The following is a 56,262-nucleotide window of genomic DNA, read 5'->3' as shown; positions in this document are numbered from 1 at the left end:
GCGGTGCCTATTCCGACTTCCTGAGCCGCGACCGTCATCCAGTCGTAGCGCTGTTTCTGGAACTTGAGCCGACCAAGGTCGACGTCAACGTCCACCCCGCTAAGGCCGAAGTGCGGTTCCGCGATCCGGGGCTGGCGCGAGGGCTGATCGTCTCGGCGCTGAAACACGCACTGGCGGATGCGGGGCACCGCGCCTCGACCACCGTGGCGGGTGCGACACTGGGCGCGTTCCAGCCGGAGCGGGTGGACCGCCCCGTCTACCAAATGGACCGCCCGTCGCTTGGCGGAATGCGTGCTTCCTATGAGGCGCAAGCGCCCGGCTTCGCGGAAACGCAGGCTGTTTACAGCCGTGTTGATGTGGTGGAGCCTGCGGCCGCCGAACCTGCGGACCAGCCATTGGGCGCGGCGCGGGGGCAGGTGCATGAGAACTACATCATCGCGCAGACCAAGGACGGCATGGTGATCGTCGACCAGCACGCTGCACATGAGCGTTTGGTTTACGAGAAACTAAAGAAGCAAATGGCTGCGAACGGCGTCGCGGCGCAGGCTTTGCTGATCCCCGAAATTGTGGAAATGTCCGACGCGGATGCTGCGACCTTGCTGACCCATGCCGACGCGCTGTCCAAACTAGGTCTGACGCTGGAGCCGTTCGGTGGGGGTGCAATCGCCGTGCGCGAAACCCCTGCTATTCTGGGCGAGGTCAACGCCGAAGCGATGGTGCGCGATATTCTGGACGAGTTGGACGACCTTGGCGACACGCAACTGGTGGCCGACAAGATCGAGGCGGTGCTGAGCCGCGTGGCCTGCCACGGCTCGATCCGTTCAGGCCGCTGGATGCGGGCGGACGAGATGAACGCCCTGCTGCGCGAGATGGAGGCGACGCCTCATTCGGGCCAATGTAACCACGGCCGCCCCACCTATGTGGAACTTAAGCTGGCCGATATTGAACGGTTGTTCGGACGCACATGATCCAGATTGGCGATACGGTTTTGCAGTGGGACGACCCGCTGGTGATTGCGGGCTTCGTGGGTGCCGCCGTGCTGCTTTTGGTGGTCGTGCTGTTGATCGTCGCCGTGCGCTCTGCCGGGCGCGCGGCGCAGATGGCGCAGCCGATGATGATGCAGATGGGGCAGTTGAACCAGACTGTACAGAGCCTTGGCACGGGGCAGGCGCAGTTGTCAGGCGGGCTGGAGAGCTTGTCAAAAAGCCAGAGCATGACGATCCAGACTATGGAAGTCCGTCTGGCCGAAGTGCAGCAGAAAATGGCGGAGCGATTGCATGAGAACGCGATGAAGTCCGCGCGGTCCCTGTCGGATTTGCAAGAGCGTATGAACGACACGCTGCATGGATCGTCGGAGAAAACCACTAAGTCGCTGACGCAATTGCAGGAACGGCTGGCGACCATCGACAAGGCCCAGACCAACATCGAAAAGCTGTCGGGCGACGTGCTGTCCTTGCAAGACATCTTGTCTAACAAGCAGACGCGCGGGGCGTTCGGGGAAATCCAGCTGAACGACATCGTGTCCAAAGCGTTGCCCGCTGACAGCTACTCGTTTCAATGCACCCTATCTAACGGCAAGCGGGCGGACTGCCTGATCAAGCTACCGAACCCGCCGGGCCCGATCGTGATCGACGCGAAATTCCCGTTGGAGGCGTACGAGGCGCTGGTCGCCGCCGAAACCAAAGAGCAACAAGCGCGCGCGTTGACGGCTTTGGGGCAAGCGGTACGTGTGCATATCAAGAAAATCTCCGAGAGCTACCAGATCGAAGGTGAAACCGCGGATGGGGCGCTGATGTTCCTACCTTCCGAAGCGGTCTATGCGGAGCTTCATTCCCGTTTGCCAAACATCATCCGCGAGGGCTTCGCCGCGCGAGTATGGATCGTCTCCCCCACGACATGCATGGCGACGCTGCACACGATGCGCTCGATCCTGAAGGATTCGCGGATGCGCGAGCAAACAGGCGAAATTCGCAAAGCCCTGCGCCAGCTTCACCGCGATGTGGAGATCATCGGAGAGAAGGCGGGCAAGCTGGAAACGCACCTGCGGCAAGCAGGCGACGATGTGTCGGGCGTGCTGACTGCCGCTACGCGCGCGGGTAAACGGGCGGACCGCTTGGACAACTTCGATTTCGAGGAACTGGTGCCCGAAGAGACAAACGTGGTCCCGCTCGGCAAGTCTCCGGATTAAATCCGCAAGAACGGCTGCGCGATGCGTTGCACAAGGCCACGGAATCTCAGCGGCGCGTCGGTAGCTGCAAGGCAGATACAATCTGCACCTGCTTCTGCCACAGGTGTGTGTTCGTCTTCTTCCGTGGCAATTTCCAGATCACCCGGTCCGAACCGATCAAACTCGTCGCGGAAGGCGCCTTGAAGAACCAAAGTCAATTCAGTCCCACGGTGACCATGGTCAGGCACGGCGCACCCTGCAGGGATATGGAGCAAGCGCACGGATGCATCTTTCGATGTCGGTAGAATTGCTTGCCGGACGCCCATCCCGACCGAACGCCATTTTACGGAATCCAGATCCCCTCCGACATAGCTCTGCAATGCGGATGGAAATAGTCCAGGCTTGGTGTGATGGACGCGAATAGGGGCTTTCTCACCGGCGTCGATAAGAGCCAAAGTTGCGTTCAAATCAACAGTCACGTCAGATGTGCTATCGCTTTCAGGCGTGTCCGTTAAGATCGCGCCTCCCACGGCTTCATACGCTTCAAGGCGCACGCGGCAAGCGTCGCACATGCTCACATGCGTCGCGACCACAAGGCTGAACGCCTCGGATAAACTGCCTGCTGCGTAGCTGATCAACAAACCATCGTTGATATGGTGTTTGATGTTTTCCATAGTCCGTTTCACTTCATTACGTGGCGCAGCTTTTCAAGCGCCAGTCTAATTCTTGACTTGATCGTTCCCAGTGGCAGCCCTGTCTCATCAGCGATTTCGCTATGGGACAGATCGCCGAAATAGGCTTTCTGAATCAAATCCCTCTGTTTGTCCGGCAGTTCAGCTAAAGCCTGAACCAATCGGGTACTTTCTTGTTGAAGCTCCATAACATCAGCCGCATCCGGCTCCGGCTCTGGGCCCCATGTCAATTCGTCCGGCTCGGACCGCCGCTGCTTTCGCAACATGTCGATCCGCCGGTTCCGTGCGATGGTGAACACCCAAGTGCTCACGCTGGCCCGCGTCGGGTCGAACAAATGCGCCTTGTGCCACAGCGTAGCCATGACGTCCTGAGCGCATTCCTCCGCCATCGAAGCGTCGGTTCCAGATTTGATCAGGAACCCTTTCACGCGCGGAGCGAAATGCTTGAACAGTTCTGCGAATGCCGCCTTATCCTGAGCATCGCGTATCAACAGAACGCATTCTACAAATCGCAGGTCTTCTTGTTCCTTCATGGACACAATCTTCTCACGACCCTTTCTGACGCCACCCTCGCGGCGCGCCGGTTTGCACACAGGCTGCACTACAAGCCCAGAGTCGTCAAAAGTTGTGTCTGCCGTCAACATGTACCTTCTACGGACTAGGATCTAATTTGGATCACTTCGCAGTCATTGATCCAGAGCGCGCGCGCAGACGTACTACTCTTAGAAAAACTTTTCTGTGCTGGAGCGAAAAATGCCGTTTGAACCCATGACTATAGCCCCGAAGCGAATTGCCGTAATCGGGGCGGGAATTTCCGGCATGGGTGCCGCACATATGCTGTCGAAATCGCATCAGGTGACATTATTCGAGGCGGAACCCCGCTTGGGCGGCCACGCGCGCACCATAATTGCCGGAAGGCGCGGCGATCAGCCTGTGGACACTGGGTTCATCGTGTTCAACGAAACCAACTACCCTCATCTGGTAAATCTGTTTGCCGACCTCGGTGTCGAAACGGTCAAAAGCAATATGAGCTTCGGTGCCTCGATCGGAGGAGGGAAGTTGGAATACGGTCTGCACAGCATTGACGCGATTTTTGCGCAACGTCGCAATGCCATGGACCCACGGTTCCTTCGGATGATCCGCGATATCGTTCGCTTCAACGCCCGCGCGGTGGATGTAGCAAATGACCCTGACATTTCCATTTCGGAGCTTTTGGGGCAGCTTGGCACCGGTTCATGGTTCCGCGACAAGTACCTGTTGCCATTTACTGGCGCAATTTGGTCTACGCCGATTGAACGGATGGAGGCATTTCCCGCGCAAGCGATGATACGCTTCATGCAAAACCATGCCTTGTTGGGCTATTCGGGCCAGCACCAATGGCGCACCGTGAAAGGCGGCTCGACGCAATATGTCAGCAAGCTGGAAGCGCGATTGAGGAACCAAGGCGTAAGCATCCGCGTGGGAACGCCGATCAAGTCGGTTGAGCGTGCTCAAACCCATGTCGAGATTACGCCTGTCGGAGGGGTGCTTGAGCGTTTTGATGAAGTTGTATTCGCCTCCCATGCCGATCAAAGCTTGGCCATGCTGACTGATGCGTCTCATGCGGAGCGCGCAGCCTTGGGGGCGGTGAAATACCAACCCAACGAGGCTGTGCTACATGCCGACCCGTCAATGATGCCGAAGCGGCGCAAGGTCTGGGCCAGCTGGGTATATTGCGAAGACAAGCACAAGTCTTCAGACAGAATTGACCTGACCTACTGGATGAACTCCCTTCAGCCGATCCCGCATGATGATCCGCTCTTTGTAACCCTGAACTCGACCCGCGAGATTCGTGAGGACCTGATTTATGATACGAAGACATTCCATCATCCGGTTTATGATGTCGCCGCTTTGAAAGCGCAGGACACAATCTCGGCCATGAACGGGACAAACCGGACATGGTTCTGCGGGGCTTGGATGAAAAACGGCTTCCACGAAGATGGCTTGTCCAGTGCGGTTGATGTTGCTCGGGCATTCGCCTCGAAACTTGAAACGTCTGAGGCCGCGTGAGCGGAATTAGTCATATCGCAGGCGTGACCTTTCACGGGCGCAAAGGGGCGATTGAAAACGCCTTCCGATATGGCGTGGACTACGTCTTGTTGGACCCTACCTCGGAAGTGAAATCTCCGGCATTGTTTTCACGCAACAGCGCCAATCTGGTATCTCTGCACGACAGCGACCACGGGGGTGATCCGAATCAAGGTGCGGGCGCGTCTTGGGCGCGCGCGATCTTTGAGGCCGAAGGTTTGATGAATGTCGTCGACCGGATTGAACTGCTCGCCCAGCCGCGTGTCATGGGACATGTATTCAACCCGGTGAGCTTCTGGCTTGGCTTTGATGCTGAGGGTGGCCTGCGCGCAGTAATACCCGAGGTCTCGAACACCTATGGAGATCGGCATTGCTACCTTTGTTTCCATGATGAGCACTGCGCTATCCTGCCGACTGACCGACTGACCGCACGCAAGATCTTCTACGTCTCGCCGTTTCAGCCGGTCGCGGGTGAATACACGTTCCGATTTGACTTCACCGACGACAAGATCGGCGTTTGGATCGACTACACTTGCAGGAACAACGGCTTGCTGGCGACCCTAACTGGCAAGCGTGCGCCGCTGACCAACTGGTCGATTCTGAGGGCGTGTTTACGCCGCCCGTTAGGATCGCGCCGCGTTTTGGGGCTGATACATTGGCAGGCCCTAAAACTGTGGTGGAAGGGTGCAAAATTTCGTGCGCATTCAGAACCACCATCCAAAAAGGTATCGAGATGAGTGCTGCTGAAAGCGACAGAACAGAATTAGCGAAAGCCGCCGGATGAGAGATTTTAACGGGAAACGATATTGGTTGGTCGGTGCCTCCGCTGGGCTGGGCCGTGCTTTGGCTGATAAATTGGTGCAGGCCGGAGCCGAAGTGGTGATCTCTGCTCGTGGCGAAGATGGGCTGAAACAAGCGGTGTCCGAGATCGGTCCGAAGGCGTCCTACGTCACCGTTGATGTGTCCGAAAATGACGACGTGATCCGCGCTTCTAAGGAAGTCGGTGAGGTCGACGGATATGTGCATCTGGCGGGTGTTTATTGGCCGCAAGGCGCGAAGGAATGGGACGCCGATCGGGTAAACGCCATGTGCGATATCAATTTCACTGGTTTGGCGCGTGTCTTGGGGCAAGTCGTTCCGAACATGGTTCGGCGGGACTGCGGGCATATCGTTATCACGTCTAGCCTGACCGGATTTAGAGGACTCCCCGGCTCTATCGGTTACACAGCGAGCAAGGCGGCCACCATGAGTTTGGCCGAATGCATGTATGCCGACTTACGCAAAACGGGCGTGGATGTGCAGGTAGTGAACCCGGGGTTTATCAAGACCCAACTGACCGACAAGAACGACTTCAACATGCCGTTCATTATGGAGCCGGAAGAGGCCGCGCAGATCGTGTTCGACCATATGAGGTCTGGCGGTTTCAAACGTAGCTTCCCGACTCTGTTCAGCCTTGTATTCAGAGGCAGCCAATTCCTGCCGGACTGGCTGTATTACCGCATTTTCTCCTGAGTTCCTGTTTGATCCATATCATGGGAGACGGCTATGCTGGCGCCTACAGTGGATCATCAACACGGAGGAGCATTGTCGATGGACATTTCCCTACACAAGGTCGCGCAAGTTGTCTTGTTTGCACACGAAATCGACCGCGCAGAGGGCGAACTTCGCGCGTTCATCGATGGTTTGAACGAGGACGAGCAGGCCGAGCTTGTCGCACTGACATGGATCGGACGCGGCAGCTTTGATGCAAGCGAATGGGACGAGGCATTGCTCACTGCGCGACAAGAGAAGGTGAGCCCAACCGAGGACTACCTTTTGGGAATCCCTCATCTTGCAGACCATCTTGAAAACGGCTCTGAAATGATGGGCTTTGACCTGTCGGATGCAGAAGAAGATCTCCTCTAAAGATGCTCGTCAAAGGTCGCCTTTGCGCGGCTCCATACGCCTTCGTCCAGCGAGTCGAGGGTGAGGAGACTTGACAACAACTGACTGGAAAAATCTTCGGAAGCTTCGGTGGGCAGCATTGAGGGCAAGTTGTCGATGGCTGTCACATCCAGAACGGGGTCGTTGTGAACCCGTAGGGCGGGCGCGTCCCACGTCGTGACACGATCATAGACTTTGATCGGGGAAAAGTCGCTGTCAGGGTCGCAGGCGATATCACCAATCACCGAGAGTTTGCGCGGAGCTGTTTTTGCCGATGCCGGAACGAAGACCGGCGTTCCGGGGCGCGCGAGAATGCAGTTCAGGAAAATGTCGTGTTCCAGAACCTCGGGGAACGGACCTCCGCTCGAGGTCTCTGCCATGTCCCATTTGGTAACTGGCAATCCCATGGACGTGCAAAGATCGGCACCACCCGTCCCCACGCGGCCCAAAGCGCCGATAATCAGGGCCGAAGGTCGCTTGTCATCAAATGCCGCCATGCGCTCGTTCAGGTCTTCCTGCATTGCCTTCGATGATGCGTAGACTCCGACCGGCTCCACTATGCTTCCGGTCTGCTGGGCAATCCAGCACATCAGACTGACTGCCGCCCCCGCATAGCCCGCCCAATATCCGAACGCAGCAACGCGGCGGCCGTCTTCGCCCACAAGATACTCCAAATCGAATAGGGTACCGCCGCCCGCCTTGAAGCGGTCCAGCAACACGCGGCCCGAGGGTTGCCCCTTGTAGGCGTGACCGAACATAATGTGGTGGTGTGGCAGAGGTGTGCCGTCTTCGGGCAGCTCTTTGAGGCCGAAAATGATTGCTTCGCGAGGGGCGTCGGTCCAGCTGCCTTCGGGCGCAATTTCGCAGCCCGTCGCCCTATAGCCATCAATACCAATGGCGCGAGAGGAGCTTTTCTCAACGGTGACTTTGATCCCTGCGTTCATAAGCTCTTTGACACCTTCAGGCGTCACGCCGACCCGTTGTTCGTGGTCGCGGCTTTCGGATCGAACCCAAAGATGTGTCATGTCAGATTCCCTTCTCGTGCTAGATTAAGACTTACGCGAGGCCGTCTATGCGCGCCACCCCATGCGCCAATGGGAAACAGGCTGACGCAAATACGGTGTTTGAGGTCGCGCATGATGCTCTGAAATTGCCCGCCCGATGCTTTAACTTGGCGTACGCAGGGAGACACGCCAATGACCGATACGATCAAATTCACGCTCAACGGTGAGCAGGTAGAGGCCCAAGCGGGCGAGACGATCTGGGAAGTGGCCAATGGCCGTGGCCTTGTGATCCCGCATCTGTGTCACAAACCGGCACCCGGATACCGCCCCGACGGCAACTGCCGCGCGTGTATGGTCGAGATCGAAGGCGAGCGGGTTTTGGCGGCGTCCTGCATTCGCGAACCTGTCGAGGGGATGGTCGTTACCAGCAACTCCAACCGCGCGGAAACCGCGCGCAAAATGGTCGTTGAAATGCTGGTCGCGGATCAACCGGCGCCGGATGTGGCGCATGACAAATCTTCCCACCTTTGGGATATGGCGGCAATGCAGGGCGTGTCTGAAAGCCGGTTCCCGAAACTGGAGGAAGGCCGCATCCCGTTGCTGGATGACAGCCACGTGGCGATGTCTGTGAATTTGGATGCGTGTATTCAGTGCGGCCTGTGCGTGCGCGCCTGCCGCGAGGTTCAAGTCAATGACGTGATCGGCATGTCGGGTCGTGGTCACGATTCCTACCCGACCTTCGATTTCGCAGACCCGATGGGCGACAGCACTTGCGTGGCTTGCGGCGAGTGCGTGCAAGCCTGCCCGACCGGTGCGTTGATGCCTGCGACGGTGACCGATGAAAATCAGGTTGGCGACAGCAAGGATTTCGACAGTGAAGTGGACAGCGTTTGCCCGTTCTGCGGTGTAGGGTGCCAGATTTCGCTGAAGGTCAAAGACGGCAACGTCAAATATGTGGACGGCATCAATGGCCCCGCCAATGAAGGTCGCCTGTGCGTTAAAGGCCGTTTTGGCTTTGACTACATCCACCATGACCATCGCCTGACCAAGCCGCTCATCCGTCGCGACGACGCTCCAGCCAAGGGGCTGAACGTCGACCCCGGCAACTGGCAAGAGTTCTTCCGCGAGGCGACATGGGACGAGGCGCTGGATATGGCTGCGGGCGGCATGAAAGGTCGGGGCCGTGAGGTCGCTGGCTTCGGGTCGGCCAAATGCACCAACGAAGAGGCCTACCTATTCCAGAAAATTATCCGCCAAGGCTTTGGTCACAACAACGTCGACCACTGCACGCGGCTTTGTCATGCGTCGTCAGTTGCGGCGCTGATGGAGAACGTGGGCTCGGGCGCTGTCACCGCGACGTTCAACGAGATCGAAAACGCGGATGTGGCGATTGTCATTGGCGCGAACCCGACGGAAAACCATCCCGTCGCCGCGACCTATTTCAAGCAATTCGCCAAGCGCGGCGGCAAGTTGATCGTCATGGACCCGCGTGGGCAAGCGTTGAAACGCCATTCTAGCCACATGCTGCAATTCCGCCCCGGCGCGGACGTGTCGATGCTGAACGCGATCATGCATGTGATTGTGGAAGAAGGCCTCTACGACCAGCAATATATCGACGCCTATACTGAGAATTGGGAGGCCGAGAAGGCTCATCTGGCAGGTTTCACTCCGGAGAAGATGAGCGAGATTTGCGGTATCTCTCCTGAGATGTTGCGCGACGTGGCCCGTACCTTTGCAGGCGCGAAAGCGGCTATGATTTTCTGGGGCATGGGTGTCTCGCAACACATCCACGGCACCGACAATTCCCGCTGCCTGATCAGCCTTGCGTTGATGACGGGTCAGGTGGGTCGTCTGGGTTCTGGGCTTCACCCACTGCGCGGGCAGAACAACGTGCAAGGCGCGTCGGATGCGGGGCTCGTGCCGATGTTCTTGCCGGACTATCAAAGTGTGATGGATGATGGTGTACGCTCTGCCTTCACCGAAGTTTGGGGTTCGGAAGACTTCTCGAACGAGAAGGGCCTGACTGTGACCGAAATTCTGGATGCGGTCCACGCGGGCGACATCAAGTCGATGTATATCCTAGGCGAAAATCCGGCGATGTCGGACCCTGATGTGGAGCATGCCCGTGACGCGTTGGCGAAACTGGATCATTTGGTCGTTCAAGATATCTTCCTGACTGAGACCGTGAATTTCGCGGATGTCATCCTGCCCGCCTCAGCCTTTGCCGAGAAGTCCGGCACCGTGACCAACACCAATCGTCAGGTGCAAATGGGCCGCCCTGCTTTACCACCGCCTGGCGACGCGAAAGAAGACTGGTGGATCGAGGTTGAGCTGGCCAAACGTCTTGGTTTGGACTGGAACTACAGCGGTCCGGCTGACGTCTTTGCCGAGATGAAATTGAATATGGGATCGCTAAACAACATTTCGTGGGATCGCTTGGAGAGGGAAAGTGTGGTGACCTATCCGTCACTTTCCCCCACAGACCCCGGACAACCAATTGTGTTTGGAGATGGATTCCCGCGAGCTGATGGCCGCGCGAAGTTCACTCCCGCTAACGTCATTGCGCCGGATGAGGTACCTGATGCCGAGTATCCGATGATTCTGACGACCGGTCGCCAACTGGAGCACTGGCACACAGGGTCGATGACACGCCGCGCTTCGGTGTTGGACGCATTGCAGCCAGAAGCCAACTGTTCACTGCACCCGTCGACGTTGCGCAAGCTTGGAGTAGAGCCAGGTGGCATGTTGCGACTGACTACGCGGCGCGGCACAATCAATGTCATGGCACGATCTGACCGTGCGGTCGCACCTGACATGGTGTTCCTGCCATTTGCTTATGTTGAAGCTGCTGCAAACATTCTGACCAACCCTGCGGTCGATCCTTTCGGTAAGATTCCGGAATTCAAGTTTGCAGCGGTTCGTGTCGAGAAGGCGGATCAACCTGTTCCCGCGGAGTAAGCAGCCGCAGAGCGACTGATTCTGACTTTCGAACATCACCCATGCCCCCGCCCTCTTTATGGTGGAGGCATGGGTGCGCCTTTTCGCCACTAATGCTGCAAAGCCTTTTAAATATAAGTTGTTGCCCGCCGAATTCAGGTAGTTGATAGCGCTATCTGAACAAGTGTTCAAAAAAACATTTGACGTCGCGACGCCTGCCGACCAGTATTCCCCCAATAGGAAGCGCTTAGCTTCACCGTCGGTCATTCCGGCATTGGGAGGAAATTTTGGTTCACGCAACAACTGCTTCGGCTGGTCTGGATACTATACCTCGTCTTCTGGCGCGTAATGTTGCCAAGTATGGCGACAAGCCAGCATATCGCGAAAAAGAGTTTGGTATCTGGCAAACTTGGACTTGGGCCGAAGTTGCGGAAGAGATCGAAGCCTTGGCGCTGGGTCTTCTTACACTTGGTGTGAACGAAGGCGACCATATTGCGATTATCGGCCGGAACCGCCCCTACCTTTATTGGAGCTTCGTGGCTGCCGAAATGGTCGGCGCCATTCCTGTTCCGCTGTACCAAGACGCAGTCGCGGAGGAGTTGGCCTATGTTTTGGATCACTGCGGCGCACGGTTTGTGATCGCGCAGGACCAAGAACAGGTTGATAAAGTTTTCGAAGTGCATGATCAGCTTCCGGGCATCGAGCATATGGTCTATCTGGACCCTCGCGGCATGCGTAAATACGACCACAGCGCGCTGACGAAATATCAGGTATTGCAAGAAAAAGGCCGCGCTGACGGAGACCGTACCGAGCTTAACCGCCGTCGCGACAAGCCGACCTACGACGATACATGCGTCATGCTCTATACATCCGGCACAACTGGTAAGCCTAAGGGCGTGGTGCTGTCGAACCGGAACATCATCGAGACGTCCAAAGCATCTTCCGAGTTTGATGACCTGCGGGCCGAGGACGAAATTCTCGCCTACCTTCCGATGGCATGGGTTGGCGATTTCATCTTCTCTATCGGTCAGGCGTTCTGGACCGGCTTCTGTGTGAACTGCCCCGAAAGCCCGGCCACTATGCACAGCGATCTGCGCGAAATCGGGCCGACATATTATTTTGCACCACCGAGAGTTTTCGAGACCCAGCTGACAGATGTCATGATCCGGATGGAGGATGCTGGCCGCTTCAAAAAGTGGCTGTTCCACCATTTCATGGCGCATGCCAAGAAAGTCGGGCCAGACTTGTTGGATGGAAAGCCGGTCGGGTTTGGGGACAAGCTGAAGTATCAGCTTGGTGAGCTGATGGTTTACGGGCCTCTGAAAAACACACTTGGATTCTCGCGGGTGCGCGTCGGATACACGGCGGGCGAGGCCATTGGGCCGGAAATCTTTGACTTCTACCGTTCGCTGGGGATCAACCTGAAGCAGCTCTATGGCCAGACAGAAGCCTCGGTATTCATTACGCAGCAACCTGACGGGGAAGTTAGGTCCGATACGGTTGGCGTCCCTAGCCCAGGCGTAGAGCTGAAAATCGCCGACAATGGCGAGGTGTTCTACCGCTCGCCGGGTGTATTTGTGCGCTACTTCAAAAATGACGAAAGCACCGCGTCGACCAAGGACGCGGAAGGCTGGGTTGCGACGGGCGACGCCGGGTTTATCGAAGAAGGGAGCGGTCATTTGCGGATAATCGACCGCGCCAAGGACGTCGGAAAAATGGCTGACGGGTCGCTGTTCGCGCCTAAATACGTTGAAAATAAACTGAAATTTTTCCCGAATGTGCTGGAAGCTGTCGTGTTTGGTAGCGGCAAAGACTACTGCACCGCGTTTTTGAACATTGACCTGACAGCCGTGGGGAACTGGGCGGAACGCAACAACATTGCTTATTCCAGCTATCAGGAACTGGCCGGTCACCCCGAGGTGCTGGCGACGATGCAGTCCCACGTGGAAGAGGTGAACGCGAGCGTCGCGGAAGACCCGATGTTGTCGGGGTGTCAGGTGCACAGATTTGTTGTTCTTCACAAGCAGTTAGATGCGGATGACGGGGAGTTGACGCGGACGTTGAAAGTACGCCGGCGGATCATTGAAGAGAAGTTCGCGGACATCATCGTGGCGCTTTATGACGGGTCGAAGGACATCTCCACCGAGACGGAAGTAACATATGAAGACGGGCGTAAAGGGTCGATCAAAGCGACGCTGGAAGTGCGCGACGCCCGTGTTTTTGAAATCCGGAAAGTAGCGGCGGAATGACGGTGCGACGCTCGATTTCATCATCGCCCCGCCCGCCATCCCGTGAGGTAGCCCTATGAACGCTTTGACAGGTGGAAATTACACGACTGCGGACGGCCGCAAGATCGGTAACACCATGATGGAAATGAAAAATATCACTCTGCGCTTTGGCGGGGTGGTGGCCATCAAGGATATCTCTTTCGACATCAACGAGGGCGAAATTCGCGCCATTATCGGGCCGAACGGGGCCGGTAAGTCGTCGATGCTGAACGTGATCTCGGGGTTCTACAATCCTCAAGAGGGTGAGGTTTGGTTTCACGGCAAAAAGCGCCCCCAGATGCGGCCCTACCAAGTGGCGCGGCAGGGGATCGCGCGGACGTTTCAGAACATCGCCTTGTTTGAGGGGATGAGCGTTCTGGACAACGTCATGACAGGTCGCTTGACGCATATGAAATCGGGGATGCTGAGCCAGATGATCTGGAAGGGCAAGGCCGAGAAAGAAGAAACGGAAAATCGGGAAGTCGTTGAAAAGATTATTGATTTTCTGGAAATTCAGGCCATTCGCAAGACCCCTGTGGGCCGATTGCCTTACGGGTTGAAAAAGCGGGTGGAGTTGGCGCGGGCATTGGCTGCGGAGCCGAAGCTGCTGCTTTTGGACGAGCCGATGGCGGGGATGAATGTCGAGGAAAAAGAGGACATGAGCCGCTTTATCCTTGATGTTAATGATGAATTTGGAACGACCATTGCGCTGATCGAGCACGATATGGGCGTGGTTATGGACCTTAGCGACCGTGTTGTCGTGATGGATTACGGCAAAAAGATCGGCGACGGGACACCGGATGAGGTGCGCAACAACCAAGAGGTGATCGACGCTTATCTGGGTGTGGCGCATGACTAAAACCGGCGTCTGCATAACGTCGGCAATGCGTCAGCTTTGCGTCGGGCAGGTTGTCGGACCGCTAGGGGTGGTGTTTTTGGCCGCCTCCGGCGCGCAGGCCGGGGCTTGGGAAGAGTTCGAAGCGCTGTGTTTGCTGCCGATGGAAAACGTCGCACTGGATCAACCGACCTCACTAGAACCGTATCAGAATTTCAAAAACGACGGTGACACCTACACCACCTACCAGCTGGGCAGCGCAAAGTTGGCAATCTCGGATGGACGTTCAAGCGCACCGAAATGGTGCTGGATAAATGTCGGACCCCAAGATGCGCCGAGCTTTTCACAGTCGTCCCAAAGCTGGGGTGAGTCAGTTCAGGCTGATGGACGATATGAGCTGATAGAAGATCGCGTCCTCGGCTTCGTGTTGCACAGCACTGTTTGGCGCGAGCCGAAGCTTGAAGTGTCGTTGTCGATGCGCGGCAAGGGCAGCAACTTCATCATGTGCGTTGAGGAGACAGACCTTGAATCGTGAACCACTAAATGGAGGCTCCAATGCCTGAGCAGTTTCTCTTTGCGATGGAAGTTATCCTGAACGGGCTGATGGCCGGTGTGCTTTATGCGCTGGTGGCCTTGGGCTTCGTTCTGATCTTCAAAGCCTCGGGCATCTTCAACTATGCGCAAGGCGTCATGGCGCTGTTTGCGGCGTTGACCTTGGTGGGGATCATGGACGGGCAAATACCGTTCAGCCACATCATCAACGCGACCTTCGGGACCGAGTTGCACCATTTCGGCTGGCACGTACCTGCCTTGCTGGCGATCATCCTGACTGCCGGAGTCATGGTGATATTCGCGTGGCTGGTGCAGCGATATATCTTCCGGCATCTGGTCAACCAAGAGCCGATCATTCTGTTCATGGCGACCATCGGGCTGGCATACTTCCTTGAGGGGGTGGGCGATCTGATGTGGGGCTCCGACATCAAGAAACTTGATGTGGGTCTGCCGCAAGGGATCAACGAGTGGATCGACGTCACCACATTCGAGGCGTTCGGCTACGGGTTCTTCATCGACAACCTCGATATCTCGGCCACGATTGTGGCGGTTTTCCTCGTGGCGGCGCTGATCATCTTCTCGCAATACACCAAGCAGGGCCGTGCCTTGCGGGCTGTGGCGGATGACCACCAAGCGGCCTTGTCGGTCGGGATTTCGCTGAACTTCATCTGGGTTCTGGTTTGGTCCATCGCGGGCTTCGTCGCCTTGGTCGCGGGCATCATGTGGGGCGCCAAGTCCGGCGTGCAATTCTCGCTGTCGCTGATTGCCTTGAAGGCGCTGCCGGTGCTGATGCTGGGCGGGTTCACCTCGATCCCCGGTGCGATTGTCGGAGGGTTGATTATCGGAGTGGGTGAGAAACTGTTCGAATTCCTGATCGGCCCGATGGTCGGTGGCGCGACCGAGAACTGGTTCGCCTATGTGCTGGCCCTGTTGTTCCTCGTGTTCCGCCCGCAAGGGCTGTTCGGCGAGAAGATCATCGAAAGGGTGTGAGCATGAGCAAGGTGATTGCGATTTTGAATGTCATCGCGTGGTCGGGCTTCTGGGCCTTCGGATATCTGGCGCTGAGCGCCGACGTCGGGAACACCACGCAGATGATGGTCGCGGGCGTTCTGGCGGTGCTGGGCGCAGGGGTAGGGCTGTTCACCTACCTGCAACTGGTGCGCCACTCCGAGGCCACCGGCTATGCCAAACCGCGCAACCGCGTACCGGAACACCTGCGGGAAAATGAAGAGGGAGCGACCTAATGTTCTACCGTGAAGCAGGTGACTTCAAGGTCAGCTATCCAGAAGATAGCCAAACCTTCCCGATCAAATTTGACCGGTATCGCTATTATCTGGTGTTGGCGGTGGCCTATCTGGTCATCCCGTTCTTCATCAACGACTACTGGGCGAACGCGGTGTTTGTGCCGTTCCTGATCTACGCCACGGCGGCGATCGGGCTGAACATCCTGACCGGATATTGCGGACAGGTGAGCCTTGGGACGGGGGCATTCATGGCTGTCGGGGCCTATGCGGTCTACAAGCTGATGACGGCATTTCCAGAAGTGTCGATGCTGATCCACGTGCCGCTGGCCGGACTGGTGACGGCGGGGGTTGTGGCGATCTTTGGCCTGCCAAGTTTGCGCATCAAAGGGTTCTATCTGGCGGTGGCGACACTGGCCGCGCAGTTCTTTCTGGTGTGGCTGTTCAACAAGGTTCCGTGGTTTTATAACTATTCGGCCTCGGGGCAGATTTCGTCACCAGAACGCAGTGTGTTCGGGATTATCGTGACAGGGCCAAACACCGAGGCTTGGGCCAAATACATGATCTGCCTGATCTTCGTGACACTGGCGGCGTTGATCGCGCGCAACCTGACGCGCGGCTCGATCGGCCGGAAGTGGATGGCGATCCGCGACATGGATATCGCCGCCGAGATTATCGGGGTGAACCCGATGATGGCCAAGTTGACGGCGTTTGCCGTGTCGGGCTTCTTCATCGGCATCGCGGGCGCGCTGTTCTTCAGCGTCTATCTGGGCGCGGCGGAAGTGGGTGAAAGCTTCGGGATCGACAAGTCGTTTCTGGTTCTGTTCATGGTGATTATCGGCGGGCTTGGCTCGATCTTCGGATCGTTCGCGGGCGCGGCGTTCATGGTGCTACTGCCGGTGTTCCTGAAAAACGTGTTTGTCGGCATGCTGGGCTGGCCCACCGATCTGGCTGCGCACTTGCAGTTTATCGTGTCCGGTGGCCTGATTATCGTGTTCCTGATTCTGGAACCGCACGGGCTGGCGCAGCTTTGGCGGGTCGCGAAAGAGAAACTACGGCTCTGGCCGTTTCCGCATTAGCGGTTTGGCGGGGAGACCCGCCTACTTTGAAATCCAAGGGAGGATACTAAAGATGAAACTAACAACACTTGCAGTGGCAGCCGTGATGGCAGCCAGCCCGGTGATGGCGGACCTTGTGTTCCCGTCGCTGTCTTACCGCACCGGCCCCTACGCGGCCAACGGCATCCCGTTCGCGGACGGCTATGAGGACTACTTCACCCTGCTGAACGAACGTGACGGCGGTATCGGCGGCGTTCCGGCCAAGGTCATCGAATGCGAGACCGGCTACAACACCGAGAAGGGTGTGGAGTGCTACGAGGCGACCAAGGGCGAGGGCGCGTTGATCTATCAACCGCTGTCGACCGGCATCACCTACCAGCTGATCCCGAAAGTGACCGCGGACGGCATCCCGCTGCACACGATGGGCTATGGCCGGACCTCGGCGAAGAACGGCGAGATTTTCTCCAACGTGTTCAACTACCCAGCCAACTATTGGGATGGCGCGTCGCATGCTGTGAACCACATCATGAGCCAAGGCGACATCTCGGGTAAGAAGATCGCACTTGTTTACCACAACTCTGCCTATGGCAAGGAGCCCATCCGCACGCTGGAAGAGCTGTCGAAGAAGCATGGCTTCGAGCTGATGCTGGTGCCGGTGGATCACCCCGGTCAGGAGCAGAAGTCGCAATGGCTGCAGATCCGCCAGCAGAAGCCTGACAATGTCATCATGTATGGCTGGGGCGTTATGAACCAAGTGGCGATTCAGGAAGCGGCGAACATCCGTTACCCGATGGAAAACTTCATCGGCATCTGGTGGTCCGGCTCGGAGAATGACGTGCTGCCAGCGGGTGACCGCGCCAATGGCTACAAAGCGCTGACCTTCCACAACCTGGGCGACGACTATCCGGTATATGCAGACCTGCGCAAATACGTGGTCGATGCGGGGAAAGCCGCGGGTGCGGGCGACCAGCTTGGCACGGCGCTGTATAACCGTGGTATGTACGCGGCGATGTTGGCTGCCGAGGCTGCCAAGACGGCGCAAGAGCTATCGGGCGAGAAAAACCTGACCCCTGCGATGATGCGCGATGGCATGGAAGCTTTGGAGATGACCGAAGCCAAAATGGCTGAGATCGGCCTGCCGGGCTTTGGTCCGGAGTTCAAAGTGTCCTGCCAGAACCACGGTGGCAACGGCCTTGGCGCTGTGGCGCAATGGGATGCGGCGGCGAAGAAGTGGTCGTTGATCACGGGCTATGAAGGATCCGACCAAGACGTGATCCAACCGTTGATCGACGAAGACAGCGCCGCGTTTGCAGCGGAAGCCGGTATCGAAGCTGGCTGTAAGTAAGTCGTGATATATCTCCGGCCCGCTGTCGTGGCGGGCCGGGGAATTTGAATATTTTTGCCAAGATGAAACTACGACGCTCCGTATGAAGACGCGGGCCGTGTTAACCTTAATGGGATGTTGAAATGCTGGATGGTTCCAAAACCGAGACCCTCTTGGAGGTCAACAACATCGAGGTGATTTATAATCACGTCATTCTGGTGCTGAAGGGCGTGTCCCTGAAGGTGGCGCAAGGCGGGATTACGGCGCTTCTGGGCGGCAATGGCGCAGGCAAGTCGACGACGCTGAAGGCCGTGTCGAACCTGCTGCATTCGGAACGTGGCGAAGTCACCAAGGGCTCGATCATTTATCGCGGCGACCATATTGCTGGTTTGGACCCGGCGGATATGGTGAAGCGCGGGGTTATTCAGGTGATGGAGGGGCGTCACTGTTTTGAGCACCTGACCGTCGAGGAAAACCTGATGACGGGGGCCTATACGCGCTCTGACGGGCGCGGGGCTGTGGCGGCTGATTTGGAAAAGGTCTATGCGTATTTCCCGCGTTTGCGGGAGCGTCGGACGTCGCAGGCGGGGTATACGTCTGGCGGGGAGCAGCAAATGGTTGCGATTGGCCGCGCGATGATGGCCAAGCCGGAAACCATCCTGCTGGACGAGCCGTCGATGGGGTTGGCCCCGCAACTTGTGGAAGAGATTTTCGGCATCGTGAAATCGCTGAATGAAAAGGAAGGCGTGTCCTTCCTGCTGGCCGAGCAGAACACCAACGTGGCGCTGCGCTTTGCGCATTACGGGTATATTCTGGAATCTGGCCGCGTGGTGATGGACGGGCCTGCGGCTGAGTTGCGGGAGAATCCGGATGTGAAGGAGTTCTACCTTGGCATGTCGGATGAAGGGCGCAAGTCGTTCCGCGATGTGCGCAGCTACCGGCGCCGCAAGCGGTGGCTGTCGTAGCTTTTTGAGTATTTTTAACCAAATGGAGACGTGACGTGGGATTCTATGACGATCTGGAGACCCGCAGCGCGGATGCGCGCGAGGCGGCTCATTTGGCGGCTTTGGACGCACTTGGGGTGAAGCTGGGGGGGGTGGCGGAGTTGGCTGGCCTGCCGGTGTTGCGCAAGTCGGATCTGTCGGCGAAACAGAAGGCACAGCCGCCGTTTGGCGGGATGCAGGTGGGCGACGTGGCGCATGTGTTTCAGTCGCCCGGGCCGATTTACGAGCCGGGCGGAGTATCCCATGACTGGTGGCGTTTTGGGCGGTTCTTGCATGCCTGCGGGATTGGCCGTGATGACGTGGTGCAGAACTGCTTTGGCTATCACCTGACACCTGCGGGGATGATGTTCGAGAATGGCGCGCGGGCCGTTGGGGCGCGGGTTTTGCCGGCTGGCACTGGCCAGACCGAACTGCAGGTGCGGGCAGCCAAGGACGTGGGTGCGACGGCCTATGCGGGGACGCCGGATTATCTGAACGTGATTTTGGAGAAAGCCGACGAAATGAGCGAAGCCTTGGGCTTCACCAAGGCGGCGGTGTCGGGCGGGGCGTTGTTCCCGTCGCTGCGGCAGGCTTACGCGGATCGCGGGATTTCATGTTTACAATGCTACGCGACTGCCGATCTGGGGCATATCGCCTATGAAACTGACGCGATGGAAGGGATGATCGTCGATGAAGGCGTGATCGTGGAGATCGTGACGCCCGGCACGGGGAACCCTGTGGCCGAGGGCCAAGTGGGTGAGATCGTTGTGACCTCGCTGAACCCTGATTATCCGCTGATAAGGTTTGGCACCGGTGACATGAGCGCAGTGATGTCTGGCGTGTCGCCTTGCGGGCGGACCAACATGCGCATCAAGGGATGGATGGGGCGCGCGGACCAGACGACCAAGATCAAGGGCATGTTCGTGCGGCCTGAACAGGTCGCCGATCTGGTGGCAAAACACCCCGAGATTGCCCGTGCGCGGGTTGTTGCCGCCCGTGACGGCGAGATGGACACGATGCGCGTTTTGATCGAGGCTGAAGGCGGGGATGCGGAAGCTTACGCCGTCTCGGTTGCAGATGTTTTGAAACTAAAAGGCGCGGTGGACGTTGTCCCTGTGGGCAGCCTGCCCAACGATGGCCTCGTGATCGAGGACCAACGCAGCTACGATTAGATAAGGATTTTGCCATGAAACTTCGTGCCAGCCTCGCCGCCTTTTTGATGATGTCGGTGCCGGTTTGGGCGGGGGATGTGGCCCTTGTCGTCGGCAACGAGGACTATGCCAACGGGCGCGATTTGAACGCGGCGGACGAGATGCTGGATGCGGTTGCGCCGCTGGAAGAGGCGGGGTTCGAGGTGCTGAGCGGCTCGGATCTTACGTCTGAGGCGTTGGCGGGACTGGTGTCCGAGCTAAACGCCAAGGTGGACGGGACGGGACGGGTCGTCATCGCCTTGGCGGGGCATTTCGGGAATAGCTTGAGCGGGAACTGGTTTATCGGCGCGGATGCGGATGTGCCGGATTTAGGGGCTGTCGCCGCGCAGTCGGCTTCTTTGAACGTACTGATGGACATTGCGGCCCGTGCACCGGGAGGCGCAGTGGTTGCGCTTGGACTGGAAGACGCGGAGTTCGAGTTCGGTGCGGGTGTGCAGCCGGGACTAGACGGGTTGGACGTGCCGCAAGGCGTGAGCGTCATTACCGGACCTTCGGGTGATGTGGCAGATTTCGCCAAGGATGCTTTGGGCGTGAAGGGACAATCGATCGCCAATGCGCTGAATGCGTGGCCGAGTTTGACCGGTTCGGGGTTCGTGGCCCCGTTGGTGCCGTTCCTGCCAAGTGACGGCGTAGCGCCACCTGTTGTTGCGAAAGCCGACCCTGATGCAGAGCAGAAAGCGTTTTGGAAGGTGACTCAGGACATTGGCACGATGGACGCGTTTGAAGCGTATCTGAAGCGCCATCCTGACGGGCTGTTTGCGGCTGACGCGCGGGCCGAGGTCGACAAGATCAAAGCACAGCCACTGCTGTTGGCAGAGCAAGGTGAAAAGGCGCTGAATCTGAGCCGGGACAGGCGGCGGGAAATTCAGCGGGCATTGTCGCTGCTGGAATATGACCCCAAGGGCATCGACGGGATTTTCGGGCGAGGCTCGCGGGCCGCGATCCGCAAATGGCAGAATGTGAATGGCGAAACTGCGACGGGCTTCGTGACGCAATCGCAGATTGAACGGCTGGGCGCGCAGGCGGACCGCCGGGCGCAGGAATTGGAAATTGAGGCCGAGAAGCGCAAGATTGAACTGGAACGCAAAGACCGTGCCTATTGGCGGGCGACTGGTCAGGGTGGTGACGAGACCGGGCTGCGCGCCTATCTGGAGCGCTATCCTGATGGCGTTTTTGCCGAAATAGCCACCGCGCGGTTAGAGCCGTTTGAAGAGGCGCGACGCGCTGCGGCGGCAGAGCAGGATCGTGCGGCTTGGGATGCGGCTGAGTCGGTAGGGTCGCTTGCGGCCTATGAAGGCTATGTGCAGGCAAACCCCGAGGGGGCGTTTGTCGAGCAAGCCCGCGCGAAGATTGCCGAGCTGGAATTCGAGGCCAAGAACGCGGGCGCGCTGGAGGCGGCGCAACGCAACGAGGAACGGCTGGGGTTGAACGGCACGACGCGGAGATTGGTCGAGGATCGTCTGGAGTCACTGGGATTGAAACCCGGTGCGGTGGACGGGGTATTTGATGATGACAGCCGCCGTGCGATCAGACGGTATCAAGAGGCGCGGAACCTACCGCGCACGGGGTTCCTGAACCAGCAAACGCTGGTGCGGCTCTTGGCGGATTCGGTGCTGCGTTAGAGCGCTTTGCGGGCTTTCAGGGCGGCTGAGATTGTGCCGTCGTCGAGATAGTCGAGCTCCCCCCCGATGGGGACGCCTTGGGCGAGGGACGTGACGGCGACCCCGCGTGTTTCGAGCTCTCCGGCGATATAATGGGCAGTGGTTTGACCGTCGATTGTGGCGTTAAGGGCGAGGATCACCTCGGTGATGTGCTCGTCTGCGATGCGGGTCATCAGCTTGGGTATGCGGAGTTCTTCGGGGCCGACGGCATCCAGTGCGGAGAGCGTGCCGCCGAGCACATGATAGCGGCCCTTGAAGACGCCGGAGCGCTCCATCGCCCAGAGATCGGCCACGTCTTCGACGACGCAAATCTCGCCATTGGCGCGCTTGTGGGAGGTGCAGATATCGCAGACGTCCGACGTGCCGATATTGCCGCAGTTGAGGCATTCGCGCGCGGTGGCGGCGACGTTTTGCAACGTGTCGGAGAGCGGGATCATCAGCAGCGCGCGTTTCTTGATCATATGCAACACCGCGCGACGGGCCGAGCGGGGGCCAAGCCCGGGGAGCTTGGCCATCATTTCGATCAGGGCGTCGATGTCTTTCGTGCTACTCAAACGGGCGCGCCTTGTGTTGCTGTCGGAGCCTCCGGCGGAGGTATTTTTGAAGCAATGATAAGTTAGAAGGGGAGTTTCATTCCGGCGGGAATGCCCATTTCTTCGGTGAGCTTGCTCATTTCGGCTTCGGCCTTGGCGGCGGCTTTGGATTGCGCATCTTTGATAGCGGCGAGGATCAGGTCTTCGACGACTTCCTTTTCGTCGGGGTGGAAGATCGACGGGTCGATATCGAGGCCGGTCAGGATGCCTTTGGCGGTGGCTGTGGCCTTGACCAAACCTGCGCCGCTTTCGCCTTGGACTTCGATGTTTTGCAGGTCTTCCTGCATTTGGGTCATCTTGTCCTGCATCTCTTTGGCTTTTTTCATCATTCCGGCCATATCGCCGAGGCTGCCTAGTCCTTTGAGCATCTGAGTGTCTCCAGTTGAGAAATCGTATTCGGGGTGCTTATGACAGAGGGCATATAGGGGCCACAAGCGGCTGTGACTAGTCGTCCTCGAACGGGTCCCATTCGTCTTCCACTACGGGAAGCGCTTCGACGGCGGCTTCCTGGATCAAGTCTGCGGCGGTGCGGATTTCGATGATCTTGGCGCTTGGGAACGCTTGGAGCGTGGCCTGCATCAGCGGGTGTTCGTGAGCTTCGGCCTTGAGCGCGTTGGCCTCTGCGTCGCGTTCGGCAGCCAGCGTGGGGGCGCCGCCTTCGTTGACCAAGGTGACGGCCCAGCGTTGACCGGTCCATTGCTGCAGCCGCGCGCCAAGACGGGCGGCGAGGTCGCGGGGGGCGTCGTCGGTGGGGACAAATTCGATGCGGCCGGGGGAGTAGTGGGCGAGCTGCACGTAGCCTTCGACCTCCACCAGCAGCTTGACGTCGCGGTTGGCGCGGATCAGGCCGACGATGTGATTGAAGGTGGGATAATGCGCCAGCGCGGTTTCCGCCGACAGGTCCAGCGCGGCGGAGGTGCCGCCGCCTGCGCTTACCGTTTGGGTTTGCGCCCGTGCGGTGGTCATGCCGCCTTGTGGGGCGGTGGTGCCTGCGGGTGGCGTAGGCGGGGGCGGCGTGTCTTGCAGCTTGCGCACGAGTTCCTCGGGCGAGGGCAGGTCGGCCATGTGGGTCAGGCGGATGATTGCCATTTCGGCGGCCATCATGGCGTTGGGGGCGCTGGCGACTTCCTCAAGGGACTTGAGTAAGAGCTGCCACATGCGGGACATGGCGCGCATCGGCAGGGCCTCAGCCATTTGGGCGCCGCGGGTCCGCTCGTCAGGGCCGACGGTGGGATCGTCTGCGGCCTCGGGCGTGATCTTGATGACGCTGACCCAGTGGGTGATCTCGGCCAGATCGCGCAGCACGGCCATGGGGTCGGCGCCGTCAGCATATTGCGAGGACAGTTCCTGCAAAGCGCCTGCGGCGTCGCCCTTCATGATCATGTCGAACAGGTCCAGCACGCGGCCACGGTCGGCGAGGCCGAGCATGGCGCGAACTTGCGGCGCTGTGGTCTCGCCCGCGCCGTGGCTGATGGCTTGATCCATCAGGGACATGGCGTCGCGGACGGAGCCTTCGGCGGCGCGGGTGATCAGCGCCAGCGCGTCCTCGGCGATTTCGGCGTTCTCCTTGGCGGCGATGGATTGCAGGTGGGCGATCATCACCTCCGGCTCGATGCGGCGCAGATCGAAGCGCTGGCAGCGGGACAGGACGGTGACTGGAACCTTACGGATTTCCGTGGTGGCGAAGATGAATTTGACGTGCTCGGGCGGCTCCTCCAGCGTCTTCAATAGGGCGTTGAAGGCGGAGGTGGAGAGCATGTGCACCTCGTCGATGATGTAGATTTTGTAGCGGGCGGAGGCGGCGCGGTAATGCACCGAGTCGATGATTTCGCGGATGTCGCCCACGCCGGTGCGCGAGGCGGCGTCCATTTCCATCACGTCGACATGGCGGCCTTCGGCGATGGCAACGCAGTTGTCGCAGACCCCACATGGCTCTGTCGTCGGGCCGCCGGTGCCGTCCGCGCCGGTGCAGTTCATGCCCTTGGCGATGATCCGCGCGGTGGTGGTTTTGCCGGTGCCGCGAATGCCCGTCATGATGAAGGCCTGCGCGATGCGGCCCGCGTCGAAGGCGTTCTTTAGGGTGCGCACCATGGCGTCCTGACCGATCAGGTCGGCGAATGTCGCAGGGCGGTATTTCCGCGCCAGAACCTGATAGCCGCCGCTGGTCGTTTCAGTCATGGGAGTTCCTTGGATTCGGGTGCGCCCCAGACCCTAATTCGCGCGGCTCTCAAGGTCCACTAGAGACTCCACAGTACCGCGCCCACGGCGGCGGATGCGAGGCTCATCAGGATGGCGATGACGCGGAAATTCCGGCTTGGGGTCGCCTCCGCATCGGTGTCGTTGAGGCGATTCCATGTTTTGGTGGCCTGTCGCTGTGCGCCCCAGAAGATCGAGATTGCCACGATCAGGAACATGGAGGCCACGACCTTGGCGGCCCATGTGGGCTCGAAATCGCCGAACACGGCTTTCAGGCCGATGGCGACGCCAACCGCGCCAAGTCCCGTGCCCATCCAGCTGGCGAAGGTGCGTTCGTTGGCCAGAATTGTGCGATCTTCGGCCCAGTTGGTACGTTCTTCCGCGAGTTCTTGGTTGTCTTTGCTCATAGTTGGCAAGGATAGGGCTTCGCGCGGTGATGGAAAGAAGAAAGCGCACCATAGATCAGGCGCGCTGGGTGAGAGGTTGGACATCGACCCAAGTGGGGCTCGTTGTGGCTGCTTCCTTCCGGATCTGACCAGGTTGGCGAGGCACTTGCCCGCGCCAACCCCTCAAGCCCGATATAGGCACAGATTCTCGCGAACGCAAGGTTTGCCAACTTTGTATTCCCGTGCCAGAAGCGGAGCAATCAAACGAGGGACTTACGGTGAAACTTGCGGAAACGGTTACCTTTGGCGGCTCCGGACTGGATCGCGCGGCACATTTGCGGGGCGATACGGATGCGTTGAGCGCATTGTTGGACAATCCGGACACGGGTGTTTTGCCCGTTTGGCGAGGTAAGCCGTTGATTGGCGGCGAAGAGCGTAACCGTCCTGCATGGCAATCTGCAAACCATCCGATTTTTTCCGAGGCGGACGAGGCACCGATCTTCTTGGGGCTGGACGACGGGGTTGCACGGTTTGCGCGTGACATATCCGGCTGGGAGCCGGACGAGAATTTGGACACGCTGAACCAGTTTCTTGATCCGTCCGAGCAGCACTTTCCAGGATTGCCCGACGACGAACGGTTCTCGGAATTACGGGCGATCATGACACATATGACCCCGCGCGACGCAGAGTTGATTACAGCTGCAAAGGCCATTGGCAGCTGGCATGAGACACACGGATATTGCGCCCGTTGCGGCGCGAAAAGCACGATATCGATGGCGGGCTGGCAGCGCGATTGCGACGCCTGTGGTGCGCATCACTTCCCGCGCACCGATCCGGTGGTTATCATGTTGGTCACCCTCGGCAATTCGGTACTTATGGGGCGTTCTCCGGGATGGCCGGAGGGGATGTATTCCTGCCTTGCCGGATTTGTGGAGCCGGGGGAGACCATCGAGGCCGCCGTGCGCCGCGAGACCTTCGAGGAATCGGGCATTCGTGTGGGAGAGGTGGAGTATCTGTCGAGCCAGCCCTGGCCATTTCCCGCGTCACTGATGTTCGGGTGTCGTGGTCATGCGCTTAACAAGGACATCACCATCGACCCTGAGGAAATCGAAGACGCAATCTGGGTCACCCGCGAAGAGATGATGGAGACGTTTGCGGGCAACAATCCGAAAATGAAAGCCGCCCGCAAAGGCGCAATCGCGCATTTCCTGTTGCTTAACTGGCTTCGGGATACACTAGACTAAAGAAAAGATAAGCAAGAGCAGGCCGACATGAAATTTTCCACGAAGGAAGATCTTGAGATACCTATCGACGACGTCTTCGGGATGTTGTCGGATTTCGACGGGTTTGAACGCGCGATCCTGCGCCACGGAGCGGACGTCTCCCGCACCGACAAAATGGACGCAGTTGGCGTTGGCCTGTCTTGGAAAGCCCGCGCGACCGTTCGCGGGAAAAAGCGCGACTTCGTTGTGAAGCTGGTCGAATATGACCGCCCCAACCAGATGCTGTTCGACGTAACGACAAAGAACATGGCCGCGACGTTCTTGGTGGAACTTGTGGCGATGTCTCGGACCCGCACGCGGATGCGGATCGAGTTGGATGTCAGGCCGCAAACGCTGTCTGCCCGTTTGCTGATGCAATCGGCCAAACTGGCGCGGAATACGCTCAACCGTCGCTACAAAACGCGGATCGCCCATTTCGCGAGTGATCTGGAAGACCGATACAAAAAAGGTCTCCGTGCAACTACCGCCTGAGCGTGACCCAGTTTCTGCGGTCAAGCAAATCACTCCTGACAATACCTGTCAGGAGGCGTGATTTATAACTCCCCTTAGAATCAATCGAGCAGGAGTTTCTTAATGTCCCGAACCGGCAGCTGCGCCTGTGGCGCTATTCAATTTAAAATCACCGCGCCGTTTATCGGTGTCGGAATGTGCCATTGCACGAAATGCCAAAAAGCATCGGGCGGAGGTCCGAACTACGTCGCCCTGACCCCGAAAGACGGGTTGGAGGTCACGCAAGGGCAACCGTCCATCTTTCAATCCGAGGGAACCAGTGGCGGGACCATTGGTCGGGCATTTTGTGGTAACTGCGGCACCCCGTTATGGAGCATTCCAGCGCATGAGCCATTTTTCGCGTTGAAGCTGGGCGCGTTGGACGACAGTTCCGACCTTGAGCCGGAGATGCATATCTATGTCTCGTCCGCTCCGAAGTGGCATGGGATCAATGACGACCTCCCTAAATTTCCCCAGATGCCACCGTCCGGTTAAGGTCGAGGGCGAGGCGCAACACTTTATCCACGTTTTCCGACATCGGACGGTCCCCTGACAGGGCTGCCTCTACTGGCACCCATTCGGCGTCCATCGCATCGTCGCCGGCGACGGGTGCGCCTGAGACGTATGTGCAAAGCACAGCGGCGAGCAGGTAGTGGTGTAGCACCGATCCGTCGTCGGCTTGCGCAATGACGTCGATGTTTGTGAGGTAGCCAGTGGGTGTCGCGATGACGCCTGTTTCCTCCAGCAACTCACGGGAGGCCGCGTCCAGCGCGGTTTCTCCAAGCTCCACATGACCACCGGGGAAGCCCCAAAGGCCAGCGTTCGGCGCGTTGCGGCGTTGGACCAGCAGCGTTTGACCTTCGTGCACGACAACGGCAATCGCCCCGAGCTTGGGGCGACGCGGCTCAGTCACGCGCGAAGGCGGCGGGGTAGGTGCCGAGGATCTTGATTTCGGAGGTGAAGAACTCCAACTCGTCCATCGCATGTTGCACGCCGATGTCGTCGGGGTGGCCGGAGATGTCCGCGTAGAACTGCGTTGCGGTGAATTCGCCGTCGACCATGTAGCTTTCCAGCTTCGTCATGTTGACGCCGTTGGTCGCGAAACCGCCCATCGCCTTGTAGAGCGCGGCCGGGATGTTGCGGACGTTGAACACAAAGGACGTGATCATGTGAGTGTCGCCGCGCCGCGTCATGTTGGCCTCGGGCGACATGATCAGGAAGCGCGTGGTGTTGGTGTCGTGATCTTCGATGTCGTGGGCCAGCACTTCGAGCCCGTGGGTTTCGGCGGCCATCTCGGACGCCAGAACGCCGATGCCTGCTTCGGGATGCGCGGCAAGTTCGGCTGCGGCGCCCGCGCTATCGGCTGCAGCCTCGCCACGGATGCCATGCGATTCGAGAAAGGCGCGACATTGCGGGATCAGGACCAGATGCGCACGCACGGTTTTGATGCTGTCGAGCGAGGTGCCTTTGGGAGCCATGAGGGCGATGCGCACCCGCACGAACGCCTCGTCGATGATGTGCAGGCCGGATTCGGGTAGCAAGCGGTGAATATCCGCGACGCGACCGTAAGTTGTGTTCTCGACAGGCAGCATCGCAAGCGCCGCGTTGCCCGACCGGACAGCGTCGATCACCTCTTCGAACGTCGTGCAGGGCAGCGGCTCCATGTCGGGGCGGGCGCGCACGCAGGCCTCGTGAGAATAGGCGCCGAGCTCCCCTTGGAACGCAATTTTCTGAGTCATAGTGCATTTTCCCGCAAAAAGGCGTTTAGTCGCGGTGTCTAGCCCTTGCAGAACCGTATGGGAAGACGATACATACCGCCGAAACGCCAAACGGGTGAGAGACAGACATGTTTGACACGATGACAATGACCAAAGTTCTGGGCGCGCTCTGCGGATCGCTTCTGGTGTTCCTTCTGGGTGGCTGGGCTGCCGACCTGATCTACCATGGCGGCGAAGGCGGCCACGGGGACGAGCATCAGCAAGCCTATGTTATCGAAGTTGAAGGTGGCGAGGCCGAAGTCGAAGAAGAAGTCGAAGAAGTAGACTTCGCGGCGGTGATGGCTGAAGCCGATGCCGAAAAAGGCTCCAAGGTCTTCTCCAAGTGCAAAGCCTGTCACAAACTGGAAGACGGCGCGAACGGCACCGGCCCGCACCTGTATGGTGTCGTTGGACGTGATATTGCCGCTATTGGTGACTTTGGATATTCCGACGTGCTGGCCGGTAATGGCGGTGCATGGACCCCGGAAGAGCTGCAAGCGTTCCTTGAAAACCCTAAAGCATATGCTCCGGGCACGAAGATGAGCTTTGCTGGTCTGAAGAAAATCGACGACCGCGCGAACCTGATTGCATATCTCGAGACAATTGGCGGCTAAGTCCGGCGTAGACATGATTTCCGAAAGGCCGTCCGATTGGGCGGCCTTTTTCGTTTCAAGTCGATCCGCTTCGCTCACAATCGCGCAATCGGCCTTGATTGTTGAACAAATCCGACTTCTTTTGGATTAACTGGTTAGTGTCGTGACGATGACAGGTCTCAGGAGGATCCAAATGAAGAACCGCCACCCGCAAGCGCTTGTAAAATCCCGATCCCATGCCGGTGCCCGGTTGAAATGGATGGGTGCGGGGTTGCTCCTGATGGCAGCTTTGATGGCTTCGGTGACAGCGGCTCGAAGCGAGACGATCATCAAGTCGCACGGTTTTTCCGACTTTGGCGAACTGAAATACCCTTCGGATTATCCGCATCTGAACTACGTGAATCCCGACGCGCCCAAGGGCGGGGAAGTCTCGGTATCGGCACCGGGTACGTTTGACAGCATGAACCCGTTCAGCCGCAAGGGGCGTGGCGGCGCGTTGTCCAGCCTTCCTTACGAGCGGTTGATGGGCTCCGTCGACGACGACCCGTACAGCATGTATTGTCTGCTGTGCGAGACCCTGGAATACCCCGAAAGTCAGGAGTGGGTGATCTTCAACCTGCGACCCGAGGCGAAGTTCTCGGACGGGACGCCGGTGACCGCTCATGACGTAGTCTTTACCGTGAAATCCTTCCTGACCGACGGCCTGCCATCTTTCGCGCAGGCCGTGTCGAAGTATTACAAAAGCTACGAGGCGCTGGACGACCATCGAATCAAGTTCACCTTCAACGAAGGCATTCCGCGCAAAGGCCTTATCAGCCAAGCGGGCGTGTCGATTGCGTTTTCCAAAAAGTGGTTCGAGGAAAACAACGCCAACATCAAGGAGCCGCGGCTGAAGGCGGCGATAGGCTCCGGTCCTTACGTTCCGATGGATGTCGACCCCCCACGGAGGATCGTCTACGAGCGCAACCCCGACTACTGGGGCGCGGACTTGCCGATCAACAAGGGGCGCTGGAACTTCGACCGTATCCGCATCGAGTATTTCGCGGACGACACAGCCGCATTGGAAGCGTTCAAAAGCGGCGTGTATACGTTTCGCCGCGAAAGCAGCTCTTTGAAGTGGGCGACTGCCTACGACTTCCCGGCCATCGAGAATGGCACCGTCGTAAAGGCAGAGCTGCCAAACGGTAATTTGCCGCCTGCCTATGGCATGGTGTTCAACCTGCGCCGCGACAAGTTCGACGACCCGCGGGTCCGTGAGGCGCTACAGCTGATGTATAACTTCACCTGGACGAACGAGACACTGCAATTCGGGCTGTTCGCCCAGCGTGACTCGTTCTGGCAAAATACTGATCTGGAGGCCAAAGGCGTGGCCGAAGGGCTGGAGTTGGAATATCTGAAATCGGTGGAGCATCTGCTGGAAGACAAGTCGGTTCTGACGGAGCCTGTCGTGGTTGCCCATGAAAGCAGCGCGCGTCAGCTGGACCGCAAGAATCTGCGCAAAGCGAACAAACTGTTTTCCGAAGCAGGATGGGAGGCTGGCGCGAACGGCATTTTGTCAAAGGACGGTAAGCCGTTCGAGCTTGAGTTCCTGTCCGGCAGCCCTGCCTATGACCGGTTGATCCAGCCCTATATCGAAAATTTGAAACGCATCGGCATTCAAGCGACATATACCCGCGTGGACCCCGCCCAGTACACCAACCGCGAACGCGGGTTTGACTGGGACATGGTTTATGACGGCTACGTCAACTATTTCGAGGAAGGCAGCGGCATTTCGCAGCGTTTTGGCTCGGAAGACGCGGAGTATTCGCTGTTCAACCCGTCGGGATATAGCTCACCTGCCGTGGACGAACTTATCAAAAAGATGCTGGACGCCGAGACGCTGGACCAGATGCAGGCGGCGGTACGGGCTACGGACCGTATCTTGCGCGCCGCGCGTATCATGATCCCTGCGTGGTACAACGACACGTTCTGGGTCGCATATTACGACATGTTCGAGCATCCGGAAAAATTGCCGCCACTGGCCTTGGGTCATCTGGATTTTTGGTGGTATAACGCCGACAAGGCTGCGGCCTTGAAGGCAAAAGGCGCCCTCTAGAGGCGTCGGAAAAACAGGCGGTAAGACCCGAACATGGGCGCATATATCCTCAGACGGCTTTTGCTGGTGATCCCGACATTGATCGGGATCATGATCGTGAACTTTGCGTTGACGCAGTTCGTGCCGGGCGGCCCGATCGAGCAGATCATCGCGAATCTTGAAGGGCAGGGCGATGTTTTTGAAGGCTTCTCGGGCGGCAGTAACGACAGCCAGCTGGAGAGCCTGAGCACTGACAGCAAATACGAGGGTGCGCGGGGGCTGCCGCCGGAATTCATCGCCAAGCTGGAGAAAGAATTCGGCTTCGACAAACCGCCAGTAGAGCGGTTCCTGAACATGATGTGGAACTACCTGCGGTTCGATTTCGGGGAGAGTTATTTCCGATCCGTCGGGGTGCTTGATCTGGTCTGGGAAAAGATGCCAGTGTCGATCACCCTAGGGCTTTGGTCGACGATCATTGCCTATATCGTCTCGATCCCGCTTGGCATCCGCAAGGCCATCCGCGACGGGTCCAGCTTTGACACTTGGACCTCTGCGTTGATCATCGTGGCTTATGCCATTCCGGGTTTTCTATTCGCCATCGTGTTACTGGTGTTGTTTGCGGGCGGGTCCTATTACCAGTGGTTCCCGCTTAGAGGGCTGACGTCTGACAATTTTGACGACCTGAGTGCGGTAGGTAAGGTTCTGGATTACCTCTGGCACATCGCGCTGCCGGTGACCGCCTCGACCATCGCCGCGTTTGCGACGCTGACCTTGCTGACGAAGAACTCGTTTCTGGACGAGATCAAGAAGCAGTATGTGGTGACTGCCAAGGCCAAAGGGTTGTCCGAGGGACGGGTGCTATATGGCCACGTCTTCCGCAACGCGATGCTGATCGTTATTGCCGGCTTCCCGAGCCTGTTTCTGGGCATCTTCCTGTCGGGTTCGTTGATTATCGAAACCATCTTCTCGCTGGACGGCTTGGGGCGCTTGGCGTTTGAGGCGACCGTTGCGCGGGATTATCCGGTGGTGTTCGGGACGCTCTATTTCTTCGGGCTGATCGGCCTGATCGTCGGCATCCTGTCAGACCTGATGTATGTCTTCATTGACCCGCGCATCGACTTCGAAAGCCGCGAAACATGACGCTGTCGCCTCTGAACCAACGTCGCTGGACCAATTTCAAGCGCAACCGTCGCGCGCTGTGGTCGCTGTGGATTTTCGCGGTATTATTCGGGCTTTCGTTGTGTGCGGAGCTTATCGCCAACGACAAGCCGATCCTGATCAAATATCGCGGTGAGTTGTTTACCCCGATTACCAGCTTTTACCCGGAGACGACGTTCGGCGGGGATTTGCGGACCGAAGCGGTGTATCGCGATATCGAGATTCAATGCCTGATCAAAACCGGCGGCATAGAAGACTGCTGGGACGATCCCGAGGCCGTCATGGAAGAGGCCGCGACCGGCACCTTCGCGGGGGAGCCGGTGGAGAAAGGGTGGATCATCAAGCCGATCATTCCCTACAGCTACACCACCATCGTCGACCGCCCCGGAACCGCGCCTGCGGCACCAGACGCGACGAACTGGCTGGGCACGGATAACACCTCGCGCGATGTAGCGGCGCGGGTGATCTACGGCTTCCGTCTGTCGATCGTGTTCACGCTTGTGGTGACTGTGGTGTCGTCACTTATCGGCATAGCCGCGGGGGCGGTGCAGGGGTTCTTTGGCGGGCGCACGGACCTGATCTTTCAGCGGGTGCTGGAAATTTGGGGGGCCACACCAAGCCTCTACGTTATTATCATCATGTTCGCCATTCTTGGACGAAGCTTCTGGCTGTTGGTCGCCTTGTCGATCCTGTTCGGCTGGCCCGCTTTGGTCGGCGTGGTGCGGGCCGAATTCCTGCGGGCGCGCAACTTTGAATATGTCCGCGCGGCGCGGGCGCTGGGCGTTTCCAACACCACCATTATGTTCCGCCACATGCTGCCCAACGCCATGGTCGCGACGCTGACCTTCCTGCCGTTCATCGTGACAGGGACCATCGGGATGCTGGCGTCCCTCGATTTTCTTGGCTTCGGCCTGCCATCCTCGGCCCCGTCGCTGGGGGAGCTGACCTTGCAAGCGAAACAGAACCTGCAAGCCCCGTGGCTGGCCTTTACCGCTTTCACCACATTCGCGGTGATGCTGTCGCTGCTGGTGTTCATCTTCGAGGGTGTGCGCGACGCGTTTGACCCTAGAAAGACCTTCCAATGAGTTTGCTACTGGAGGTCAAAGACCTGTCCGTCAGCTTCCGCCAAGACGGTGAAGTGACCGAGGCGGTCAAGGGTGTGTCCTTCCATGTGGATCGCGGCGAGACCGTGGCTTTGGTGGGCGAGTCGGGCTCGGGTAAATCGGTATCGGCACTTTCGACCGTTCAGCTGTTGCCTGACAGTGCGACGGTAACGGGGCAGATCAGCTATGACGGCAAAGACCTGACGGCGGCGAGCGAGCGCGAGTTGCGTCAGGTGCGTGGCAACGACATCAGCTTCATTTTCCAAGAGCCTATGACGTCGCTGAACCCGCTGCACACGCTGGAACGGCAGATCACCGAGAGCATCGAGTTGCACCAAGGTCTACGCGGCGCGGCTGCGCGGGCGCGGGTGATCGAGTTGATGGAAAAAGTCGGCATCCGCGATCCTGAGAGCCGCCTATCAAGCTACCCGCACCAGCTGTCTGGTGGGCAACGGCAGCGGGTGATGATTGCGATGGCGCTGGCCAACGGGCCGGAACTGCTGATCGCGGACGAGCCGACCACGGCGCTGGACGTGACTATTCAGGCGCAGATTTTGGAACTGCTTGCGGACCTTAAAAGACGCGAGAACATGTCCTTGCTGTTCATCACCCATGACCTTGGCGTGGTGCGCAAGATTGCGGACCGCGTTTGCGTAATGCAGCACGGGCAGATCGTCGAGACCGGGCCAACGGCAGAAATTTTCGACAACCCGCAGCATCCCTACACCAAGCTTTTGTTGGAGGCGGAGGCCACGGGTATCCCGGTTACCGTACCCGACGACGCACCCGAGATGGTGTCCACCGAAGACCTGCGCATCTGGTTCCCTATTCAGACGGGATTATTGAAGCGCACGACAGGCCATGTGAAGGCAGTCAACGCAGCGACAGTTTCCGTGCGAGCGGGGGAGACGTTGGGTATCGTCGGTGAATCCGGCTCCGGCAAGACGACGCTGGCGCTGGCTATTATGCGTTTGATTTCCAGCAAGGGGTCGATCCAGTTCGAGGGACGCGAGATTCAGGGGTTGTCCTCTAAAGAGGTCCGACCGCTTCGAGCCGATATGCAGATTGTGTTTCAGGACCCCTACGGCTCGCTCAGCCCACGTATGACCGTGGAGCAGATCATCGCCGAGGGTTTGGGCGTTCACGGTACCGAACCGGGGCGTGACCGGCGCGAGATGGTGTCGGAGATCATGACGGAAGTGGGCTTAAAGCCCGAATTGATGCACCGCTACCCGCACGAATTCTCGGGTGGTCAACGGCAGCGGATCGCAATTGCCCGCGCCATGATCCTGCGCCCCAAACTCGTTGTGCTGGACGAGCCGACAAGCGCGTTGGATATGACGGTGCAGGTGCAGATTGTGGAGCTGTTGCGCGACCTGCAAAAGAAATACGGGTTGGCCTACCTGTTCATCAGCCACGATCTGAAGGTTGTGCGGGCGATGTCGCATAAGGTGATCGTGATGAAGCAGGGCGATGTGGTCGAGATTGGCGACAGCGAGGAGCTGTTTGCCAACCCGAAAGTTCCCTACACCCAGCAGTTGCTGGCGGCCGCACTGGAGCTAAAGGCGAAGTAGGGGGCGTTTACGCCCCCGGGCCACGCACTTCACAATCATGACCGCGCGCGCTGAGGCGTTGGCACGCCAAAGTGGCATTGTTTTGCGACAGACCCACGAAATTGGCTTCCCATCCGCGCGGGCGATTTACGACCTTACGCAGCGCTTCGTCTAGCGTGTCGATTTCCTGCAATGCCGTTTTCAGCAAAAGCCGCTCGGCGGTGTTGCGTGTGGTGTAGTTGCCCAGCGAAATGGACCAATGACGCCCGCCTGACGTTGAGGCGCGGGTGATGATCCGGCGGGGCTGGGGCTTGCGCGCGGGCTCTGTGGTGTCGATGGCCGCTTGTACCAGGTTTTGGGGTTTTCTGATTGGCGTGACGACGGCTCCAGCGCTCGCAAGTTCTGTGCTTTGCGCGGCGCGGGTGGCCACCTCTGCACGGGCTTGGCTGACGTTATTGTCGACGCTCTCCACGATGGCGAGCAACATGTCCTCGGACGGTGCGCGGTCAGGCCGCTGCAACGGTCTCGGGCTGGAGCGGCGCGCGGTGATGGTCGGGGCGACCTTGATGACCTTCGGCTCGATCACGGTCTGCGCGGCAAGATTCGGGCGGGTTGGTTTGCTCAACTTGGCGCGGGAGGGCGCCCGTTTGAAGCCCATGTCCAACAGCTCGGCGACGCGGGCATTGCGGGCGGCAGAGGATGTACCACCGAACACGGTGGCAATCACGCGCTCGTTGCCACGCTCGGCGGAGGCGACGAGGTTGAAGCCAGCGGCGCGGGTGTAGCCGGTCTTGATTCCGTCTGCGCCTTTGTAGTTTTGCAAAAGGCGGCGGTTGGTGTTGGACACTTGTTTCACACCAGCATGAGTCGTCTGGCGAGAGAACAGGTTATAATATTGCGGGTAGTCATAAATCAGGTGGCGACCAAGGGTTGTCATGTCACGGGCGGTGGACATATGGCCGTTTTCGGTCAGACCGTGAGCATTCTTGAAAGTGGTGTTGGTCATGCCAAGGGCTTTGGCCATGGCATTCATACGGCGTGCAAACGCGGCCTCGGAGCCGGAGACGGCTTCGCCAAGCGCGGTAGCTGCGTCATTGGCCGACTTCACGGATGCGGCCCGGATCAAATAGCGGATTGCAATACGTTGGCCAGCTTTCAGGCCAAGTTTCGAAGGCTGCTCGGCGGCGGCTTTGCGGGAAATTTTAACCTTGGTGTCGAGTGTCAGCTGGCCCCGACGGATCGCGTCAAAGGTGACGTAGAGCGTCATCATCTTGGTCAAAGACGCTGGATGAAGTCGCGTGTCAGCGTTTCGTGCGTGCAGCACTTCGCCAGTGCGCGCGTCGATCACAAGCGCCGCATAGGGTGCTGCGTAGGTTGCCCCAGCCCAAGCGGATGCCACAAGAATAACCAGTCCTACACGGACTGTGTTCAAAAGACGTAAAACCACGACGTCTGCCCATTTTGCCTCGGGAATGACGTTGCATCCCCATTATTATTTTTCAGCCGATCACCGACCTTTGAAACACCGCTAGCACAAAGATCGGTTTCAGAAAACAGTTTAGTTTCAGGCAGTTTGGGGGTGTCGTTGAAGTGTCTCACCCACATCTAGTGGCGGGGTCGTGGCGACCCACTAGATATTTGGAAAAAGGTATCAGGATGCCTCGGGAAACTCTAATTCACAGCGCTGTTGTTGCAGTAAACTTTCTCGTTTCAGCTCCGTTTCCTTTGCTTTGAGCGAGCGTAGTTTGCGCCGTTCCTGATCCAAATCGACAGCCACAGGCTTTTTGGTCGTCACAGGCTGCGGGTAGTTGCAGAAACTGAATCGCCCGTCGCTGCCTATTCCGGTGCCGACGCAAAAATTGGTGTAAATCACTGTGCGTGTTTCGGTTTGAATGGCATAGCCCCGATCAATGGTGGCCTGCGTATCGGCAATGAGCGCCTGTACGATGCGCAAATCCTTGACCGCATTTTGCATGCAGGTTTCGCGTGGGCTGGCACAGGCGGACAGCAATAAAAGCGGGACAATCAGAATTTTTCTCATGAGCCATAATACTCCAGCTGCGACGCCAAGGGAACGTGACACTTGTCACCGACAAATGTTAGCACGACGTGAAGCAAATAGGACAAGCCTGTGACTAACGATTTCGACGCCAAGAAAGCCCAAGCCTCTGCATGGTTCCGCAGCCTGCGCGACGATATCGTTGCCGCCTTCGAGGGCTTGGAAAATACCCAGACGGAAGGGCCGTTTGCGGACCAGCCAGCGGGTGCGTTTGAAGTGACCAAGACGACCCGCAGTTCTGACGACGGATCAGATGCGGGTGGTGGTTTGATGAGCGTGATGCGCGGCGGGCGCGTGTTCGAGAAGGTCGGTGTGAACGTCTCGACGGTCTACGGCACATTGGGCGAGCGGGCGCAGAAAGCCATGGCGGCACGGGGCGTGCCAGGGATGGCGGACGACCCGCGGTTCTGGGCGTCGGGGATTTCGCTGGTGGCCCATATGCAGAACCCGCAAACGCCAGCGGTTCACATGAACACCCGCATGTTCTGGACGCCGGGTGCGTGGTGGTTCGGGGGCGGGTCGGACCTGAACCCTTGCATCGAGCGTGAGGAGGACACTGCGTTTTTCCACACTGTGTTGAAAGAGTACTGCGACAAGCATGACGCCGGTTATTACCCGCGTTTCAAAGAATGGGCGGACGAGTATTTTTATGTTCCGCATCGTCACCGTGCGCGCGGTGTTGGTGGCATCTTTTATGACGATCTGAACACCGGTGATTGGGATGCGGATTTTGCGTTCACGCAGGATGTGGGCCGCGCATTTCTACCGGCGTTTCTGGGGGTTACGGAAAAATGGCGGGATGCGCCGTGGTCGGAGGCTGACAAGGAAGCGCAACTGGCGCATCGCGGGCTTTATGCGGAATACAATCTCGTCTACGACCGCGGGACCAAGTTCGGGTTGGAGACGGGCCATGACGCCAATGCGGTGCTGATGTCACTGCCGCCTGTTGCGAAGTGGTACTGAGTTTCGCCGCGCTGGCGCGCGTCGACCGGCCGGGGGATTTCATCCCCCGGACCCCCTGAGAATATTTTTGCCAAGATGAAACGCGGGGAACGGTCAGGCTTTGTCTGACAACAGGTCTGCGCCGTCTTCTTCTGTGACCACGGCGTCGGCGGTGGCTTGTTCGACGTCGCTTTGTTCGTTGAGCAGATTGCCCTCAACTTCCGGCATCGCATCGTCGGCGGCGGCCGCAGCGGCGACTTGCTTGGCGCCTTCGGAAAACTCCTGACTGGCGATGGCGAGCGCGGATTTCTCCGCGGCCCCCTCGAGTTGTAAGACCGGAACGCCTTGTGGGAAAATGATTTCCCGTGCGTCGTCGGGCATGGAGACGCCTTCCTCAGTCAACCGCTTGGTGACCTGCCGCAGCAGCGCGGATTTGACCTTGAGCACGGAGAAGTCTTTGGCGTTCACCCAGTAGTACGCCTTGATATTCACCGTGGAGCTGCCGAGGCCGTCGACGAGGATCATCGGCTCCGGCTGGTTCAGCACAGCTTCGTGGCCTGCGATGACCTCGAGGATCAGGCTTTGGGCGCGGGCGACCGACACATCGTATCCGACGCCGATCACCAGCGTGTCGCGGCGGTTGGCGGAGCTGGTGTAGTTGACGATTGTGCTTTTGAAGATCATCGCATTGGGGATCTGGATGTGGTTGCCTTCGGGGCTGAGCAGTACGGTCGAACGTGTGTTCATCGAGCGCACCGAGCCTGCCATGCCCGCGACTTCGATGTAGTCACCGGACTGGAAGGGGCGGCGGATGGATAGGAGCAACGAAGCCAGAAAGTTCTCTGCAATGTCGCGGAACGCGAAGCCGACGACGATACCGATCACCCCTGCGCCGCCAACGACTGACACGGCGATTTGCGTGAGGCCCGCCACCTGCAACACCACGAACAACCCGATCAGGAATATCGGTAGCGCGATGGCGCGGCTGACGATGTCGCGCAGGAACGGAGACGCAATGCCGCCCAGCAGCCAGCGGCGGATACCTCTGGCGGCGAGGGAGGATAGCCACCAAGTCAGCGGCAGAACGATCAACGCCAGCACGATCAGGGGCAGGGAAGTGACGATGCGTTTGCCGACGGACTTGATCTCGCCCAATGCGGGGGCAAAGGACCAGTTGGCCTCTTGCACCACCTGAATGCGGTTGACCACGGCGACCACGTCTTGGGTTTGCGAGGCCAGATCGCGCGCCCATCGTTTGTGGTCGTCATTGGTGGTGCGCCCGTCGAGGAAGACGATGCCGTCTTTCACTTCGACACGGGAAAACTTGTACCAGCCTGTCGAGCGCAGGATGCCGACGATCCGGTCGGCGATCTGCTCGTCCCGTGCCGTAGGTTCGACCGAGACGGCTTGTGACGGGGAAGTGACGTCTTGACCCTCGCTGGATGCCTCTTGCGAGAGGGCGGGGAAGGACAGGGCGAAAACGGCGCAGAGCGCGAACAGGATACGAGTCATCATGCGCCCGACCCTAGCGGGGCAGGCGGTTGGTGTTCCAGTGAAAAGAGAGTGAACCTAACCGGTGGTTGTTTCGCGCACCGTGTCGATCATCAATTGCACATTGTCGGGATTGGCGTCGGGGGTGATGCCGTGGCCGAGGTTGAAGATGTGCGGGCCTTTGGAAAAGGCTTTGACGATGGCGCGGGTCTCGTCGACGAGATCCTTCCCGCCGGTCACCATGTGGCGCGAAGCAAGGTTGCCTTGCACGCACCCATCGACCTGTACCTTTGCGGCGGCCCAGTCGGCGGAGACGGAGTTGTCGAGCGCCACGCAATCCGCGCCAGTTGCCTTGGCGAAGCCGATGTAGTTGTCGCCTGCTTCACGCGGGAAGGCGATGATAGGCGTGTCGGGGTGGCGGGCTTTCAGCGCAGTGATGATCTTCGCTGTAGGGGCCAAAGCGTATTTTTTGAACGCATCGCCGGACAGCGAACCTGCCCAACTGTCGAACAGTTTCACCACTTCGGCACCCGCGTCGATCTGCGCGGACAGGTATTCGATGGTGGCGTCAGTCAGCAGATCGATCAAGGCGTCGAACACATCGGGCTGTTCGACGCGTAGCTTGTGGGCGGGGGCTTGGTCGGGTGTGCCCTGGCCCGCAATCATGTAAGTGGCCACGGTCCATGGGGCACCTGCGAAACCGATCAGCGTGGTTTGCTTTGGTAGCTCGCCTGCAAGGTTGCGTACTGTTTGGTAGATCGGCGACAGATGCTCGTGCACGTCGGACGGGCCTTTGAGTTTGGCGAAGTCGGCGGCGCTGGTCACGGTTGACAGGCGCGGGCCTTCGCCCGTGACGAACCACAGATCCGCCCCCAAGGCTTGCGGCAACAGCAAGATGTCGGCGAACAGAATGGCCGCGTCAAAGTCGAAGCGGCGGAGCGGTTGAAGTGTGACCTCGGTCGCCAATTCAGGGTTGTAGCACAGAGACAGGAAGTCGCCCGCTTGCGCGCGGGTGGCCTTGTATTCCGGCAGATAGCGGCCCGCCTGGCGCATCATCCAGATTGGCGGCGTATCCAGGGTTTCGCCTGCCAATGCACGCATGATTTTCTTCTGCTCGGCCATGGCCACACTCCTTCTATTGCGACCTCTTGTCCGCGCTCGGGCGACCGAATGTCAAGGCGACAGCTTGTCAGCATTCGTGAGCCCATTTAAGCAGACTGTCATGGCATTGAACCTACCCACCCCGACCTCACCCTTGCGGATTGGCACCCGCGGATCGCCGCTTGCTTTGGCGCAGGCCTACGAGACGCGCACGCGGCTTATGGCGGCGTTTGATTTGCCGGAAGAGGCGTTCGAGGTCGTGGTGATCAAAACCACGGGGGACGCCATTCTGGACCGGCCGCTGAAGGAGATCGGCGGCAAGGGGCTGTTTACCCGCGAGATCGAGGATGACCTGCTGTCGGGCCAGATCGACATTGCGGTCCATTCGATGAAAGACATGCCCGTGGAGCAGCCCGATGGCTTGCTTCTGGACACCTACCTGCCGCGCGAGGATGTGCGCGACGCGTTTGTGTCGTTCAAGGCAAAGGGCATTGCGGATTTGGCTGCCGGAGAAACTGTTGGGACGTCGTCATTGCGGCGTCGTGCGCAGATTTTGAACCGCCGCCCTGATCTGAATGTGGTGGAATTCCGTGGCAATGTGCAGACACGGCTGAAGAAGCTGGATGCTGGAGTCGCAACCTGCACCTTCCTTGCGATGGCGGGGCTGAACCGGCTTGCGATGGACAGTGTTCCTGCAACAGAGATTGAGACGAACGACATGCTTCCCGCCGTCGCACAGGGTGCGATCGGGATTGAGCGCCGTGGTGATGATAGCCGCGTGGCAGAGATGCTAACGGCGATCCATGATGTTCCTACAGGTCAGAGGCTGGCTTGCGAGCGGGCTTATCTGGCGCAACTGGAAGGCTCTTGCGAGACGCCGATTGCCGGTTTGGCTGAATTGAACGGAGGAACAGTGCAGTTCCGGGCCCAGATTTTGCGCCCTGACGGATCCGAGGCATTGAGTGATGCTGAATCCGCTCCGATCGAGGATGCAGCCGAGATGGGCCGTGCCGTGGCAGACCGGTTAACCGCGCGAGCCCCGAAGAACTTCTTTGATTGGCGCAGCTAGTTAAGGCACCAAAAAGGGTTTCCGAGCGAGTGCACTGGCACCGTTTCGCCCAACCTAAAGCGCAAAATTGCCATAATTAAAGAGGATTGTTCCAACCACGCGAAGGAAAATTTGCGTGAGTTTTAACAATTTGCTCAAGATTTAGGAGGTCAGAGAATGGAACATGGACGTCTTCAGCCGATGAAGGGTGCCTCCGGTCGGGAGAAAACAGCCTTTACAATGAAAACGATCAAAGAGCTGTTGGAAGAAGAGGCTTTGAAGAAGACTCAAACACCAATGCCGCTCCCGACTGCCCCAGAAGTGCAAAAGCCAGAAGCCGCAGCGCCAAGCGCTTCTGAACCCTATGCCGAGGCCGCAACGCCCGCAGTGGAGCCTAAAAAGCCAGCGGCGCAAAAAGCAGCTGCCTTGCCACCGATTTCCCCGGCACCTGCTGCGCGGGCTACTGAACAACCAGCCGAAAAACCGCGGTCGTTTCTTGGGCGCCTGATCGGTAGCTAACTTGCGCGTTCACCAACGTCTGCGAAGTTGTCCGGACGTTTAATCACTCTGTGATGGTTGATATTGGAATTAAAAAAGGCCGCTCCCGAGAGAGCGGCCTTTTTCTGTTCAGTCCAAAACGCCGAAGCGCTCAAGCTTGGCCCAAGGAATTAACCTTGGCGGGCTTTAAAGCGAGGCTGGGTTTTGTTGATCACGTAAACGCGGCCTTTGCGGCGCACGACCCGGCAATCCCGGTGGCGCGACTTCAGGGAGCGAAGTGAGTTCTTAACCTTCATGTCTCTTCTCCTATTCGTCCAGCGCGGTAGGGCGCCTTCAATTAAAATTCGTTCAGATGGTGGGCACTACTGGGATCGAACCAGTGACCACTTCGATGTCAACGAAGTGCTCTACCGCTGAGCTAAGCGCCCATCTGACCTTCATATTCCGATCCGATCCCACAGCAAAGGGGACGCAGCCGGAGCACGTTGGTCCGCGCTCTATAGAAGGAGTCGGAATGCTGTTCAAGGGCTTTTGAATACGCAATTTTTAGCCCTATACTCTGGGCAACAGGAGCGGGCATGACGAACGACGCTTACACATTGACCCTACCAGAGGTCCAAACCAGTTGCATGGTCTTTGCCAGTCCGCATAGCGGGCGGAATTATAGCCACGCATTTCTGCGGCGCACCGTGCTGGACGATTTACAGATACGCTCATCGGAAGATGCGTTCGTGGACAGGCTGGTCGCCCCTGCGGCCAAGTATGGGTCCCCGTTTCTGGCCGCGAATATGCCCCGGGCCTTTCTTGACCTGAACCGAGCCTGTGATGAACTGGACCCTGCCGTCGTGCAGGGTGTTCGCCGACCGGGCCATAACCCGCGCATCGCCTCCGGACTTGGGGTGATTCCCCGCGTGGTGGCGAACGGGCGCGCAATTTACGCGGGGAAACTATCGATGGAGGAGGCCAGTACGCGGATCGAGCAGTACTGGCATCCGTATCACAAATGCCTTGGGAACCTGATGGAGGAAACCAACCGGACTTTCGGGCGCGCGGTGTTGGTCGACTTCCATTCTATGCCCCACGAGGCCGTGCAATCCGTGGCGCTGGTGGGGTTTGCCCGCCCTGAAGTGGTGCTAGGTGACCGTTTCGGGGCGGCGGCTGGTGGCGACATTGTTGACCGGATCGAGACCATATTCCTGGAGGCCGGATTGCGGGTCAGCCGGAACGCGCCCTTTGCAGGGGCATATATAACGCAGGTTTACGGTCGCCCGTCGCGCGGCCATCATGCGATCCAGATCGAGATCGACCGCGCTTTGTATATGAACGAGCAATTTGTCAGGCCGAACGGCAATTTCGACAGCTTCTGCCAGTTGATGGAAAAAATCGTGGCGGAGATTTCTGATCTGGGTCGCCAAGAGCTGCCCTTGGCCGCCGAATAGGCGCTACCGCAGGGAGCGGCCTTTCTTGATCGCATCGCTACCGAATTTCTCGCGAATCTTGTCAGTTGCCCGCTCAGCATCCGTGCGCTTCGCGGCATCAGGGTCGAGCAGGTCTGGCGTGCGGTCGGCGTCAGTTTCGGGCATCAGATCGGAGATGCCGACGCCAAGCAGGCGGTAAGGCCCTTCGTTTACATTGGCCATCAGGTCCCGCGCCGTGCGGTATATGCGGTCGGCCAATTGCGTCGGGTCTCGCAAGGATTGGCGGCGGGTAATGAGTTTGAACTTGGCGGTCTTCAGCTTCAGCGTGACGACGCGGCCCGCAATTTGCTTGGCCTTCGCGCGATCCGCCACCTTTTCCGCCATGCGCCACAGGTGACCGTCCAACAGGTCAGTGTCGGCGGTGTCATCATGGAACGTGGTTTCGTTCGAGATCCCTTTGACCGGCTCATGGGCGGACACACGGCGGCGGTCTTCACCACGGGCAAGATGCCACAAGCGATCCCCCATCGAGCCAAAGCGCGCGTGTAGGTCTAGGCGGTCCCACCGGAGCAGGTCGGCGAATGTGCGAATGCCGGCCTTTTCCAGACTCTCGCGGGTTACCGCGCCGACGCCCCAGATCAAGGAGACGGGGCGGTCACGCAGGAAGTCGTCGGTTTCCGCCTTGCCGATCACAGAAAAGCCGCGCGGCTTGTCCAAGTCAGACGCGACCTTTGCGAGGAACTTGTTGTGGCTCAATCCGATGGAGCCGCTCACACCGATGTCGCTTTCCATCCGGTTAACCAAGCGCGCGAGCATAACCGCGGGCGGGGCGTGGTGCAGTTTTCCGGTGCCTGTGAGGTCCAGAAAAGCTTCGTCGAGGGAAAGCGGTTCGATGGCGGGGGTCAATTCCTGCATCAAGGCGCGGATTTGGCGGGACACGTCCACATAGACGTCCATGCGGCCACGCACGACTTCGGCCTCGGGGCAAAGCTTGAGTGCCTGAAACATCGGCATGGCGGAACGCACACCTTTGATGCGGGCGATGTAGCAGGCGGTAGAAACAACACCGCGCCTGCCGCCCCCAATTATCACGGGCTTGTCGCGTAGAGCCGGATTATCGCGCTTTTCGACAGACGCATAAAAGGCGTCGCAATCCATGTGCGCGATGGAAAGCTCGAACAGTTCCGGATGTGACATGACGCGAGGCGACCCGCAGGCGGGGCAGCGGGGGCCTTGGTCATATTGGTGGAAACAGGTGCGGCAAAGCGAAGGCATGGAGTGGTGATACGCCAGCGGGGTGTGGGCGGCAATCTTATGCTATGTGTGGCGCATGGAATTTCACGGCGCAAAAGTTGCGGTTTTCATAGGCGGGCGGGTGTTGGTCGCTTTGCGCGATGATTTTGATCACATCCCTTTTCCGGATTGCTGGGATTTTGCCGGAGGCGGACGGGAGTTGGGGGAAAGCCCCGAGGAATGCGTGTTGCGCGAACTGAAGGAAGAGTTCGGTCTGATATTGATATCGGATCAACTGGTCGGCAAATGGGCGTATCAGACAACCGTGCCCGTAGGGACCGCGTATTTCTTCGCCGCTCATTTGCCCACCGGAGCGGAATCGGGCGTAGTTTTCGGGGATGAAGGGCAGCGCTGGATGCTCATGACCCCGGAAGAATACCTGTCCCGCAGCGATGCTATCGCACATTTGCAGGACTGCTTACGGGTGTATCTGGAAAGACTCTAGCTGCCGATATCGACCGAAACAGACTGTTTCTTTCTTCTAAACGGGCCTTCTGCACCCCATATAACCCTTAGGACAGTGAAGGGAATTTATTGATGGAAGACATTATTTTGGGATTTTTGGGCAATAACGCGGTATTCCTGCTGTTGTTCGTCTTTTTGGTGGTCGTCGTCCTTGCGGGCGTGCGGATCGTCCCTCAAAGCGACAAGTTCGTGGTTGAACGCTTCGGTCGCCTGCGTTCGGTGCTTGGGCCTGGCATCAACTTTATCGTGCCGTTTCTGGATCGTGTGGCGCACAAGATTTCCATTCTGGAACGCCAGCTGCCGACCAATCGCCAAGATGCCATCACGTCTGACAACGTATTGGTGCAGGTCGAAAGCAGCGTGTTTTACCGCATCATCGAGCCGGAAAAGACGGTTTACCGTATTCGCGACATCGACGCGGCGATCACGACCACTGTTGTTGGCATCGTGCGCTCCGAGTTGGGTACGCTGGAGCTGGACCAAGTCCAGTCCAATCGTGGACAGTTGATCGAACGCATTCAATCTTCGCTTGAGAAGGTCGTGGATGATTGGGGTATCGAAGTAACCCGAGCGGAAATTTTGGACGTTAACCTTGATGACGCAACCCGCGCCGCGATGATGCAGCAGTTGAATGCCGAACGTGCGCGCCGTGCGCAAGTGACGGAAGCCGAAGGCTCCAAGCGGTCGGTCGAGTTGAATGCCGACGCGCAGCTTTATGCTGCCGAGCAATTGGCTAAAGCCCGCCGAATTGAAGCGGACGCGGAAGCCTATGCCACGGAAGTGGTTGCGATCGCGATCAAGGAAAACGGCGTCGAGGCTGCACAGTATCAAGTGGCCTTGAAGCAGGTGGAGGCATTGTCCGAAGTGGCCAAAGGCTCTGGCAAGCAAACCGTGTTGTTGCCTTCCGCCGCGCTGGATGCCTTTGGCGACGCGTTTAAACTTCTGAAGGGGAGGACCTGATGGAACAATTCATTCTGTGGAACCAATACTGGGTTTGGTTCGCGCTGGCGTTGTTGCTTGGCGTATTCGAAATCCTGATGCCGGGCTACATCCTGCTGGGCTTTGCCCTCGCGGCGGCGGCAATGGGGGTTGTGTTCGCAGTCGGTGTCTGGCCTGCTGGGATGATGATGGACTCGTTGCCCATAACGCTATCGGTTTACGGGGCGGTGTCGCTGATCACATGGTTGGGGCTGCGCCAGTACTTTGGTCGCCGTAACGGTCAGGTCAAAGTCTGGGACAAAGATATCAACGAGAACTGATTCCTTTTCCCGACCGCGTAAAAAAGATCATGTGCCCGTGCCTTTGGTGCGGGCCTTCACGTATCTAGCCGCCGAATAGTTTCAAATAATTTTGCGAATTGATCAGTTCTAACGGGCTTGTTATCCGCTGCTCAACCTTGCACCAAGTCTGTTCACCTGCGCACCAATCGTGCGCAATTCTCACGAACCTGTTCATTGAGCGTGAGCGCGGAAAGCTCCAAATTAGGTTCATCAACAGCAACAACGCTGAACCTTAAAATCGAAACCGGAGTACTTAAAATGAAAACCATTATCGCAACTGTTATCGCCCTGACCGCAACCGCACCTGCTTTTGCAGACGTGAGCAACCCGCAAGCCTTCTTCGCCATGGGCAACGACTCTGCCGCTGAACTGACCGTGAGCGAAACATCGACAGGCAACGTAGCGAAAGCGCTGAAAGTTGGCATCTCTGCCAATGAATCCGCAGCTGAAATGAACGCAATGATCGGTGGCGCTGATGTAAGCCGCGACGTGCAAGCTTTCTTCGCACTTGGCAACGACTCTGCCGCTGAGCGTACAGCGCTCAACTAATCCAACAGATCTCCTCCCGAGACCAAAAAACGGGCTCCTCTTAACCGAGGGGCTCGTTTTTTTATGGCAATTCGTCTAGGATCGCTTGGGCTGCTTCGCGCGCGTTTTCTGCTTGCCAGATCGGGCGGCCTACCACGATGTGGTCGGCCCCGTCGCTGATAGCTTTGGCTGGAGTCGCAACGCGTTTTTGATCGCCAAGTGCCGAACCGGACGGGCGCACGCCGGGGGTGACGATCAAACGGCCCTTGGCCTCGGGGAGGGCGCGGATCATCGCAGCTTCTTGCGGGGAGGCGATGACGCCGTCGGCCCCAGCCTCTAGGGCTTTTGCAGCACGTTCGAGCGTAATTTCGTGAATGTCGCCAGCTTTGATACAGCCATCATCCAGATCGGCGCGATCGAGCGACGTAAGAACCGTTACGCCAAGGATTTTCATGTTGGTTCCCGACGCACCTTCCTTGGCGGCGCGCACCACATGGGGGTCGCCATGGACGGTTAGGAAATCATGGTCGAACTGTGCAAGGCCACGGACGGCTGCTTCGACGGTTGCCCCGATGTCGAACAGCTTCATGTCGAGGAAAATGCGCTTGCCGTGCTCGTCCTTGAGCTCGTTGGCGAGAGCAAGGCCACCACCGGTCAGCATCCCGAGGCCGATTTTGTAGAAATTTACGCTATCGCCGAGGCGCTGGCTTAAATCCAGCCCAGCGAGGGCATTGGGGAGGTCAATTGCAACGATCAGACGGTCATCGGACATGGGAGCAGGCCTTTGCAGCTAGGATTTTGCCCTAGCTGCCCGTCTGACGTCGTGTCGTCAAGCGGCGGTCTGCATATTGTTAAGACCCATGGTATCCTTGAGTTGGCGGATCATGTCGTTGATGTGGATGAGGCGACCAGCTTTTTGAGTGGGTGAGCGCGACATCAATTTCGCACGGCCCCTCGCGCGATGCGCTTTGGCGCGTGCGACCAAAACGGTTGAAACCGCCTCGAAATCTGTCGCGATCGGCAAAGGAGCGGAGATCGGAACCTTACGGGTCTCGTGCCCCTCGTGAAACACAACCAAGGCCTCGAAACACCGCGTTGCGGCGTTGTAATTCAAGTTTTGCACTTCTGTTTGATAACTGCTCATAGTTACCTCCTTTTCACTATTAACAACTTAGGATTGAAAAGGTTCCGTCGCCACTTAAGGCCGGTAACAACGTAGTGAATCCTTGTAACGTCGAAATTTTGTGATCACACCCCTTGAGCGGATGGAGGCTACTCCCCATTTAGGATTTGAGATTTGTCAAAGCACAGTGCCGCCTGGCGGGCTACAATTCGACAAAGGCTTAATGAAAGGAACGTACCCAATGGATTTGGAAAAATTCACAGAGCGCGCCCGCGGATTCATCCAGGCCGCGCAAACGATCGCAATGCGCGAGGATCACCAGCGCCTTGCCCCCGAACACCTCCTCAAGGCGATTATGGATGACGAGCAAGGGCTTGCCTCCAACCTGATTTCTGCCGCTGGTGGCGCACCTGCGCGCGTGAAAGAGGCCGTGGAACTAGCGATGGGGAAAATCCCGAAAGTGACCGGCTCTGGCGGGCAGGTCTATATGGACAGCCAAACTGGCAAAGTGCTGGACGAAGCCGAGAAGCTGGCGAAGAAAGCTGGAGACAGCTTCGTGCCTGTCGAGCGGATGCTATGCGCCCTAGCGATGGTGAAAAGCCCCGCGAAGGATGCGTTGGACGCGGGTGCCGTATCAGCGCAGAAGCTGAACTCCGCGATTAACGACGTTCGCAAGGGGCGCACCGCTGACAGTGCCAATGCCGAAGAAGGTTACGACGCGCTGAAGAAATATGCGCGTGACCTTACCGAAGCTGCACGCGAGGGTAAGATTGACCCGATTATTGGTCGTGACGAAGAAATCCGCCGTACGATGCAGGTTCTGTCGCGCCGCACGAAGAACAACCCCGTTCTGATCGGGGAACCTGGCGTGGGTAAAACCGCGATTGCCGAGGGTCTTGCCCTGCGCATCGTTGATGGTGACGTGCCGGAATCCCTGCGCAACAAGCAGCTGATGTCTTTGGACATGGGTGCGCTGATTGCAGGCGCGAAGTATCGCGGCGAGTTCGAGGAACGTCTGAAAGCGATCCTGTCAGAGGTTACCACCGCTGCGGGGGAGATCATTCTGTTCATCGACGAGATGCACACGCTGGTCGGCGCGGGCGCGAGCGAGGGGTCTATGGACGCCTCCAACTTGCTGAAACCTGCTTTGGCGCGGGGTGAGTTGCACTGCGTTGGTGCCACGACTTTGGACGAATACCGCAAGCACGTTGAAAAAGACGCGGCTTTGGCGCGGCGTTTCCAGCCGGTCATGGTTGCAGAGCCGACCGTGGAAGACACGGTCTCGATCCTGCGTGGCATCAAGGAAAAGTACGAGCTGCACCACGGTGTACGGATTTCCGACAGCGCGCTGGTCGCGGCTGCGGAGCTTTCGCACCGGTATATCACCGATCGTTTCCTGCCGGATAAAGCCATCGACCTTGTAGACGAAGCCGCGTCGCGGTTGCGCATGGAAGTCGACAGCAAGCCGGAAGAGTTGGACGCATTGGATCGCCAGATCCTGCAACTGCAAATCGAAGCAGCTGCGCTGGAGAAAGAGGATGATGCGGCTTCGGTAGATCGCTTGACGACCTTGCAGAAGGAACTTTCCGACTTGCAGGAACGCTCCAGCGAAATGACCGCTGCTTGGCAGGCAGAGCGTGACAAACTCGAAGGCGCGCGTGATTTGAAAGAGAAGCTGGACCGTGCGCGGGCCGAGTTGGATATCGCCAAACGCGAAGGCAACCTCGCCAAAGCGGGGGAGCTGTCTTACGGCGTGATCCCTGATCTGGAGAAGGCGTTGGCAGAGGCTGAAAGCCGCGAAGAGACGCAGATGGTCGAGGAGGCCGTGCGCCCTGAGCAGATCGCCAGCGTCGTTGAGCGCTGGACCGGTATTCCGACCTCCAAGATGCTGGAAGGCGAGCGTGAGAAGCTGCTGAAAATGGAAGAAGAGCTGGGTCGTCGTGTGATCGGGCAGCGTCTTCCGGTGCAAGCAGTGTCGAACGCGGTGCGCCGTGCGCGTGCCGGGCTGAACGACGAAAACCGGCCACTTGGCTCGTTCTTGTTCCTCGGGCCAACAGGCGTGGGTAAAACCGAACTGACCAAAGCTGTGGCGGAGTACCTGTTCGACGATGACAGCGCGATGGTGCGTATCGATATGTCGGAGTTTATGGAGAAGCACGCGGTGTCACGTCTGATCGGTGCCCCTCCGGGCTATGTCGGCTATGACGAAGGCGGCGTTTTGACCGAGGCCGTGCGGCGCAGACCTTATCAGGTTGTGTTGTTCGACGAAGTCGAAAAGGCACACCCTGACGTGTTCAACGTGCTGTTGCAGGTGCTGGATGACGGGGTTCTGACAGACGGCCAAGGCCGCACCGTGGACTTCAAGCAGACGCTGATCATCCTGACCTCGAACCTTGGGGCGCAGGCGTTGAGCCAGCTTCCTGAAGGCGCGGACGCTGCGGCTGCCAAGCGTGACGTAATGGACGCGGTGCGGGCGCATTTCCGACCCGAGTTCCTGAACCGTCTGGACGAGACGATTATCTTCGACCGCCTTGCCCGCGACGACATGAACGCGATTGTGGACATCCAGATGGCGCGTTTGGAAAAACGCCTTGCTGGTCGCAAGATCACTTTGGCGCTGGACGAGGAGGCCAAGCAATGGCTGGCCGACGAAGGCTACGACCCAGTGTTTGGGGCACGGCCTTTGAAGCGCGCCATTCAGCGTGCGCTTCAAGATCCGTTGGCCGAGATGATCTTGGCCGGCGAGGTGCTTGATGGCTCGACCGTCGAAGTGAGCGCAGGGCCGGACGGATTGCTGGTTGGGGGGCGCATTAGCGCGTCCAACAGGCCGAAGCCGGACGACGCGGTGGTTCACTAAAGTAAGAAAGGGCGCCTTCGGGCGCCCTTTCCTTATTCAGGTTTGGCCCGTTAGCTTGCGGGCATGATGACCTTGTCGATGACGTGGATGACGCCATTGGAGGCCTCAATGTCGGCGGCGGTTACGTTGGCATCGTTTACCATCACACCACCTTCGGTTTTGATTGTCACTTCGCCACCTTGGACTGTTGCAGCCGTCATGCCGTCGGTCAGATCGCCCGACATCACTTTGCCAGCCACGACGTGATAGGTAAGGATCGCGGTTAGCTGATCCTTGTTCTCCGGCTTGAGCAGAGTTTCGACCGTGCCTTCGGGCAGGGCAGCAAACGCTTCGTCCGTGGGGGCGAAGACGGTGAACGGGCCTTCACCCTTCAGGGTGTCAACCAAGCCCGCCGCCTGCACAGCTGCGACAAGGGTACCGAAGCTGCCTGCGGCAACGGCTGTATCGACGATGTCTTTGGAGTGGCCATCTGCGAAGGCTGGTGCCGTCAGGGCTGCGGCGGCGGTCAGGGCGATAAAAGTTCTGCGGATCATATCGTGGTCTCCTGTTCATTTCAAAAGACGCTCGTGATTGAGCATCGGAACCGATACGCACAAACCCCACGGCAGGATGCCGCCGATCCGCACTTTTTCATTCTTGACCAAACTCGAGCTTGGCCTAAGCAACCGGTTTTCCAGCTTTCCAATGACATTCTTGTTATCGCCCGTGATCGCAGCGTGGCTTTTTGAGCATTCACTTGCGTGTTCTGCTGGCGCATCCGACAGTACGCAAAACATAAAATGGGGAACCGGAATGTGGATGTTTGATTGGGCGGGCTGGGTGATCGAGGTGATGGCATTGGCCTTCGCAGGTGTCATCGGCATCGCGGTGCTGTTGGCGATGGTTCTGTTTGCCATCGACCGGTCCCAAACGAGCGACGCCATTCGGCGCAATTATCCTGTCATCGGACGGTTTCGACACATTTTTACCGAGCTTGGCGAGTTCTTCCGTCAGTATTTTTTCGCGATGGATCGTGAGGAACTACCGTTCAACAGGGCGCAGCGGGACTGGATATCCCGTTCAACCAGTGGAGAGGGAAATACAGTCGCGTTCGGATCGACCCGCAATCTGTCAGTGGTGGGGACACCGCTTTTTGTGAATGCCGCGTTTCCTCCGTTGGACGATCAGTTTGCATCCTCGGAGCCTTTGGTAATTGGCAGCACAGCAAGACATCCCTTCGAGGCCAAATCGTTCTTCAACCTGTCGGGCATGTCCTTTGGTGCGATTTCGAAACCTGCGGTGACTGCCCTTTCACGCGGGGCCAAGGAAGCAGGTATCTGGATGAACACGGGTGAGGGGGGGCTCAGCCCCTATCATCTGGAGGGTGGCGCGGACATCGTGTTCCAGATTGGCACTGCCAAATATGGCGTGCGCAACAAAGATGGATCGCTCAATGACGACAAGCTGCGTGAAGTTGCAGCACATCCCGAAGTGAAGATGTTCGAGATCAAGTTGGCGCAAGGGGCAAAGCCTGGCAAGGGCGGCATCCTGCCCGGTGCCAAGGTCACGGCCGAAATCGCCGCCATTCGCGGGATCGACGAGGGGCAAGACAGCATTTCACCGAACCGCCATGTCGAGATTTCCAACGTCGCTGAGCTGTTGGACATGATTGCCCATGTGCGCGAAGTGACAGGCAAGCCGACAGGGATAAAAACGGTTTTTGGATCGGAGACCCCTTTCCGCGACCTCTTTGATCTGGTGCTGCAACGCGACGAGGCCCCTGACTTTATTACCATCGACGGCGGAGAAGGCGGAACCGGAGCGGCCCCCCTTCCGCTGATGGATCTTGTCGGGGTGACGATCAAGGAAGCGTTGCCAGAAGTCGCGAACCTGCTGCGGGAATACGGGTTGAAAGACCGGATACGGCTGATTGCCTCAGGCAAGCTGATGGTGCCAGGTGATGTGGCTTGGGCGCTGGCTGCCGGGGCGGACTTTGTAACCTCTGCACGGGGCTTCATGTTTAGCCTTGGCTGCATTCAGGCCATGAAGTGCAACAAGAACACCTGCCCGACAGGCATCACCACGCATGACCCGAGGTTCCAGCAAGGATTGGTGCCGGAAGACAAGTACAAGAAGGTCGCGCGCTACGCCAAAGGTATCGTGAAAGAGGTGGAGCTGATCGCCCACTCCGTCGGTGTACCCGAGCCGCGCCAGATGCGGCGCGAACATGTGCGGCTTGTGCAGGACACGGGGAAATCGGTGCCGATGGATGTGTTGTATCCAGTGAAGGACGCGGGGTAGGACCCTTTTTTGCTCTGGTCGTACCTTGCCGATTCATACCTTGCTACTAATCCCCTGAGATTCCTTCAGTACCTGCTATAGTAGATTTGCTGGCTGGCAATGAATGGCGGTCACCTTGAAAAGGATGTTCCGATGCTAAAGGTGGACGAAGAAATTACGAGTGTATCTCGGTTACGCGAATTGATGCCGACCGAAGGCTTTACCAACACGTTTCTCAAAGTCACAGATCAGCTTAACGATGTCGCTTGTAAGTTCATTGCCATCGCACCCTTCATTGTTGTGGCCACTAAATCTTCAAAGGGTCTGATTGATGTGTCGCCGAAGGGAGATCCCGCTGGTTTTGTCGAGGTTTTTGATAATAGAACGCTGATAATTCCTGATAGATTGGGCAATCACCGAGTCGATGGCTTCAAGAACATTCTTGAAGATCCCAATGTAGCTATTTTGTTCATTGTGCCGGGTCATGGCGACACTCTCCGCGTTGCAGGCAAAGCACGGATCGTAAAGGACCGTGCGATTAGCAAACGTCACGCGATTAATGGCAAAGAGCCATTGCTGGCCATGGTTGTGGAGGTTCAGGAGGCGTTTATGCATTGCTCCAAATCGTTAATTCGGTCCCGACTTTGGTACCCGGACAGCTGGCCAGCACGAAAAACTGCCCCCACACTGGCGGAGTGGGTTCTTGCAACCGTCGAGCGGGAACAAACCTTGGGCGACGTGCAAGATGATCATTCAACTGACGAGAAGACCCGACTTTATTGAAAATTTAGCGCAGGCGGGATGAAGCAGCTCACGCGACGATGACACCATCCCCACAGTTTCGTGAGCAGGCCTCATTTGGTTTTGTGCCTCGGGGCGCGTAAGTCATAAGGGAACACGCAATAGCGAGGACTCTATATTATGGCCAACCGGTTCAAATCTGATCTGACATGGGACGACGTCACTCCCGAAAATGTATTCCTGAACCGGCGGGCTTTCATGGCTGGCGCCTCGGCCTTGGCCGCCACGGGCATCGCGGGGCCTGCCCTGGCGTCGCAATACTCGACTGACGAAGAGCCCAACGCGTGGGATGAAATCACACAGTACAACAACTTCTACGAGTTCGGGACCGGCAAGTCCGACCCAGCTGAATATGCAGGGGCGTTGACGACTGATCCGTGGGAGGTCGTAATCGACGGCTTGGTCGACAAGCCCGGCGCATATTCCTTCAAAGACATCATGGCCGCTATGACCGTGGAGGAACGTATCTACCGCTTCCGCTGCGTCGAGGCATGGTCGATGGTCATCCCGTGGAACGGGTTTGAACTGGCCGATTTGCTGAACATGGCTGGCGTGCAAAGCGGTGCCAAATACGTCGCGTTTGAAACCCTGCTCCGCCCCGAGGAGATGTGGGGCCAGAAACGGCGCTTCGTTCCATGGCCCTACCGCGAAGGTCTGCGTCTGGACGAGGCGATGCACCCGCTGACCATCATGGCGACGGGCATTTATGGCAAGCCGATCCCGAACCAGAACGGCGCGCCCATGCGTCTGGTGGTGCCGTGGAAATATGGTTTCAAGTCTATCAAGTCGATCGTGAAGATCACGCTGACCGACACACAGCCCGAAACCAGCTGGAACACGATCAACGCCAGCGAGTACGGCTTCTATAGCAACGTGAACCCCGAGGTGGATCACCCGCGCTGGTCGCAGGCATCCGAGCGTCGTGTCGGCGGCGGGCTTCTGGCCAAACGTATCCCGACGCCGATGTTCAATGGGTATGCGGATCAAGTTGCTGGCCTCTACGAGGGCTTGGACCTTGCCAAAAACTTCTAAGCCCTCCTGATGTCGCACGCCTTGACCCCCGCGGAACGGATCAATGCCGTTCTGCGCCTGGTGCCGACTTGGTTGGTCTATTTGCTCGGTGCATTGCCGGGGCTCTATATCGTGGCGGGCATCGGTCTGACGTTGTCCGGCACGTTTGACCTGTTCGGGAACAGTCTTGGCGTCGACCCCGCCCGCACGATCGAGCACTGGTTGGGGGAGTTGGCACTACAGTTCTTCATTGCCACCATGTTGATCTCGGTGCTGCGGGATCGCTTCCGGTTGAAGCTGATCAAATTTCGCCGTCCCCTTGGATTGCTGACCTTCTTCTATGTCTGCTTGCATCTGAGTGTCTGGCTCGGACTGGATATCCAGTTCCGCTGGGCAGAGGCTTGGGCCGACATCCTGAAGCGTCCGTTTATTACAATCGGAATGGTCGGGTTCCTCTTGCTGGTTCCTCTCGCAGTGACGTCCAACAATGCGATGATCCGCCGGATGGGTCCTGTGGCTTGGCAACGTCTACACAAGCTTGCTTACCCGGCACTTCTTTTGGGTGGCTTGCACTATGTCATGGTTCAGAAGGTCTGGGAGACCGAACCTTTGGTGTATCTGGGTGTGATCGCAGGTTTGTTGGCTTTGCGCGGCAAACGCCTGATGCCGTGATTCCGACTCATTTGGCTGGTCGAAAACTGAATCGCAGCTGAGTCTCCAGTTTTAAGCCTCAAAGAATCCACATTTTGTGGTTGTGTTGTGGATAACACCAAGAGGGGGCCGAAGTTGCCCCGAGGGCACCTTCGCAGGTGCAGAAATCAGCTGTAATTTTACAAAAAGAAAATCGCCATAAGACGTTGTTTATAATGATGTATTACGCCACCTATCGAGAATTTTTTAGAATTTTCAAAAAAGGTGTTGCGGGCGGGTGCGAGTGGGCCTAGAACCCCCTTCACCGGCAGGGCAGAGATGCAGTGTCGG

The 56,262-nt window shown here is 58.2% G+C and carries 56 protein-coding genes, 1 tRNA gene and 1 other RNA gene (1 of these 58 only partly in view); 38 read left to right on the top strand and 20 right to left on the bottom strand.

Features of this window, described 5'->3' with window-relative positions:
- Both mutL and BDE40_RS15580 read left to right on the top strand, forming a co-directional pair.
- Positions 1-968, top strand: partial view of a DNA mismatch repair endonuclease MutL gene (gene mutL, locus BDE40_RS15585; RefSeq protein ID WP_134016100.1) — the 3' portion only. 874 nt of this gene lie to the left of the window's left edge; the window shows 968 of its 1,842 coding nt (coding positions 875-1,842); its start codon lies beyond the left edge, outside the window; the stop codon is at positions 966-968.
- Positions 965-2,188 (top strand): DNA recombination protein RmuC, encoded by a 1,224-nt coding sequence (locus BDE40_RS15580; protein WP_134016098.1) that lies wholly within the window; start codon positions 965-967, stop codon positions 2,186-2,188. Before mutL ends, BDE40_RS15580 begins: the two co-directional genes overlap by 4 nt.
- Here the strand turns inward: BDE40_RS15580 and BDE40_RS15575 are convergent.
- Both BDE40_RS15575 and BDE40_RS15570 read right to left on the bottom strand, forming a co-directional pair.
- Positions 2,185-2,841: a ChrR family anti-sigma-E factor gene (locus tag BDE40_RS15575; protein WP_134016096.1), complete on the bottom strand. Its 657-nt coding sequence runs from the start codon at positions 2,839-2,841 to the stop codon at positions 2,185-2,187. The genes BDE40_RS15580 and BDE40_RS15575 overlap by 4 nt on opposite strands.
- Before the next feature lie 8 nt (positions 2,842-2,849).
- On the bottom strand, positions 2,850-3,392 hold the full coding sequence (locus BDE40_RS15570; protein WP_246030482.1) for a sigma-70 family RNA polymerase sigma factor: 543 nt from the start codon (positions 3,390-3,392) through the stop codon (positions 2,850-2,852).
- A 220-nt stretch (positions 3,393-3,612) separates the two neighbouring features.
- Between BDE40_RS15570 and BDE40_RS15565 the strand changes: the two genes are divergently transcribed.
- The 4 genes from BDE40_RS15565 to BDE40_RS15550 are packed head-to-tail and all read left to right on the top strand — an operon-like array spanning position 3,613 to position 6,831.
- Positions 3,613-4,908, top strand: coding sequence for an NAD(P)/FAD-dependent oxidoreductase (locus BDE40_RS15565; protein WP_134016092.1), 1,296 nt, complete (start codon positions 3,613-3,615; stop codon positions 4,906-4,908).
- Positions 4,905-5,663: a DUF1365 domain-containing protein gene (locus tag BDE40_RS15560; RefSeq protein ID WP_134016090.1), complete on the top strand. Its 759-nt coding sequence runs from the start codon at positions 4,905-4,907 to the stop codon at positions 5,661-5,663. Before BDE40_RS15565 ends, BDE40_RS15560 begins: the two co-directional genes overlap by 4 nt.
- Positions 5,664-5,706: 43 nt before the next feature.
- Positions 5,707-6,438 carry an SDR family NAD(P)-dependent oxidoreductase gene (locus BDE40_RS15555; protein ID WP_134016088.1) on the top strand — a complete coding sequence of 244 codons (732 nt, stop codon included), beginning with the start codon at positions 5,707-5,709 and terminating at the stop codon, positions 6,436-6,438.
- Between the two features lie 33 nt (positions 6,439-6,471).
- The gene (locus BDE40_RS15550; protein WP_246030481.1) at positions 6,472-6,831 is read left to right on the top strand and encodes a DUF3775 domain-containing protein; all 360 of its coding nucleotides are present in this window, start codon (positions 6,472-6,474) and stop codon (positions 6,829-6,831) included.
- Here the strand turns inward: BDE40_RS15550 and BDE40_RS15545 are convergent.
- Positions 6,828-7,874 (bottom strand): saccharopine dehydrogenase, encoded by a 1,047-nt coding sequence (locus tag BDE40_RS15545; RefSeq protein WP_134016086.1) that lies wholly within the window; start codon positions 7,872-7,874, stop codon positions 6,828-6,830. The genes BDE40_RS15550 and BDE40_RS15545 overlap by 4 nt on opposite strands.
- 171 nt (positions 7,875-8,045) lie before the next feature.
- On the opposite strand from BDE40_RS15545, the gene fdhF reads away from it, so the two are divergent.
- The 11 genes from fdhF (at position 8,046) to BDE40_RS15490 (ending at position 21,883) form a co-directional block, all read left to right on the top strand.
- Positions 8,046-10,811, top strand: a complete 2,766-nt coding sequence (fdhF, locus tag BDE40_RS15540; RefSeq protein ID WP_134016084.1) for a formate dehydrogenase subunit alpha — start codon at positions 8,046-8,048, stop codon at positions 10,809-10,811.
- A gap of 266 nt (positions 10,812-11,077) precedes the next feature.
- Complete coding sequence (locus BDE40_RS15535) at positions 11,078-13,039, top strand: AMP-binding protein (protein ID WP_246030480.1); 1,962 nt, start codon at positions 11,078-11,080, stop codon at positions 13,037-13,039.
- A 55-nt stretch (positions 13,040-13,094) separates the two neighbouring features.
- On the top strand, positions 13,095-13,916 hold the full coding sequence (locus BDE40_RS15530) for an ABC transporter ATP-binding protein (RefSeq protein WP_073145733.1): 822 nt from the start codon (positions 13,095-13,097) through the stop codon (positions 13,914-13,916).
- Positions 13,909-14,427: a hypothetical protein gene (locus tag BDE40_RS15525; RefSeq protein ID WP_134016082.1), complete on the top strand. Its 519-nt coding sequence runs from the start codon at positions 13,909-13,911 to the stop codon at positions 14,425-14,427. The genes BDE40_RS15530 and BDE40_RS15525 overlap by 8 nt, the downstream gene beginning before the upstream one ends.
- Positions 14,428-14,447: 20 nt before the next feature.
- On the top strand, positions 14,448-15,434 hold the full coding sequence (locus tag BDE40_RS15520; RefSeq protein WP_134016081.1) for a branched-chain amino acid ABC transporter permease: 987 nt from the start codon (positions 14,448-14,450) through the stop codon (positions 15,432-15,434).
- Positions 15,435-15,436: 2 nt separating this feature from the next.
- The gene (locus BDE40_RS15515) at positions 15,437-15,688 is read left to right on the top strand and encodes a hypothetical protein (RefSeq protein WP_134016079.1); all 252 of its coding nucleotides are present in this window, start codon (positions 15,437-15,439) and stop codon (positions 15,686-15,688) included.
- On the top strand, positions 15,688-16,764 hold the full coding sequence (locus tag BDE40_RS15510; RefSeq protein ID WP_134016077.1) for a branched-chain amino acid ABC transporter permease: 1,077 nt from the start codon (positions 15,688-15,690) through the stop codon (positions 16,762-16,764). The genes BDE40_RS15515 and BDE40_RS15510 overlap by 1 nt, the downstream gene beginning before the upstream one ends.
- A gap of 52 nt (positions 16,765-16,816) precedes the next feature.
- Positions 16,817-18,088: an ABC transporter substrate-binding protein gene (locus tag BDE40_RS15505; RefSeq protein WP_134016075.1), complete on the top strand. Its 1,272-nt coding sequence runs from the start codon at positions 16,817-16,819 to the stop codon at positions 18,086-18,088.
- 122 nt (positions 18,089-18,210) lie between these two features.
- Positions 18,211-19,032, top strand: coding sequence for an ABC transporter ATP-binding protein (locus BDE40_RS15500; RefSeq protein ID WP_073145747.1), 822 nt, complete (start codon positions 18,211-18,213; stop codon positions 19,030-19,032).
- 35 nt (positions 19,033-19,067) lie between these two features.
- Complete coding sequence (locus BDE40_RS15495; protein WP_134016073.1) at positions 19,068-20,222, top strand: phenylacetate--CoA ligase family protein; 1,155 nt, start codon at positions 19,068-19,070, stop codon at positions 20,220-20,222.
- A gap of 14 nt (positions 20,223-20,236) precedes the next feature.
- Complete coding sequence (locus BDE40_RS15490) at positions 20,237-21,883, top strand: peptidoglycan-binding domain-containing protein (RefSeq protein ID WP_134016071.1); 1,647 nt, start codon at positions 20,237-20,239, stop codon at positions 21,881-21,883.
- Here BDE40_RS15490 and recR read toward each other — a convergent pair.
- The 5 genes from recR to ffs form a co-directional block, all read right to left on the bottom strand.
- Positions 21,880-22,476, bottom strand: a complete 597-nt coding sequence (gene recR / locus BDE40_RS15485) for a recombination mediator RecR (RefSeq protein ID WP_134016069.1) — start codon at positions 22,474-22,476, stop codon at positions 21,880-21,882. The two genes, BDE40_RS15490 and recR, sit on opposite strands and share 4 nt — an antisense overlap.
- A 62-nt stretch (positions 22,477-22,538) precedes the next feature.
- On the bottom strand, positions 22,539-22,883 hold the full coding sequence (locus BDE40_RS15480) for a YbaB/EbfC family nucleoid-associated protein (RefSeq protein WP_134016067.1): 345 nt from the start codon (positions 22,881-22,883) through the stop codon (positions 22,539-22,541).
- 76 nt (positions 22,884-22,959) lie between these two features.
- Complete coding sequence (locus tag BDE40_RS15475; RefSeq protein ID WP_134016065.1) at positions 22,960-24,693, bottom strand: DNA polymerase III subunit gamma/tau; 1,734 nt, start codon at positions 24,691-24,693, stop codon at positions 22,960-22,962.
- A 59-nt stretch (positions 24,694-24,752) separates the two neighbouring features.
- Positions 24,753-25,118: a YidH family protein gene (locus BDE40_RS15470; protein ID WP_134016063.1), complete on the bottom strand. Its 366-nt coding sequence runs from the start codon at positions 25,116-25,118 to the stop codon at positions 24,753-24,755.
- Positions 25,119-25,184: 66 nt separating this feature from the next.
- Positions 25,185-25,283: signal recognition particle sRNA small type (ffs, locus tag BDE40_RS15465), an RNA gene on the bottom strand.
- Positions 25,284-25,375: 92 nt separating this feature from the next.
- Between ffs and nudC the strand changes: the two genes are divergently transcribed.
- From nudC to BDE40_RS15450, 3 genes are all read left to right on the top strand, one after another.
- A complete protein-coding gene (gene nudC, locus BDE40_RS15460) occupies positions 25,376-26,341 on the top strand; it encodes an NAD(+) diphosphatase (protein WP_134016060.1) in 966 nt (321 codons plus the stop codon).
- 27 nt (positions 26,342-26,368) lie between these two features.
- Positions 26,369-26,851: an SRPBCC family protein gene (locus BDE40_RS15455; protein WP_134016058.1), complete on the top strand. Its 483-nt coding sequence runs from the start codon at positions 26,369-26,371 to the stop codon at positions 26,849-26,851.
- A 102-nt stretch (positions 26,852-26,953) separates the two neighbouring features.
- Positions 26,954-27,364, top strand: a complete 411-nt coding sequence (locus tag BDE40_RS15450) for a GFA family protein (protein ID WP_134016056.1) — start codon at positions 26,954-26,956, stop codon at positions 27,362-27,364.
- Here BDE40_RS15450 and BDE40_RS15445 read toward each other — a convergent pair.
- Positions 27,333-27,782, bottom strand: a complete 450-nt coding sequence (locus BDE40_RS15445; protein WP_281275458.1) for an NUDIX hydrolase — start codon at positions 27,780-27,782, stop codon at positions 27,333-27,335. The two genes, BDE40_RS15450 and BDE40_RS15445, sit on opposite strands and share 32 nt — an antisense overlap.
- Positions 27,775-28,608 (bottom strand): prephenate dehydratase, encoded by an 834-nt coding sequence (locus tag BDE40_RS15440; protein ID WP_134016052.1) that lies wholly within the window; start codon positions 28,606-28,608, stop codon positions 27,775-27,777. The genes BDE40_RS15445 and BDE40_RS15440 overlap by 8 nt, the downstream gene beginning before the upstream one ends.
- A 107-nt stretch (positions 28,609-28,715) precedes the next feature.
- On the opposite strand from BDE40_RS15440, the gene BDE40_RS15435 reads away from it, so the two are divergent.
- The 5 genes from BDE40_RS15435 (at position 28,716) to BDE40_RS15415 (ending at position 35,128) form a co-directional block, all read left to right on the top strand.
- Positions 28,716-29,240 (top strand): c-type cytochrome, encoded by a 525-nt coding sequence (locus BDE40_RS15435; RefSeq protein WP_134016050.1) that lies wholly within the window; start codon positions 28,716-28,718, stop codon positions 29,238-29,240.
- 172 nt (positions 29,241-29,412) lie between these two features.
- A complete protein-coding gene (locus BDE40_RS15430) occupies positions 29,413-31,314 on the top strand; it encodes an extracellular solute-binding protein (protein ID WP_134016048.1) in 1,902 nt (633 codons plus the stop codon).
- Positions 31,315-31,347: 33 nt separating this feature from the next.
- Entirely contained in the window at positions 31,348-32,433 is a 1,086-nt protein-coding gene (locus BDE40_RS15425; RefSeq protein ID WP_134016046.1) for a microcin C ABC transporter permease YejB, read from the top strand.
- On the top strand, positions 32,430-33,536 hold the full coding sequence (locus tag BDE40_RS15420; RefSeq protein WP_134016044.1) for an ABC transporter permease: 1,107 nt from the start codon (positions 32,430-32,432) through the stop codon (positions 33,534-33,536). The genes BDE40_RS15425 and BDE40_RS15420 overlap by 4 nt, the downstream gene beginning before the upstream one ends.
- Positions 33,533-35,128, top strand: a complete 1,596-nt coding sequence (locus BDE40_RS15415; protein ID WP_134016042.1) for an ABC transporter ATP-binding protein — start codon at positions 33,533-33,535, stop codon at positions 35,126-35,128. The genes BDE40_RS15420 and BDE40_RS15415 overlap by 4 nt, the downstream gene beginning before the upstream one ends.
- Before the next feature lie 7 nt (positions 35,129-35,135).
- On the opposite strand, the gene BDE40_RS15410 is transcribed toward BDE40_RS15415, so the two are convergent.
- Positions 35,136-36,506 carry a D-alanyl-D-alanine carboxypeptidase family protein gene (locus tag BDE40_RS15410; protein WP_246030496.1) on the bottom strand — a complete coding sequence of 457 codons (1,371 nt, stop codon included), beginning with the start codon at positions 36,504-36,506 and terminating at the stop codon, positions 35,136-35,138.
- Between the two features lie 252 nt (positions 36,507-36,758).
- The gene (locus tag BDE40_RS15405) at positions 36,759-37,190 is read right to left on the bottom strand and encodes a hypothetical protein (RefSeq protein WP_134016038.1); all 432 of its coding nucleotides are present in this window, start codon (positions 37,188-37,190) and stop codon (positions 36,759-36,761) included.
- Positions 37,191-37,238: 48 nt separating this feature from the next.
- Between BDE40_RS15405 and hemF the strand changes: the two genes are divergently transcribed.
- Positions 37,239-38,129 (top strand): oxygen-dependent coproporphyrinogen oxidase, encoded by an 891-nt coding sequence (gene hemF, locus BDE40_RS15400; RefSeq protein ID WP_134016036.1) that lies wholly within the window; start codon positions 37,239-37,241, stop codon positions 38,127-38,129.
- 93 nt (positions 38,130-38,222) lie between these two features.
- Here hemF and BDE40_RS15395 read toward each other — a convergent pair whose 3' ends face one another.
- Complete coding sequence (locus BDE40_RS15395) at positions 38,223-39,623, bottom strand: mechanosensitive ion channel family protein (protein ID WP_134016034.1); 1,401 nt, start codon at positions 39,621-39,623, stop codon at positions 38,223-38,225.
- A gap of 54 nt (positions 39,624-39,677) precedes the next feature.
- Positions 39,678-40,721 (bottom strand): uroporphyrinogen decarboxylase, encoded by a 1,044-nt coding sequence (gene hemE / locus BDE40_RS15390; RefSeq protein WP_134016032.1) that lies wholly within the window; start codon positions 40,719-40,721, stop codon positions 39,678-39,680.
- Positions 40,722-40,821: 100 nt separating this feature from the next.
- Here hemE and hemC point away from each other — a divergent pair, with 100 nt between their 5' ends.
- Both hemC and BDE40_RS15380 read left to right on the top strand, forming a co-directional pair.
- Entirely contained in the window at positions 40,822-41,769 is a 948-nt protein-coding gene (gene hemC, locus BDE40_RS15385) for a hydroxymethylbilane synthase (protein WP_134016030.1), read from the top strand.
- 156 nt (positions 41,770-41,925) lie between these two features.
- A complete protein-coding gene (locus BDE40_RS15380; RefSeq protein WP_134016029.1) occupies positions 41,926-42,267 on the top strand; it encodes a hypothetical protein in 342 nt (113 codons plus the stop codon).
- A 149-nt stretch (positions 42,268-42,416) separates the two neighbouring features.
- On the opposite strand, the gene ykgO is transcribed toward BDE40_RS15380, so the two are convergent.
- Positions 42,417-42,542 (bottom strand): type B 50S ribosomal protein L36, encoded by a 126-nt coding sequence (ykgO, locus tag BDE40_RS15375; protein WP_048864290.1) that lies wholly within the window; start codon positions 42,540-42,542, stop codon positions 42,417-42,419.
- 57 nt (positions 42,543-42,599) lie between these two features.
- A tRNA-Val gene (locus BDE40_RS15370) sits at positions 42,600-42,674 on the bottom strand.
- Between the two features lie 150 nt (positions 42,675-42,824).
- Here BDE40_RS15370 and BDE40_RS15365 point away from each other — a divergent pair.
- Positions 42,825-43,685 (top strand): N-formylglutamate amidohydrolase, encoded by an 861-nt coding sequence (locus tag BDE40_RS15365; protein ID WP_134016027.1) that lies wholly within the window; start codon positions 42,825-42,827, stop codon positions 43,683-43,685.
- A gap of 3 nt (positions 43,686-43,688) precedes the next feature.
- Here BDE40_RS15365 and BDE40_RS15360 read toward each other — a convergent pair whose 3' ends face one another.
- Entirely contained in the window at positions 43,689-44,939 is a 1,251-nt protein-coding gene (locus tag BDE40_RS15360; RefSeq protein ID WP_134016025.1) for a DNA polymerase IV, read from the bottom strand.
- A gap of 55 nt (positions 44,940-44,994) precedes the next feature.
- Between BDE40_RS15360 and BDE40_RS15355 the strand changes: the two genes are divergently transcribed.
- From BDE40_RS15355 to BDE40_RS15340, 4 genes are all read left to right on the top strand, one after another.
- Positions 44,995-45,402, top strand: coding sequence for an NUDIX domain-containing protein (locus tag BDE40_RS15355; RefSeq protein WP_134016023.1), 408 nt, complete (start codon positions 44,995-44,997; stop codon positions 45,400-45,402).
- A 92-nt stretch (positions 45,403-45,494) separates the two neighbouring features.
- A complete protein-coding gene (locus BDE40_RS15350; RefSeq protein WP_134016020.1) occupies positions 45,495-46,382 on the top strand; it encodes an SPFH domain-containing protein in 888 nt (295 codons plus the stop codon).
- Positions 46,382-46,681: an NfeD family protein gene (locus BDE40_RS15345; RefSeq protein WP_246030479.1), complete on the top strand. Its 300-nt coding sequence runs from the start codon at positions 46,382-46,384 to the stop codon at positions 46,679-46,681. The genes BDE40_RS15350 and BDE40_RS15345 overlap by 1 nt, the downstream gene beginning before the upstream one ends.
- 279 nt (positions 46,682-46,960) lie before the next feature.
- Positions 46,961-47,251 carry a hypothetical protein gene (locus BDE40_RS15340; protein WP_134016018.1) on the top strand — a complete coding sequence of 97 codons (291 nt, stop codon included), beginning with the start codon at positions 46,961-46,963 and terminating at the stop codon, positions 47,249-47,251.
- A 61-nt stretch (positions 47,252-47,312) separates the two neighbouring features.
- Here the strand turns inward: BDE40_RS15340 and pyrF are convergent, their stop codons facing one another.
- Positions 47,313-48,002, bottom strand: a complete 690-nt coding sequence (pyrF, locus tag BDE40_RS15335) for an orotidine-5'-phosphate decarboxylase (protein WP_134016016.1) — start codon at positions 48,000-48,002, stop codon at positions 47,313-47,315.
- A 57-nt stretch (positions 48,003-48,059) separates the two neighbouring features.
- On the bottom strand, positions 48,060-48,374 hold the full coding sequence (locus tag BDE40_RS15330; protein ID WP_134016014.1) for a hypothetical protein: 315 nt from the start codon (positions 48,372-48,374) through the stop codon (positions 48,060-48,062).
- A 220-nt stretch (positions 48,375-48,594) separates the two neighbouring features.
- Between BDE40_RS15330 and clpB the strand changes: the two genes are divergently transcribed.
- A complete protein-coding gene (gene clpB, locus BDE40_RS15325; protein WP_134016013.1) occupies positions 48,595-51,210 on the top strand; it encodes an ATP-dependent chaperone ClpB in 2,616 nt (871 codons plus the stop codon).
- Between the two features lie 50 nt (positions 51,211-51,260).
- On the opposite strand, the gene BDE40_RS15320 is transcribed toward clpB, so the two are convergent.
- Positions 51,261-51,743, bottom strand: a complete 483-nt coding sequence (locus BDE40_RS15320) for a fasciclin domain-containing protein (protein WP_134016011.1) — start codon at positions 51,741-51,743, stop codon at positions 51,261-51,263.
- A 298-nt stretch (positions 51,744-52,041) separates the two neighbouring features.
- Between BDE40_RS15320 and BDE40_RS15315 the strand changes: the two genes are divergently transcribed.
- The 4 genes from BDE40_RS15315 (at position 52,042) to msrQ (ending at position 55,953) form a co-directional block, all read left to right on the top strand.
- Positions 52,042-53,490 carry an FMN-binding glutamate synthase family protein gene (locus BDE40_RS15315; RefSeq protein WP_425462407.1) on the top strand — a complete coding sequence of 483 codons (1,449 nt, stop codon included), beginning with the start codon at positions 52,042-52,044 and terminating at the stop codon, positions 53,488-53,490.
- A 132-nt stretch (positions 53,491-53,622) separates the two neighbouring features.
- Positions 53,623-54,252: an MSMEG_1061 family FMN-dependent PPOX-type flavoprotein gene (locus BDE40_RS15310; protein WP_162848110.1), complete on the top strand. Its 630-nt coding sequence runs from the start codon at positions 53,623-53,625 to the stop codon at positions 54,250-54,252.
- Between the two features lie 138 nt (positions 54,253-54,390).
- The gene (gene msrP, locus BDE40_RS15305; RefSeq protein WP_134016007.1) at positions 54,391-55,302 is read left to right on the top strand and encodes a protein-methionine-sulfoxide reductase catalytic subunit MsrP; all 912 of its coding nucleotides are present in this window, start codon (positions 54,391-54,393) and stop codon (positions 55,300-55,302) included.
- 9 nt (positions 55,303-55,311) lie between these two features.
- Positions 55,312-55,953 carry a protein-methionine-sulfoxide reductase heme-binding subunit MsrQ gene (gene msrQ, locus BDE40_RS15300; RefSeq protein ID WP_134016005.1) on the top strand — a complete coding sequence of 214 codons (642 nt, stop codon included), beginning with the start codon at positions 55,312-55,314 and terminating at the stop codon, positions 55,951-55,953.
- Positions 55,954-56,262 lie beyond the last annotated feature (309 nt).

The sequence above is a fragment of the Litoreibacter halocynthiae genome (genome assembly GCF_004365635.1).
Lineage (GTDB): Bacteria > Pseudomonadota > Alphaproteobacteria > Rhodobacterales > Rhodobacteraceae > Litoreibacter > Litoreibacter halocynthiae.
This window is presented reverse-complemented; position numbering and strand designations above follow the sequence as displayed.

Bases quoted from the DNA above. Each gene is read 5' to 3' on its own strand.
- BDE40_RS15580 (WP_134016098.1), top strand. From the start codon at position 965: ATGATCCAGATTGGCGATACGGTTTTGCAGTGGGACGACCCGCTGGTG.
- BDE40_RS15575 (WP_134016096.1), bottom strand. From the start codon at position 2,841: ATGGAAAACATCAAACACCATATCAACGATGGTTTGTTGATCAGCTAC.
- BDE40_RS15570 (WP_246030482.1), bottom strand. From the start codon at position 3,392: ATGAAGGAACAAGAAGACCTGCGATTTGTAGAATGCGTTCTGTTGATA.
- BDE40_RS15565 (WP_134016092.1), top strand. From the start codon at position 3,613: ATGCCGTTTGAACCCATGACTATAGCCCCGAAGCGAATTGCCGTAATC.
- BDE40_RS15555 (WP_134016088.1), top strand. From the start codon at position 5,707: ATGAGAGATTTTAACGGGAAACGATATTGGTTGGTCGGTGCCTCCGCT.
- BDE40_RS15550 (WP_246030481.1), top strand. From the start codon at position 6,472: ATGCTGGCGCCTACAGTGGATCATCAACACGGAGGAGCATTGTCGATG.
- BDE40_RS15545 (WP_134016086.1), bottom strand. From the start codon at position 7,874: ATGACACATCTTTGGGTTCGATCCGAAAGCCGCGACCACGAACAACGG.
- fdhF (WP_134016084.1), top strand. From the start codon at position 8,046: ATGACCGATACGATCAAATTCACGCTCAACGGTGAGCAGGTAGAGGCC.
- BDE40_RS15530 (WP_073145733.1), top strand. From the start codon at position 13,095: ATGAACGCTTTGACAGGTGGAAATTACACGACTGCGGACGGCCGCAAG.
- BDE40_RS15525 (WP_134016082.1), top strand. From the start codon at position 13,909: ATGACTAAAACCGGCGTCTGCATAACGTCGGCAATGCGTCAGCTTTGC.
- BDE40_RS15520 (WP_134016081.1), top strand. From the start codon at position 14,448: ATGCCTGAGCAGTTTCTCTTTGCGATGGAAGTTATCCTGAACGGGCTG.
- BDE40_RS15515 (WP_134016079.1), top strand. From the start codon at position 15,437: ATGAGCAAGGTGATTGCGATTTTGAATGTCATCGCGTGGTCGGGCTTC.
- BDE40_RS15510 (WP_134016077.1), top strand. From the start codon at position 15,688: ATGTTCTACCGTGAAGCAGGTGACTTCAAGGTCAGCTATCCAGAAGAT.
- BDE40_RS15505 (WP_134016075.1), top strand. From the start codon at position 16,817: ATGAAACTAACAACACTTGCAGTGGCAGCCGTGATGGCAGCCAGCCCG.
- BDE40_RS15500 (WP_073145747.1), top strand. From the start codon at position 18,211: ATGCTGGATGGTTCCAAAACCGAGACCCTCTTGGAGGTCAACAACATC.
- BDE40_RS15490 (WP_134016071.1), top strand. From the start codon at position 20,237: ATGAAACTTCGTGCCAGCCTCGCCGCCTTTTTGATGATGTCGGTGCCG.
- BDE40_RS15480 (WP_134016067.1), bottom strand. From the start codon at position 22,883: ATGCTCAAAGGACTAGGCAGCCTCGGCGATATGGCCGGAATGATGAAA.
- BDE40_RS15475 (WP_134016065.1), bottom strand. From the start codon at position 24,693: ATGACTGAAACGACCAGCGGCGGCTATCAGGTTCTGGCGCGGAAATAC.
- BDE40_RS15470 (WP_134016063.1), bottom strand. From the start codon at position 25,118: ATGAGCAAAGACAACCAAGAACTCGCGGAAGAACGTACCAACTGGGCC.
- BDE40_RS15455 (WP_134016058.1), top strand. From the start codon at position 26,369: ATGAAATTTTCCACGAAGGAAGATCTTGAGATACCTATCGACGACGTC.
- BDE40_RS15450 (WP_134016056.1), top strand. From the start codon at position 26,954: ATGTCCCGAACCGGCAGCTGCGCCTGTGGCGCTATTCAATTTAAAATC.
- BDE40_RS15440 (WP_134016052.1), bottom strand. From the start codon at position 28,608: ATGACTCAGAAAATTGCGTTCCAAGGGGAGCTCGGCGCCTATTCTCAC.
- BDE40_RS15435 (WP_134016050.1), top strand. From the start codon at position 28,716: ATGTTTGACACGATGACAATGACCAAAGTTCTGGGCGCGCTCTGCGGA.
- BDE40_RS15430 (WP_134016048.1), top strand. From the start codon at position 29,413: ATGAAGAACCGCCACCCGCAAGCGCTTGTAAAATCCCGATCCCATGCC.
- BDE40_RS15425 (WP_134016046.1), top strand. From the start codon at position 31,348: ATGGGCGCATATATCCTCAGACGGCTTTTGCTGGTGATCCCGACATTG.
- BDE40_RS15420 (WP_134016044.1), top strand. From the start codon at position 32,430: ATGACGCTGTCGCCTCTGAACCAACGTCGCTGGACCAATTTCAAGCGC.
- BDE40_RS15415 (WP_134016042.1), top strand. From the start codon at position 33,533: ATGAGTTTGCTACTGGAGGTCAAAGACCTGTCCGTCAGCTTCCGCCAA.
- BDE40_RS15395 (WP_134016034.1), bottom strand. From the start codon at position 39,623: ATGATGACTCGTATCCTGTTCGCGCTCTGCGCCGTTTTCGCCCTGTCC.
- hemE (WP_134016032.1), bottom strand. From the start codon at position 40,721: ATGGCCGAGCAGAAGAAAATCATGCGTGCATTGGCAGGCGAAACCCTG.
- hemC (WP_134016030.1), top strand. From the start codon at position 40,822: ATGGCATTGAACCTACCCACCCCGACCTCACCCTTGCGGATTGGCACC.
- BDE40_RS15380 (WP_134016029.1), top strand. From the start codon at position 41,926: ATGGAACATGGACGTCTTCAGCCGATGAAGGGTGCCTCCGGTCGGGAG.
- ykgO (WP_048864290.1), bottom strand. From the start codon at position 42,542: ATGAAGGTTAAGAACTCACTTCGCTCCCTGAAGTCGCGCCACCGGGAT.
- BDE40_RS15365 (WP_134016027.1), top strand. From the start codon at position 42,825: ATGACGAACGACGCTTACACATTGACCCTACCAGAGGTCCAAACCAGT.
- BDE40_RS15360 (WP_134016025.1), bottom strand. From the start codon at position 44,939: ATGCCTTCGCTTTGCCGCACCTGTTTCCACCAATATGACCAAGGCCCC.
- BDE40_RS15355 (WP_134016023.1), top strand. From the start codon at position 44,995: ATGGAATTTCACGGCGCAAAAGTTGCGGTTTTCATAGGCGGGCGGGTG.
- BDE40_RS15350 (WP_134016020.1), top strand. From the start codon at position 45,495: ATGGAAGACATTATTTTGGGATTTTTGGGCAATAACGCGGTATTCCTG.
- BDE40_RS15345 (WP_246030479.1), top strand. From the start codon at position 46,382: ATGGAACAATTCATTCTGTGGAACCAATACTGGGTTTGGTTCGCGCTG.
- BDE40_RS15340 (WP_134016018.1), top strand. From the start codon at position 46,961: ATGAAAACCATTATCGCAACTGTTATCGCCCTGACCGCAACCGCACCT.
- pyrF (WP_134016016.1), bottom strand. From the start codon at position 48,002: ATGTCCGATGACCGTCTGATCGTTGCAATTGACCTCCCCAATGCCCTC.
- BDE40_RS15330 (WP_134016014.1), bottom strand. From the start codon at position 48,374: ATGAGCAGTTATCAAACAGAAGTGCAAAACTTGAATTACAACGCCGCA.
- clpB (WP_134016013.1), top strand. From the start codon at position 48,595: ATGGATTTGGAAAAATTCACAGAGCGCGCCCGCGGATTCATCCAGGCC.
- BDE40_RS15320 (WP_134016011.1), bottom strand. From the start codon at position 51,743: ATGATCCGCAGAACTTTTATCGCCCTGACCGCCGCCGCAGCCCTGACG.
- BDE40_RS15315 (WP_425462407.1), top strand. From the start codon at position 52,042: ATGGCATTGGCCTTCGCAGGTGTCATCGGCATCGCGGTGCTGTTGGCG.
- BDE40_RS15310 (WP_162848110.1), top strand. From the start codon at position 53,623: ATGCTAAAGGTGGACGAAGAAATTACGAGTGTATCTCGGTTACGCGAA.
- msrP (WP_134016007.1), top strand. From the start codon at position 54,391: ATGGCCAACCGGTTCAAATCTGATCTGACATGGGACGACGTCACTCCC.
- msrQ (WP_134016005.1), top strand. From the start codon at position 55,312: ATGTCGCACGCCTTGACCCCCGCGGAACGGATCAATGCCGTTCTGCGC.